This window comes from Pseudoselenomonas ruminantium, from assembly GCF_900142515.1.
Classification (GTDB): Bacteria; Bacillota; Negativicutes; order Selenomonadales; family Selenomonadaceae; genus Selenomonas_A; species Selenomonas_A ruminantium_D.
Genome location: NZ_FRBC01000014.1, coordinates 1 through 57,671, shown reverse-complemented (window position 1 = coordinate 57,671; position 57,671 = coordinate 1). Strand labels below are relative to the sequence as shown.

General features: G+C 49.9%; 52 protein-coding genes, 2 tRNA genes, 2 pseudogenes and 1 riboswitch (1 of these 57 running past the window's edge). Of the genes and pseudogenes, 28 read left to right on the top strand and 28 right to left on the bottom strand.

Annotation, left to right across the window (positions count from 1 at the left end):
- The 16 genes from BUB68_RS08330 to BUB68_RS08255 form a co-directional block, all read right to left on the bottom strand.
- Positions 1 to 1,787, bottom strand: the 5' portion of a protein-coding gene (locus BUB68_RS08330; RefSeq protein WP_073090030.1) for a TonB-dependent receptor plug domain-containing protein. It extends 169 nt beyond the left edge of the window; the window shows 1,787 of its 1,956 coding nt (coding positions 1–1,787); its start codon is at positions 1,785 to 1,787; the stop codon falls past the left edge of the window.
- 73 nt (positions 1,788 to 1,860) lie between these two features.
- Positions 1,861 to 2,604 (bottom strand): ABC transporter permease, encoded by a 744-nt coding sequence (locus BUB68_RS08325; protein ID WP_073090027.1) that lies wholly within the window; start codon positions 2,602 to 2,604, stop codon positions 1,861 to 1,863.
- Positions 2,604 to 3,347 (bottom strand): ABC transporter ATP-binding protein, encoded by a 744-nt coding sequence (locus tag BUB68_RS08320; RefSeq protein ID WP_073090025.1) that lies wholly within the window; start codon positions 3,345 to 3,347, stop codon positions 2,604 to 2,606. Before BUB68_RS08320 ends, BUB68_RS08325 begins: the two co-directional genes overlap by 1 nt.
- Positions 3,348 to 4,157: an ABC transporter ATP-binding protein gene (locus BUB68_RS08315; RefSeq protein WP_073090023.1), complete on the bottom strand. Its 810-nt coding sequence runs from the start codon at positions 4,155 to 4,157 to the stop codon at positions 3,348 to 3,350.
- 1 nt (position 4,158) lies between these two features.
- The gene (locus BUB68_RS08310) at positions 4,159 to 5,106 is read right to left on the bottom strand and encodes a FecCD family ABC transporter permease (RefSeq protein ID WP_073090021.1); all 948 of its coding nucleotides are present in this window, start codon (positions 5,104 to 5,106) and stop codon (positions 4,159 to 4,161) included.
- Positions 5,107 to 5,190: 84 nt separating this feature from the next.
- The gene (locus BUB68_RS08305) at positions 5,191 to 5,697 is read right to left on the bottom strand and encodes a flavodoxin family protein (protein WP_073090018.1); all 507 of its coding nucleotides are present in this window, start codon (positions 5,695 to 5,697) and stop codon (positions 5,191 to 5,193) included.
- 16 nt (positions 5,698 to 5,713) lie between these two features.
- A complete protein-coding gene (locus tag BUB68_RS08300) occupies positions 5,714 to 6,490 on the bottom strand; it encodes an energy transducer TonB (protein ID WP_178139494.1) in 777 nt (258 codons plus the stop codon).
- A gap of 50 nt (positions 6,491 to 6,540) precedes the next feature.
- Positions 6,541 to 8,133, bottom strand: coding sequence for a heme anaerobic degradation radical SAM methyltransferase ChuW/HutW (gene hutW, locus BUB68_RS08295; protein ID WP_073090013.1), 1,593 nt, complete (start codon positions 8,131 to 8,133; stop codon positions 6,541 to 6,543).
- A 28-nt stretch (positions 8,134 to 8,161) separates the two neighbouring features.
- On the bottom strand, positions 8,162 to 8,992 hold the full coding sequence (locus tag BUB68_RS08290) for an energy transducer TonB (RefSeq protein WP_081371924.1): 831 nt from the start codon (positions 8,990 to 8,992) through the stop codon (positions 8,162 to 8,164).
- Positions 8,993 to 9,007: 15 nt separating this feature from the next.
- The gene (locus BUB68_RS08285; protein ID WP_256625840.1) at positions 9,008 to 9,415 is read right to left on the bottom strand and encodes an ExbD/TolR family protein; all 408 of its coding nucleotides are present in this window, start codon (positions 9,413 to 9,415) and stop codon (positions 9,008 to 9,010) included.
- Positions 9,402 to 10,007, bottom strand: a complete 606-nt coding sequence (locus BUB68_RS08280; protein ID WP_073090086.1) for a MotA/TolQ/ExbB proton channel family protein — start codon at positions 10,005 to 10,007, stop codon at positions 9,402 to 9,404. Before BUB68_RS08280 ends, BUB68_RS08285 begins: the two co-directional genes overlap by 14 nt.
- Positions 10,008 to 10,028: 21 nt before the next feature.
- A complete protein-coding gene (locus BUB68_RS08275) occupies positions 10,029 to 12,122 on the bottom strand; it encodes a TonB-dependent receptor (RefSeq protein ID WP_256625839.1) in 2,094 nt (697 codons plus the stop codon).
- 401 nt (positions 12,123 to 12,523) lie between these two features.
- Positions 12,524 to 13,519, bottom strand: coding sequence for an inorganic phosphate transporter (locus BUB68_RS08270; protein ID WP_073090004.1), 996 nt, complete (start codon positions 13,517 to 13,519; stop codon positions 12,524 to 12,526).
- Entirely contained in the window at positions 13,512 to 14,138 is a 627-nt protein-coding gene (locus BUB68_RS08265) for a DUF47 domain-containing protein (RefSeq protein ID WP_014424307.1), read from the bottom strand. The genes BUB68_RS08270 and BUB68_RS08265 overlap by 8 nt, the downstream gene beginning before the upstream one ends.
- A gap of 211 nt (positions 14,139 to 14,349) precedes the next feature.
- Complete coding sequence (locus tag BUB68_RS08260; protein ID WP_256625837.1) at positions 14,350 to 15,591, bottom strand: aminotransferase class I/II-fold pyridoxal phosphate-dependent enzyme; 1,242 nt, start codon at positions 15,589 to 15,591, stop codon at positions 14,350 to 14,352.
- A 286-nt stretch (positions 15,592 to 15,877) separates the two neighbouring features.
- Positions 15,878 to 17,107: an aspartate kinase gene (locus BUB68_RS08255; RefSeq protein WP_073089998.1), complete on the bottom strand. Its 1,230-nt coding sequence runs from the start codon at positions 17,105 to 17,107 to the stop codon at positions 15,878 to 15,880.
- Positions 17,108 to 17,435: 328 nt separating this feature from the next.
- On the opposite strand from BUB68_RS08255, the gene uraA reads away from it, so the two are divergent.
- The 4 genes from uraA to BUB68_RS08235 all read left to right on the top strand — a co-directional run bounded on the left by uraA (position 17,436) and on the right by BUB68_RS08235 (position 22,595).
- Positions 17,436 to 18,707, top strand: a complete 1,272-nt coding sequence (uraA, locus tag BUB68_RS08250; RefSeq protein ID WP_073089996.1) for a uracil permease — start codon at positions 17,436 to 17,438, stop codon at positions 18,705 to 18,707.
- Positions 18,704 to 19,582: an RluA family pseudouridine synthase gene (locus BUB68_RS08245; RefSeq protein WP_073089993.1), complete on the top strand. Its 879-nt coding sequence runs from the start codon at positions 18,704 to 18,706 to the stop codon at positions 19,580 to 19,582. Before uraA ends, BUB68_RS08245 begins: the two co-directional genes overlap by 4 nt.
- Positions 19,583 to 19,739: 157 nt before the next feature.
- Positions 19,740 to 21,557 (top strand): bifunctional metallophosphatase/5'-nucleotidase, encoded by a 1,818-nt coding sequence (locus BUB68_RS08240; protein ID WP_073089990.1) that lies wholly within the window; start codon positions 19,740 to 19,742, stop codon positions 21,555 to 21,557.
- Positions 21,558 to 21,605: 48 nt separating this feature from the next.
- On the top strand, positions 21,606 to 22,595 hold the full coding sequence (locus BUB68_RS08235) for a helix-turn-helix transcriptional regulator (protein ID WP_073089987.1): 990 nt from the start codon (positions 21,606 to 21,608) through the stop codon (positions 22,593 to 22,595).
- Between the two features lie 110 nt (positions 22,596 to 22,705).
- Here BUB68_RS08235 and BUB68_RS08230 read toward each other — a convergent pair whose 3' ends face one another.
- Together BUB68_RS08230 and BUB68_RS08225 are read right to left on the bottom strand one after the other, a co-directional pair.
- Positions 22,706 to 22,924, bottom strand: coding sequence for a cation transporter (locus tag BUB68_RS08230; RefSeq protein WP_073089984.1), 219 nt, complete (start codon positions 22,922 to 22,924; stop codon positions 22,706 to 22,708).
- A gap of 38 nt (positions 22,925 to 22,962) precedes the next feature.
- Positions 22,963 to 24,897 carry a heavy metal translocating P-type ATPase gene (locus tag BUB68_RS08225; protein ID WP_073089981.1) on the bottom strand — a complete coding sequence of 645 codons (1,935 nt, stop codon included), beginning with the start codon at positions 24,895 to 24,897 and terminating at the stop codon, positions 22,963 to 22,965.
- Positions 24,898 to 25,174: 277 nt separating this feature from the next.
- Between BUB68_RS08225 and fba the strand changes: the two genes are divergently transcribed.
- Together fba and BUB68_RS15420 are read left to right on the top strand one after the other, a co-directional pair.
- Positions 25,175 to 26,170 (top strand): class II fructose-1,6-bisphosphate aldolase, encoded by a 996-nt coding sequence (fba, locus tag BUB68_RS08220; protein ID WP_014424300.1) that lies wholly within the window; start codon positions 25,175 to 25,177, stop codon positions 26,168 to 26,170.
- A 481-nt stretch (positions 26,171 to 26,651) separates the two neighbouring features.
- Positions 26,652 to 26,846: a hypothetical protein gene (locus BUB68_RS15420; protein ID WP_073089978.1), complete on the top strand. Its 195-nt coding sequence runs from the start codon at positions 26,652 to 26,654 to the stop codon at positions 26,844 to 26,846.
- A 61-nt stretch (positions 26,847 to 26,907) separates the two neighbouring features.
- Here the strand turns inward: BUB68_RS15420 and BUB68_RS08210 are convergent, their stop codons facing one another.
- The 6 genes from BUB68_RS08210 to tatA form a co-directional block, all read right to left on the bottom strand.
- Positions 26,908 to 28,575 carry a formate--tetrahydrofolate ligase gene (locus BUB68_RS08210; RefSeq protein ID WP_073089975.1) on the bottom strand — a complete coding sequence of 556 codons (1,668 nt, stop codon included), beginning with the start codon at positions 28,573 to 28,575 and terminating at the stop codon, positions 26,908 to 26,910.
- Positions 28,576 to 28,706: 131 nt separating this feature from the next.
- Positions 28,707 to 29,567: a bifunctional methylenetetrahydrofolate dehydrogenase/methenyltetrahydrofolate cyclohydrolase FolD gene (gene folD, locus BUB68_RS08205; protein WP_073089972.1), complete on the bottom strand. Its 861-nt coding sequence runs from the start codon at positions 29,565 to 29,567 to the stop codon at positions 28,707 to 28,709.
- 23 nt (positions 29,568 to 29,590) lie between these two features.
- The gene (locus tag BUB68_RS08200; protein ID WP_143188125.1) at positions 29,591 to 30,439 is read right to left on the bottom strand and encodes a 4-hydroxybenzoate octaprenyltransferase; all 849 of its coding nucleotides are present in this window, start codon (positions 30,437 to 30,439) and stop codon (positions 29,591 to 29,593) included.
- Positions 30,436 to 31,896, bottom strand: coding sequence for a menaquinone biosynthesis decarboxylase (locus BUB68_RS08195; protein WP_073089966.1), 1,461 nt, complete (start codon positions 31,894 to 31,896; stop codon positions 30,436 to 30,438). The genes BUB68_RS08200 and BUB68_RS08195 overlap by 4 nt, the downstream gene beginning before the upstream one ends.
- 23 nt (positions 31,897 to 31,919) lie before the next feature.
- Entirely contained in the window at positions 31,920 to 32,693 is a 774-nt protein-coding gene (tatC, locus tag BUB68_RS08190) for a twin-arginine translocase subunit TatC (protein WP_073089962.1), read from the bottom strand.
- Positions 32,694 to 32,706: 13 nt separating this feature from the next.
- On the bottom strand, positions 32,707 to 32,925 hold the full coding sequence (gene tatA / locus BUB68_RS08185) for a twin-arginine translocase TatA/TatE family subunit (protein WP_073089959.1): 219 nt from the start codon (positions 32,923 to 32,925) through the stop codon (positions 32,707 to 32,709).
- A gap of 397 nt (positions 32,926 to 33,322) precedes the next feature.
- Between tatA and BUB68_RS08180 the strand changes: the two genes are divergently transcribed.
- Together BUB68_RS08180 and BUB68_RS08175 are read left to right on the top strand one after the other, a co-directional pair.
- Complete coding sequence (locus tag BUB68_RS08180; protein ID WP_218587685.1) at positions 33,323 to 33,619, top strand: hypothetical protein; 297 nt, start codon at positions 33,323 to 33,325, stop codon at positions 33,617 to 33,619.
- A 166-nt stretch (positions 33,620 to 33,785) separates the two neighbouring features.
- Positions 33,786 to 34,364: an IS66 family transposase gene (locus BUB68_RS08175; protein ID WP_081371922.1), complete on the top strand. Its 579-nt coding sequence runs from the start codon at positions 33,786 to 33,788 to the stop codon at positions 34,362 to 34,364.
- A 115-nt stretch (positions 34,365 to 34,479) separates the two neighbouring features.
- Here the strand turns inward: BUB68_RS08175 and BUB68_RS08170 are convergent.
- Positions 34,480 to 34,983: pseudogene (locus BUB68_RS08170) on the bottom strand (IS256 family transposase); the annotation flags it as partial.
- Between the two features lie 190 nt (positions 34,984 to 35,173).
- On the opposite strand from BUB68_RS08170, the gene tnpA reads away from it, so the two are divergent.
- The 6 genes from tnpA to BUB68_RS08145 all read left to right on the top strand — a co-directional run bounded on the left by tnpA (position 35,174) and on the right by BUB68_RS08145 (position 41,097).
- Entirely contained in the window at positions 35,174 to 35,503 is a 330-nt protein-coding gene (tnpA, locus tag BUB68_RS15895; protein WP_143188129.1) for an IS66 family insertion sequence element accessory protein TnpA, read from the top strand.
- Positions 35,497 to 35,907 carry an IS66 family insertion sequence element accessory protein TnpB gene (tnpB, locus tag BUB68_RS08165; RefSeq protein ID WP_073089950.1) on the top strand — a complete coding sequence of 137 codons (411 nt, stop codon included), beginning with the start codon at positions 35,497 to 35,499 and terminating at the stop codon, positions 35,905 to 35,907. Before tnpA ends, tnpB begins: the two co-directional genes overlap by 7 nt.
- Before the next feature lie 366 nt (positions 35,908 to 36,273).
- Positions 36,274 to 36,519 carry a Rossmann-fold NAD(P)-binding domain-containing protein gene (locus tag BUB68_RS08160; protein ID WP_073089947.1) on the top strand — a complete coding sequence of 82 codons (246 nt, stop codon included), beginning with the start codon at positions 36,274 to 36,276 and terminating at the stop codon, positions 36,517 to 36,519.
- 104 nt (positions 36,520 to 36,623) lie between these two features.
- A complete protein-coding gene (locus BUB68_RS08155) occupies positions 36,624 to 37,262 on the top strand; it encodes a Shedu anti-phage system protein SduA domain-containing protein (protein ID WP_073089944.1) in 639 nt (212 codons plus the stop codon).
- Positions 37,263 to 37,505: 243 nt separating this feature from the next.
- Positions 37,506 to 38,249: a reverse transcriptase domain-containing protein gene (locus tag BUB68_RS08150; RefSeq protein WP_073089942.1), complete on the top strand. Its 744-nt coding sequence runs from the start codon at positions 37,506 to 37,508 to the stop codon at positions 38,247 to 38,249.
- 334 nt (positions 38,250 to 38,583) lie between these two features.
- Complete coding sequence (locus BUB68_RS08145) at positions 38,584 to 41,097, top strand: DEAD/DEAH box helicase (protein ID WP_073089939.1); 2,514 nt, start codon at positions 38,584 to 38,586, stop codon at positions 41,095 to 41,097.
- Between the two features lie 154 nt (positions 41,098 to 41,251).
- On the opposite strand, the gene tnpC (BUB68_RS08140) is transcribed toward BUB68_RS08145, so the two are convergent.
- Entirely contained in the window at positions 41,252 to 41,908 is a 657-nt protein-coding gene (tnpC, locus tag BUB68_RS08140; RefSeq protein ID WP_073089937.1) for an IS66 family transposase, read from the bottom strand.
- Between tnpC (BUB68_RS08140) and BUB68_RS15610 the strand changes: the two are divergent.
- Together BUB68_RS15610 and tnpC (BUB68_RS08135) are read left to right on the top strand one after the other, a co-directional pair.
- Positions 41,907 to 42,317 (top strand): annotated as a pseudogene (locus tag BUB68_RS15610) (transposase domain-containing protein); the annotation flags it as partial. The gene tnpC (BUB68_RS08140) and the pseudogene BUB68_RS15610 overlap by 2 nt on opposite strands.
- A gap of 88 nt (positions 42,318 to 42,405) precedes the next feature.
- Positions 42,406 to 43,389, top strand: a complete 984-nt coding sequence (gene tnpC, locus BUB68_RS08135; protein WP_256625834.1) for an IS66 family transposase — start codon at positions 42,406 to 42,408, stop codon at positions 43,387 to 43,389.
- A 151-nt stretch (positions 43,390 to 43,540) separates the two neighbouring features.
- Here the strand turns inward: tnpC (BUB68_RS08135) and BUB68_RS08130 are convergent, their stop codons facing one another.
- Positions 43,541 to 44,749: an ATP-binding protein gene (locus tag BUB68_RS08130; protein ID WP_073089934.1), complete on the bottom strand. Its 1,209-nt coding sequence runs from the start codon at positions 44,747 to 44,749 to the stop codon at positions 43,541 to 43,543.
- 218 nt (positions 44,750 to 44,967) lie between these two features.
- On the opposite strand from BUB68_RS08130, the gene BUB68_RS15415 reads away from it, so the two are divergent.
- Genes BUB68_RS15415 through BUB68_RS08115 form a run of 3 tightly spaced genes read left to right on the top strand, consistent with a single transcriptional unit; the run spans position 44,968 to position 49,385 of the window.
- The gene (locus BUB68_RS15415) at positions 44,968 to 47,202 is read left to right on the top strand and encodes an FAD synthase family protein (protein ID WP_218587684.1); all 2,235 of its coding nucleotides are present in this window, start codon (positions 44,968 to 44,970) and stop codon (positions 47,200 to 47,202) included.
- 3 nt (positions 47,203 to 47,205) lie between these two features.
- Positions 47,206 to 48,444, top strand: a complete 1,239-nt coding sequence (locus tag BUB68_RS08120) for a sugar phosphate isomerase/epimerase family protein (protein ID WP_073089931.1) — start codon at positions 47,206 to 47,208, stop codon at positions 48,442 to 48,444.
- Between the two features lie 2 nt (positions 48,445 to 48,446).
- On the top strand, positions 48,447 to 49,385 hold the full coding sequence (locus BUB68_RS08115; protein ID WP_073089928.1) for a sugar phosphate isomerase/epimerase family protein: 939 nt from the start codon (positions 48,447 to 48,449) through the stop codon (positions 49,383 to 49,385).
- Positions 49,386 to 49,425: 40 nt separating this feature from the next.
- Here the strand turns inward: BUB68_RS08115 and BUB68_RS08110 are convergent, their stop codons facing one another.
- Entirely contained in the window at positions 49,426 to 49,947 is a 522-nt protein-coding gene (locus tag BUB68_RS08110) for a hypothetical protein (RefSeq protein ID WP_073089926.1), read from the bottom strand.
- Positions 49,948 to 50,192: 245 nt separating this feature from the next.
- Between BUB68_RS08110 and BUB68_RS08105 the strand changes: the two genes are divergently transcribed.
- The 9 genes from BUB68_RS08105 (at position 50,193) to BUB68_RS08065 (ending at position 57,270) form a co-directional block, all read left to right on the top strand.
- Positions 50,193 to 50,762 (top strand): hypothetical protein, encoded by a 570-nt coding sequence (locus tag BUB68_RS08105; protein ID WP_073089923.1) that lies wholly within the window; start codon positions 50,193 to 50,195, stop codon positions 50,760 to 50,762.
- Between the two features lie 69 nt (positions 50,763 to 50,831).
- Positions 50,832 to 50,907 (top strand) — tRNA-Thr (locus BUB68_RS08100).
- 6 nt (positions 50,908 to 50,913) lie between these two features.
- Positions 50,914 to 50,989 (top strand) — tRNA-Thr (locus BUB68_RS08095).
- Between the two features lie 69 nt (positions 50,990 to 51,058).
- Positions 51,059 to 51,862 carry an HAD family hydrolase gene (locus BUB68_RS08090; RefSeq protein ID WP_073089920.1) on the top strand — a complete coding sequence of 268 codons (804 nt, stop codon included), beginning with the start codon at positions 51,059 to 51,061 and terminating at the stop codon, positions 51,860 to 51,862.
- Positions 51,863 to 52,117: 255 nt separating this feature from the next.
- Positions 52,118 to 52,816, top strand: a complete 699-nt coding sequence (locus BUB68_RS08085) for an L-ribulose-5-phosphate 4-epimerase (protein WP_073089917.1) — start codon at positions 52,118 to 52,120, stop codon at positions 52,814 to 52,816.
- 52 nt (positions 52,817 to 52,868) lie between these two features.
- Positions 52,869 to 52,987: riboswitch (molybdenum cofactor riboswitch) on the top strand.
- Positions 52,988 to 53,058: 71 nt separating this feature from the next.
- Positions 53,059 to 54,090: a molybdopterin-binding protein gene (locus BUB68_RS08080; RefSeq protein ID WP_073089916.1), complete on the top strand. Its 1,032-nt coding sequence runs from the start codon at positions 53,059 to 53,061 to the stop codon at positions 54,088 to 54,090.
- A gap of 17 nt (positions 54,091 to 54,107) precedes the next feature.
- Positions 54,108 to 55,319: a molybdopterin molybdotransferase MoeA gene (locus tag BUB68_RS08075; RefSeq protein ID WP_073089914.1), complete on the top strand. Its 1,212-nt coding sequence runs from the start codon at positions 54,108 to 54,110 to the stop codon at positions 55,317 to 55,319.
- A 13-nt stretch (positions 55,320 to 55,332) separates the two neighbouring features.
- Positions 55,333 to 56,322: a GTP 3',8-cyclase MoaA gene (gene moaA, locus BUB68_RS08070; protein WP_073089912.1), complete on the top strand. Its 990-nt coding sequence runs from the start codon at positions 55,333 to 55,335 to the stop codon at positions 56,320 to 56,322.
- 6 nt (positions 56,323 to 56,328) lie between these two features.
- Positions 56,329 to 57,270, top strand: coding sequence for an MOSC domain-containing protein (locus BUB68_RS08065; protein WP_073089910.1), 942 nt, complete (start codon positions 56,329 to 56,331; stop codon positions 57,268 to 57,270).
- Positions 57,271 to 57,671: the final 401 nt, after the last annotated feature.

The following is a 57,671-nucleotide window of genomic DNA, read 5'->3' as shown; positions in this document are numbered from 1 at the left end:
CTTTCCGTATAATGATAGCCCGTCAGCCAATCATTCCAGAGTGTGGCATCCCAGCCATGTTGTGTATCAGCATACATCAGCTGCAGAGATGTCTTATGGCGTGCACGACCTGTCAGGAAGGCATTCGTGCTATCATCCCGGGCATCGAGATAGGTATAAGTGCTCCGCAGGGTAAAGAACTTGCCCAACTTCTGTCTGGCCTCCAGTTCCAGACCTTGCACCGTCGCCTTGTCCACGTTTTCATACCGGCCGTTGGCCGTAATGCGTATACCGGCACCGGGCACCATAGCCCGGGTTATCGTAGTGTTGAGATTGATGAGATCATCTACCTTATTATGGAAATACGTGAATTTACCAGAAGTATTCCCATGCTCCGCTTCCAGTCCCAAATCGAAGTTCAGGGATTTTTCTGGCTTCAGGTCAGGATTTCCCTGGATATTCACCGTCATAATAGCGGTTGGTGTATGCTGCCAATTGAAATAGAGTTCCGAAGCTGTAGGCGCACGGTATGCAGAACCTACGTTAGCCTTGAAACGGGCATTTTTGCTGAACTTGTAGGTAGTTCCCAGTTTGCCTGTCACTTCATCACCGAAGTCATTGTTGTGATCCCAGCGCACCGATGGAATCAACAGCCATTTATCCGTAGCCATGAACTCATCCTGCAAATACAGGGCACCATGATTCATGGTCACTTTGGAAATATTATTGGTAATACCTTCTCGGGTGATGGTGCTGGCATTGCCTTTTTTGATACGGGTACTTTCATAATCCTCCTGCCGGTACTCGCCCCCCACCGTGAGAATATGCTGATCTCCCAGATTGAAGGTGCGTCTGCCATCTGCCACATAGGAGTTGAAGGTCATATCATCAAAACTGGTCAGTACATGGGTATTGCGATTGCGAGTACGCTGGTCCTTGTCAAAATAGGTGTAGTAGACCTGCATCTCGTAGTCCCCCTGCTTATCCTTGCCGGAATATTTCAGTCCTGTGGATGCCCGGCGATGATCATAATCCGTACCGGCAGCAGCCGAATCAATCATATAGAGGTCTTCATCCAGGAAATCCGCGAAGAAATCCAGCTGCTTGTTGTCTGCCACATCCATACGTCCATCCAGACCAAAGAAATACTTTTTCCCGTACTGATTGGAGGAAGCTCCACTCATGCGCCGCCGGATGTCACTGACCTTGCCATTCAGTGCCCAGGCCCATTTGCCATTCTTGCCCAAATCGTAACGGAACCCTGCATCCTTCTGGCGGGAAGTCCAATCGGCACTCACCGTACCACCCTGGGTGCCCGGTTTTTTCGTGATGATATTGATTACACCTCCGAGAGCCTCCGAGCCATAGAGAGAACTCACTGCCCCCCGGACAATCTCGATGCGCTCCACTCTGTCCATATTCACCCGCTGGAGCTCATAATAGTTCTGGGTCTCACTGGTGTTTTCCGTGCGCACCCGGCGGCCGTCAATGAGAATGAGGGTCTGGTTGGTATTCATGCCCCGCAGGGAGGACTGGTTGCCCACCATGCCATTTTCCAGCACATTGATGCCCGTAGCCAGCTGCAGCGCCTGGGCTAAGTTCTCAGCCCCCATCTTTTCGATATCCTCTTGGGTGATGACCTCCACGGCAGCCGGGGTCTCCTTCACTTCCTGTTCCGTGCGGGAAGCCGTCACCACCACATCCCGGGTCTGGATGCTGTCGGCTGCATCAGCCTGACCACAGGCAGACGTGCCGATAACGGCAGCAACTAACAACATATGTTTCTTCTTGGCAAGTTTTCTGATCATGCAAATCCTCTTTCTCTAAAAATATCCAGAAATACGACTATTGCAAGGGACTTTCCGTCCCAAATTGCTGAACTTAAAATTCACGGTAACCATGCACACGATATACGCCATAAGCGTAAGTACATAGGGTTATGGCCAGCAGCAAGCCGGCTTCCCACAAGCTGCTTTCCCCGAAGCTGTCCGCCCGCAGCAACTGGTTGGTCAAAGACAAGGGCAGGAACTGCACCACCTGCCGCACAGCTTCCGGCAGATTGGCCACGGGGAAAAAAGAGCCGCAGAAAAAAGTCATCGGGGTGATAAAAAAATTGATGATAATGGAAAATTGCTCCTGTCCTTTGATGGACAACCCCACCGCCACTCCGAAGGCCGCAAAGGCAAAGGCGGTCAACACCAGTCCTCCCAGCCCGGGCAGGGATAAGATTTCCAAGCCAAAAAACAAACGCGCCGTCAGGAAGATCACCGCCGCTGCGGCCAACGCCCGCACCGTCCCCGCCAGGGCGATGCCGAAAACCAGGGCACTGTCGCTGATGGGACTCAGGCGCAGCGTGGAAAAGTTGCGGTAATAGAAACGGGCAGCACTGACGGACAGCGCCGTCTGCTGGAACCCGTTCATCATGACAGTGATGGCCAGCATCCCCTTGGCCAGATAAGCAAAGTAGCCACCGGCCACCGCCACTCGGTCTCCCAGTCCCCAGCCAAAGGCCAACAGGTAGATCATGGGAAAGAGCAGACCGGAAAACAGATAGCCCAAACCACCGATCCGGCTGATGAGCATCTGCATTTCCCGATAAAACACCGCAGAAAAGCCTCTAAGCATCAGCCCACCTCCTGTGCCAGCTGTCCGTGGCTGAGTTCCACAAAAGCATCTTCCAGACTGATTGCCTTTTGTGGAGAAAGCCAGTGACGCATATCCGCGCAAGTGCCCGTATAGAGCAGCTGCCCCCCACGCAAAAAAGCAATACGGCTGCAAAGCGCCTCTGCTTCCTCCATATAGTGAGTGGTGAGCAGGATGGTCTTTCCCTCTGCCTGCAAACCTTTCAACAGCTGCCAGATTTCCTGGCGCATATCCGGATCAAGCCCCACGCTGGGCTCATCCAGCAGCAGCACCTGCGGATCAGGCAGCATGGCCCGGGCAATCATGGCCCGCCGCTTCATGCCTCCGGAAAGCTTGTCCGGCTTTTTCTGCCGCCACTCCCCGATGCGGAAACGTTCACAGATTGCCTTCACCTGTCCGGCTGGCTCAGGCAGGCCATAGAGCCTGGCATAACAAAGCATGCTCTGCTCAATGGTCAGCTCGCTTTCAAAATTGTTCTCCTGCGGAACCAGCCCCAGCAGACGGCGAAAGGCCACACTGCGTGCGGCAGCATCCTCCCCCTGTATCGTGATCTGCCCTTTATCGGGACGAGCCAGACCGGACAGCAGACGGATCAGGGTGGTTTTCCCGGCGCCATTCGGCCCCAAGAGCCCCATGACTTCCCCTGCCAGTACCTGCAAGGAAACATTGTGCAGGATGCTCCGTCCTTTGCGAGAACAATTTACATTCTCAACGACAATGGACATTTAAACCTCTCCACATACAGCAGCGGGGAAAAAGACCTGCTCGACATGGCCATTGACCTCCACCGCCTTGATTTCATTTTCCACACCGTAAAGATCCCGCACCAGATCACTGTCAAACACATCTGCTACCGGGCCATCGGCGATAATGCATCCTCTTTGCAAGGCCACAAGCCGCTGGCTGTAACGAACAGCCTGATTGAGGTCATGCAATACCATCAACACCGTCAGCCCCAGCCTCTGATGGAGTTCCTGCACGATATTCATCAACTCCAGCTGATGAATATCGTGCAGATAGGTAGTGGGTTCATCCAGCAACAGGATTTCCGGCTGCTGAGCCAAGGCCAGAGCCAGACGGGCCCGCTGCCGTTCACCTCCGGACAAGGAGCCCAGCGGACGCCGGGCATATGACAGCAAGCCGGTAAGTTCCATGACCTGCCGGCAGATTTCCTCATCCGCCGCCTGAAAGGAACTCCAGAAACTGCGATGTGGCAGCCGGCCCATGCGCACTACTTCCGCCACCGTCAGATCCGGCGGCAGCATGGCGCTCTGGGGCATGAAGGCAATCTTCCGTGCTGCTTCTTTCTCCGGCAGCTGCCATAAATCTCTTCCCAGCAGGGTCAGCCGGCCTGCCGCTGGAGGCAACAACCGGGCCATAGCCTTCAGCAAAGTGGACTTGCCGGAACCATTGGGCCCGATGATGGCGGCTATTTCCGCCCGCCGGACAGTCAGGTTCAAATCCTCTGCCACCAGCTGTCGGCCATATTCCAGACGCAGGTGGTCAGCCTGCAAGATGATTTCCTGTACCTTCATCCTATCGCCCTCCTTTCATACCTTTTTTCAGCAGATAGAGGAAAAAGGGCGCACCGATGAAGGACATGAATACTCCCACGGGAATCTCAATCGGAGCAAAAGCGACCCGGGCTGCCACATCGGCACCTGCCACCAGCGCCGCTCCCCAAAGAGCCGAGGCAGGCAGCAGGTAGTCGAAGTCTGACCCTGTCACCAGCCGCACCATATGGGGAATGACCAATCCCACAAAGCCCAGCATACCGGCAGCACTGACTGCCGAAGCCGCCAGCAGGGCTGCCAGCACGAGCAGGCACAAGCGCACCTGCTCCACTTTTACCCCCAAGCTGCGGGCAGTATCCTCCCCCATCTGCAAGGCATTGAGCCAACGGCTGCCCAGAAAAGTACCCGCCAGTCCCAGGAGGGTATAAGGCAGCACCATATGGACATGACTCCAACTGCGGCCAGCAAAGCCTCCCGCCATCCAGTTCACCGTCCCCTGCACCCGGTCAGAATAAAAGACCATCAAAGCAGTCATGGCTCCGCCGAAAAAGACGGCCACCGCCACACCGGCCAGCACCATGCGCAGGGGCTGTACGCCGTTTTCCCAGGACAGGGAAAAGACCAATGCCACAGAAGCCATGGCTCCGATAAAGGCCACCAGAGGCACCAGCGATGTGCTATCCGGGAAGATGATCATCACCACCATGGCTGCCAGACCAGCTCCTGCCGAGACCCCGATAATCCCGGGGTCGGCCAGGGGATTGCGCAGGATGCCCTGAAGGATGCAGCCGGCCAAAGCCAGATTTATGCCGGTCAGGACTCCCGTAAGCAGGCGGGGCAGGCGGATGTGATAGAGAATATTATAATATTCACTGGCCCCGCCCTCCAACAATATCCGCAGGACCTCTCCGGGTGAAAACACGGCCACGCCCTGACAGATACCGGCCAGGATAGCCAGCACCAGCATCATCCCCCCAATGCCAGCGCTAGCAGACGCTTGCGACTGCGGGGATGGCGGGTACTCAGGGCGCAGCTTTTCATTGCTGCTTCCATATTACTGTACCCCCAGACAAAGCTGGCTGAAGTATTCCCTGGCCGCTGCCAGGTCTGCATCGTCCGGATGGCTGGCAGCCTTTTCGATGCGGGCCAGCCGTTCCGGAGTCATGGCATGAGGGTGGCCCTTGGGGAACATCTTTTTCATCATTTCCACCATTTCCTCCGCCACCTTGCCCTGACAGATAAACCTGCCTGCCACTTCGCATCCCTCGCCTAACAGCGCAGCACCATTTTCCAAGCAGTTGGCGGCGTGCTCCGAATCAGCTTCGGCGCCCAACGTAGCAAAAAGCGCCACTTTCTGGCCAGCCAGACGGCTGAGATAATCCTTCATTTTGGCATCAGCTGTGCCCCGGTCCACCCAGTAACCGGCAATAACCATATCATAACCGGCAGGACTGGGATTTTCCTCTACGGGAACAGCCCTGAGCTGCAAGGCCTCGCCAATGGCCTCTGCCACTTTCTTTGTATTGCCCGTCTTGCTGGAATACGTCAGTAATATTTTCATCTTGTCCTCCCTATCTCTATTGCAAGTCATAATGTATCGGCACTGTCAATGTTATGCTGCGGCCGGCACCGTGGGAAAAGGGACAGGAGCTGTGCACGGCCTGCAGGGCCGCATTATCCAGAACGCCCACGCCGGATGAATCGCTGACATAGGCACTCTCCAGAATTCCCTCTGCAGACAGGGTGATCGTTACACGGACTACCCCGCTCTGTCCCCGCTTGATGGCCATATAGGGATATTCCTTGTTAGCCTCCACCCGGGCCGCGAAGCGGGCAGCAATGCTGCCCAGACTTTCCGTGGGAACTGGCTCACTGGCTGTCACAGCTTCCCCCCTGTCGCCTGCTGAGGAAGCAGCAGGGCCAGATGCATCAGAACCACCAGCTTGACTATTGCTGCCGCTCTCGCCCCCACTCCCAGCATCTGCTGCCACCGCTGAACCTGCACCACCGGGCTCCCCGGCAGCCTCAGCGCTGACAGGAGTGGCATCCTCCTGCGTTTTTTCTCCGCTGGCTATCTGCCTGCGAATGTCGGACACAGGAGCAGCCGCAGGATTTCTGATGGCGGGTATGGATTTTGCTCCCTGCAGATTGCTGCCGCTTTCCAGCTGCCCGGCTGCCACCATTTCCACCTGAATGTCTGGTGAAGTCTGCACAGGCTCCGGAGGCGTCAAAAAGGTGAATAACAGGCAAGCGCCCCCTATCCCCACTATATGACAGATGCAGGCTAGCGGCAAAGGACGTAAAAATAAGTTCCGCCCTTGCCGTCTGGCTCTGAACGCCATCACAAACTCCATGCTCATCCCCCTTTCATATCAATACGCATTATCATTTTTAAAATAAAAAATCATACGCCTGCCTTAGCCAGCATTTTTTCCCGCATCGCCGCAGGCATGCCAGCCAACATATTCCGCAGTTTTTCTTTACTGGACCGACGCAACATCATGCGCACGGCAGCAGGGATCTTACTGGCCAACTCCTGACGCTTGGCAGCATTGGCCTCCGGCAGCATTTCCGCTAATACTTCATCCAGCGCATCTGTCGTCCTGCCATTTATTTCTTCAGCTGGAGCTTCCGCCTCCTCGTCCAACAGTACCTGCACGCATTCTACCAGACTCTGCGTCAGGCTGATATACCAGAACTCACCAGACCTGGTCAGCCGGTAAATGCCCAGATCCTCCACTAACAGTCCTCTTTCCTGCCACAACGAAAGCACCTGTTCCACTTCTTCCAAACGGCTGTCAGCAATCAACAGCCGCCGAAAATCCACAAAACCCTTTTCCAGATCACTGATGATGCCATCACAAACCCGGCCTAATTCTGCCTCTACCTGATGACCAGCCATCATGATGGGTTTCTGCCCCTTTTCCCAATCCTGCTGATAATCGGTCAGATTCCGCTGGTTCATCCAGCTGATGCCACCAAAATGGCCACCAGCTCCGCAGCCAAAGGCGTAAACATCGGCACCAGCCTTGGCCATGGTGTTATAGAGACTGCGCTCCCGCTTCGTGCGCCGCCAATGGCAGAGACTCAAGCGCTCCACACCTTCACTTAACAGATAATCCCGGGCTGCCACATACATATCCGCCTGCCCACCGATATCAGCACAGGGAGGTACCACTCCATTCTTCACTGCTTTGTCCAAGGGACCTCCGGGGAAGATATTGAGCTGGTAAAGATCCATGCCATCCACATCAGCTTCCGCCAAAGTCTGCACGTCGCGCATCCACATATCCATAGTCTGCCCCGGCAGGCCGTAGATCAAATCCACAATGACGGTCACATCATAGGACTTTAGAAGCTGTAACCGTTTCAGGACCTCCTCCCGGGTATCAATGCGGCCAATGCGTTGGCGCAAAGTCGTATCAAATGACTGCACCCCCAAGGAAATGCGGTTGACGCCATATTGCAGCCAGGTCTCTATTTTCTCCGGCACCAAATCATGAATCCGTCCTTCCAGGGTCACCTCGCAATTTTGCGTCAACTTGAAGGATTGCTGTATGGTCTTGAGCAGAGCCGCAGCATTGGCCGCTGACAGGGACGTAGGCGTGCCCCCGCCGATAAAGACGCAATCAATAGCAGTTTTCTCCATCTGGGAACTCTTCGCTTCCACCTGAATTTCGCCTAACAATGCCTTTACATAAGCATCCTCTACGTCCTGCCTGCTGGCATTCTGGTAAAAGCCACAATAGAGGCATTTAGTCTGGCAGAAGGGAATGTGGATATAGAGGGCATGCTGACGATTCAAGTCCGCCGGCCTGCCCAAAGCCTTCTGATAGGCCCTCTGTTGCTCCGCTTGGGGAATTGGCCCGCCAATCAGCCCCGCATGCACCACCCGCTTGCTGGCAAAAGCTTCATGCAGCGGATCAGCAGTATCTCTGCCCAATAACACTTCCCGCTTGGCTGCTGTCAATTCCTGTAAATATTGATCTAACTTCATAACATTCTTTCTCCATCTTCCTCACCCATCATGGCTGAAAAATCAAATGTTTTTCAAAGGGCACCCGGATATTTACCCCTTGATAATAAATAGGCGCAAAGCGCATGCTCCACAAAGCTTCCTGAGCAGCTTCCCAGAAGCCCAATTTGGGCGGACTGTTCAGGATGGTGACGCTTTCCACGCTGCCATCCAGCCCCACCATGATTTGGGCCACCACTTCCACCACATTGCTATAACCGATGCTGCGGGCTTCCTCCGGATACACCGCATTGGCATCCCTCAGCAGCTGATAGCTGATTCCCGCCGCACTGGCCGCTGTATAGGTACCATCCCCATTAGGCGTGAAACCATCGCCAAGACCTGTCGAGGTTCCCGTACCACTGCCGCCAGAACCTGTGGCTGCACCAGCCTCACCACCATCGCCACCATTACCGTCGCTGCTATTGCCATTGCCCGGACTGCCAACATTCTCCCCGGACTCAGCCGAATCACTGCCGGCAGGAGCATCCAGGGCCGCTGCCGCTTCTGCAATAGCGGCTTCACTATCCGCTGTTTTCATTTCCTGCTTTTGCGCAGACACTTCTGGGGAATGCCCCCGCAAATTTTGGAGTTTTTCTACTGCTGCCACCGATGCGGTCCTGATGACCGGACCTGTCTTGCTGCCACTGTTGCCAGTGGCTTCACTGCCACCAGCCATGCCGGACACAGCGGCTTCCGCCACAAACCCCACCTCGATGGCAGGCTTTTCCTCCTGCTCCCCGGCCAGCCAGTTGAGCCCAGCCAACGCCAATAGTGCCAATAAAAGTCCATGAACACCGGCAGCCATACCAAAATAAACCTTCCAGCTTCGCATTCTCATCCTGATCTCATCCCATTATCCCTTTGTATCTGTGGCGATATAGACCTTACTGATGCCCAGATTCTTTATCATATCCATGACCTGTACCACCTTGCCATAATCCGCTGCTGCATCCCCTCGCAGGATGACGGATACTTCGCCCTGCTGTTTCTGGTGCCACAGGCGGCTTTCCAGATCTGCCAGGCTCATCTTCTCCTGCTCGTAGTACACCGCCCCGTCTGCCGTGACGGTAATGGGGATGTTCTCCACCATGCTGACTTTGGCCGTGCTGGCCTGCGGCAGAGTCAGCGGCACACTTTTCTGCACCACCATGGTGAGCATGCTCATCATGAAGAACACCAGCAGGAAAAAGATGATATCAATCATAGGAATGATCATCAGCCGGGGCTTTTCCTCCCGAGCAGTCAAATCAATGCGCATCATTCTCGCCCCCTGCCGCTATATACATGGTGGACACATATTCCACATCCGCAATGATGGCATTGGCCCGATGGGAAAGATAAGCATAGAGGCACAAGGACAGTATAGCCACCAGCAAACCTGTAGCCGTAGCAATCAGGGCTTCCCCGACGCCGCCGGTGATGGCAAAGGGTTCTCCATCCGCCACATTCAACACGGAAAAGGACTGGATCATGCCTGTCACCGTGCCCAAAAGCCCCAGCAACGGTGCCATCGTGACGATGACGCTAAGATACTCCAGATACTGGCGCAATTCCAAGGCCTTGCGTTTAGCCGCAGCCAGCACGACTTCCTCCCGGCTGCCATATTTTTCCTCAGCCATGGCCGTGAGCAGCACCTCTCCCGGGGCCCCGCCTTCCTGACAGAGCGACTCTGCTTTTTCCTGTTCTCCAGCCTGCAGATACTTATTGACCTGAGCAGAGAAATCTTCCATTTTCAACGTTTCCCTGCGGTAATAGGCAAAACGCTCAAAAGCAATGGTCAGTGCGATGATGGAAGCCAGCATGATAGGGTACATGACAAGCCCGCCTTTTTGAAACAATGCAAAAAATTCCATGGTCATTTTCCTTTCTTTCCTTTAGAATTTATAATTCATACCTACAAAATATGTGCGTTCCGCACCGGGCACCAACGTCGCAGTGGCCCCGCCAGCAGAATCGTACTCATAGTAGTCCTTGCCCAGCACATTGGTGACCCCGCCATACCAAGTCAGATCCTTGTTCTGCTGGAACTTGAAGCCCAGATCCAGCAATCCATAGGAATGGACGATATTGCCATCTTCATGGCGATCGCTTTCCTTGATGAAGTTGTTATACTTGCCAAAGAACGTATACTTGGCATTGACACTCCACTGCTTGTCGAATTTATAATCCGCTGTCAGCAGGACTTTGTGCTGTGGCACAGCCTTCAATCCGCTGTTCGTGAAATCAATCTCATCTTCCCCGTGGGCAGCCATCAGGGCCCGGCCTTGGGCCGTGTAATCCCGGCGCCCATGAAGATACGTATAGCCTTCCTGCAAACGCAGCTTGCCCAACCGCTGGGAGAAGCTGGTCTCTACACCTCGACGCTTGGTGTTATACATATTGTATGTCCTATATTCCCAGCCATAAGCCCCTCGGAAATAGGGACGCTCCAGCTCATTGTTGGTTTCCGAAGCAAACAGCGTCAGGCTCACTGTAGAAGCCCCCCATTTGTCCCGCAATCCCATTTCCCACAAATTGTAACGTTCCTCCTGTGCATCTGTGGCGGCGTAGACTTTCCTGCTCCGGTCCGAATACACTTCATCACAGATCTGCAGACCGTCGGGACTGGTATAGCCCCGCTCATAGCGCAGGAAAACCTTCCCTAAGTCACTGTATTGGTAACCGACAGAAAGCTCCCCAGCGGTATTCCAACGATTCGAGGAATCCACGCCGCCAATTGGCCGGGCTGCCGTGCCGCCGTCTTTGTCAAACTTCCAGATGAGCTTTTCCCGACGCAGGCCCTGAGTGTACGTCAATCGTCCCCGCTTCATCTTGTTCAGCAGATACAAGGCCTCTGTGGTCTTGTCATAATTGAAATCCATCAGCTTGCCACGGACACTGGTCTTATATTTCAGATGAGACTCCTGCTCAAAGATGTCCACACCCATGAGCAGGGAATCACTGCTGCCATAGCTCCAATCCAGACGCATACGAGAACCATAAGATTTGGTCTTCATCTTTCCATCAAAGAATTTCGTATTGGTATAATAACCGTCCGTATAGAAGAAGTCCCCGCTGTACTTCAGTTTCGCCCCGAAATTCTGATTATAGCTCAGATTGTATGTATCCAGTTCCCGGTCACCGTTCAGGTAATCGCTGTCTTTGTCCGGACGATAGCTATGACCATAGGCATCGATTTTCCAGCGGCTCACGTTCTGCAGGAATTTGCTGTCCTCCTCCAGATGGCTGTAACGGAAGGTCAGGCTGTGATCCAGATCCGCATCATAACGGAAGCCACCATAGGCGTAGTTGCTCTTGCGATAAGTGTTCACGAAAAACAGATCCCGGTCCAGCCGTGCAAAGCCCGCCTGAACTGCTGCCTTATCTCCCACCTTCGTGCCATAATTCACGCTGGCCCGATAGCCATCGGAGTTCCACTCCGTATTCACGCTGCTGCGGGGCTTCTGCAGGGAACGCAGGTTGGTGGTGATATTGATGATACCGCCAGCTGCCCCACTGCCATAGATGACAGAGCCACCACCGGGGATGATCTCGATTTTTTCAATCTGCTCCATCGGCACATAATCATAATTATTGGGCAGAGGATGATTCACCATGGTGGTGATGGGCGCACCATCCACCAAAACCTGAATGTTACGGGTGGCCTGCTCGCTGCCCTGGCCCCGGATATCCACCTGCCCCCAACCCGTTGCCCCCACATTGATGCTGGGCTGGTCCTTGAGCACATCGGAAATGCTCTTATAGCCTTTTTCCTCCATGTCCTTCTTGGTAATAACGATAATCTGCTTGGTATCCCGCAGCTTTTCTACCTCCACATAGTCAGGCCGCACATAGCTGTCACTTAAGCGGATGCTCTCCTGCGCTGTCCTCTCCGCAGCGGCAACAGTTCCCACATCTGTCGTCCATACATTGCCTCCTGCTAAAATTCCCAGCATAACCCATCCTGCCAACTTTTTTCTGTCTGTCATTCTCTGATCATCCTCCTAAATATGAATGAGATTCATATTTGAATCTCATTCGCAATCAATAATCATTATCAATTGCACGCTGTTTATAATATCAGCATTGATTATTATTGTCAATACCAAAATAAACACTATCTCTTTTAAAGAAAGCGTACACCATATCAAAAGAGGTAACTCTTTGACTGCTGAATATTCTCCAGCTTGCAAAAGAGTTACCCCTATGACCTTATGCCCTCATCAAAAATGGGCACTTTATTTAATTCGTATGTTCGTTTTTCCCTATCCTTCCCACTTCAATATCCGATACACCATGACTTCGTATATATTCCACCACAATATCCTCTATTGCACCATATACGCCCAACAGCCGGGCATCCTTCAGCATGGTATAAAATTATGCGATATTACATGAACATACAAACAATCTTGTAGAACAACGCTCCCATAAGCGCCGTACACGGGATTGTGAGTACCCAGGCCATGACCATCTGTTGGGCCACGCCCCATCTTACCGCATTGACACGCTTCGCCGTGCCAACGCCCATGATGGAACCAGACACCACATGCGTGGTACTTACCGGCAGATGCAGGAGCGTTGCGCCGAAGATGACCGTCGAGGAATTGAGGTCAGCCGCAAAGCCGGAAATGGGTTCCAATTTGAAAATCTTGCCGCCAATGGTGCGGATGATCCTCCGTCCGCCCATCGCCGTGCCAAGCGCCATCGCCGTAGCGCAGAGCACCTTTACATAAGTCGGCACTTCAAACTCGCCGATATAACCACCAGCCAGCAGGGCCAGCGTGATGATACCCATGGACTTCTGCGCATCATTGGAACCATGGGAGAATGCCATCATCGCTGCCGAAAGGATCTGCATCTTCTTGAACTTATGGTTGATAGCCGAAGGGCTGAATCCACCAAAAATCCGGAAAAGCAGCAACATCACGATGCAGCCGGTACAGATGGCAATGATTGGGGAGCCAATCAGGGACAGGACAATCTTGCCGATGCCCCAGAAATTCAGCCCCTGCTCACCCACGGATACGAGCACAGCACCGATAATACCGCCTACTAATGCATGGGATGAACTGGATGGCACCGCAAACCACCAGGTCAGGATGTTCCAGATAATGGAACCGGCCAGTGCTGCAATCAATACATGCTCATCTACCATCTGGGCTGAACTTACGATATCCGCACCAATAGTCTTGGCTACGCCAGTACTGTACATAGCACCAATGAAATTCAGGCCTGCCGCCATCATAATGGCATGGCTGGGATGAATAGCCCGTGTAGACACTGCCGTAGCAATAGCATTGGCCGTATCGTGGAAGCCGTTGATGAAGTCAAAGAGCAAGGCCAGTATAATGACTGTAAAGATTAAAAGCTGTAACTCATGCATACTTCATTACCACTCCCCGAATCATATCCGACAGCTTCTCGCAATGATCCAGTGTGTCTTCGAGTTTTTCCAGTATATCCTTCCATTTGATCAACTCAATGGGGTCTTTTTCCTTGTCAAAGAGATAGGCTACTTCATGACGATACACCCGGTCACCTTCGCTTTCGAGCTGGGCAATCTTATGGGTGGCATCAAGAATCTGTGCCTGGTTTTTCCGAATGTCCTTCAACAGGGAGAACGCACGGATGATTTCCTCCGTCGCTTCAATCAAGAGTTTTGTCAGGGAAACAGCACCGGTCATAGCCTTGCCTGTGCGGTACATCACGATGCGCTGGAGCGTGCCCTGCAGGTAATCCACGCCATCATCAAGGCCGTTAGCCAGTGCATAGATGTCTTCCCGGTCAATGGGGGTGATAAAGGTGAGATTAAGCTTGTCAATAATGGCATCGTTGATGCGATCTGCCTCATGTTCAAGATCCATGATTTCCTTGACCTTGTCCGTAGCCTTGCTGTAATCAAGCATTACTTCGTCCATCATCAGCGCACCCTTATAGAAATAATTGGCGCTTTCCACGAACAAATCAAAGAACTCGCTGTCCTTTTTTTTGAATTTAAACATACTGTTCTGCGTCCTCCCGAAAGAAATATCACATACACACAAGTTAACTATAACATCATTTGCCCTATGGTTCAACCGCAAATTTTCACGTATATAAAAAAACAGGTCAACTCCTACTATTATATAGAAGAGTTGACCTTCGTAAAAAAATATTTTCGTTCGGAAAAATTCACACAGATGACGGTTCAATCTGACCAATCAAACGGAAGACTTACCAATTCTCTACAGCCTTCAAAGCCTTGAGAACCTTGGCGGCTACGCCATGCATCTTCTCTTCCGGCACACAGCAGGCGGCCACGCGTACACCCATCTTCAAAGGCACAGCGAAAATCAGATCATCATGGAGCTTGTTGCAGACGGCCTGCGGATCAGCAGCCGGTACAGACAGGAAGAAACCGCCGTTGTAAGGCAGGGCATTGAGGCCACATTCCTTGGCTTCTTTCATGAAGACTTCAGCGCGCTTCTGGATGGTTTGATAGAAGCTATCGCGTTCGTTCTCATACTCCGTGCGCAAAGCATCATCCTGCTGGATCTTCACCAGCGTGGTCATAGCAGCGCGGTTGATATTGGACCAGGTAGCACGGCTCGTGTACTTGTTGATATCCTGGAATTCCGTGATGACCGCTTCGCTGGAAGATACGCCCACCAAAGCGCCCGTGCGCTGGCCATAAGCCGTATAGCCCTTGGACATGGAGAAGGCAAACATGATGAAGACATTTTCCGGCAGATTGCTGAACTTGCGCATGAAACGGCGGGTTGCATTCTTTTCACCAGCGAAATCGATATAGGCGATGTCCACCAGGATGCTCATCTTCTTGCCCTGAGCCGCGTATTTCTTCGCCAGAGCCAGCACCTGATCCCAATCCTCTTCCGTCAGGCTGAAGCCCGTAGGATTATGAACCGGCGTGTTGATGATGACCAGCAGGCTGTCCTGCTCCTGGAAGATTTCGGCTACCTTATCTGCATAAGCAGAGATATTGAAATTATTGTTTGCATCAAAGAGCTTGTAATTGACCAGCTTGCAGCCACATTCGTTGCAAATGACGTTATAAGTGCCCCAGAACCAGTCAGAGGTCAGCACCTTCGTACCGCGTTCTGCATAGTTGGCTACAGCGTGATGGATAGCCCCCGTGCCGCCCGCCGTAGCGCAGGAAGCGATGAAGCCCTCCGGACGGTTATCCGCAAAGACCAGCTTCTCCACTTCAGCCAGATACGCCGGCAGACCGGCAATCGGAGCATAACGGAACATCTCCTCCGTCTTCAGGCTGCGGTAAACTTTCTCCACCGTAGGCAGAACGGCCAAACCGCCTTCATCATTCATCATCATGCCGATGGTGGCGTTGGTTACCTTATCCAAACCATGTTTTTCCGCTGCTTTGTTACAAGCCGCCGTGGCTCCAAAAATCGCATCCCGTAACTTCTTATCCGCCGCATGGCTGGCTGCCATTGTCATAAACAAGCTCTCCTCTCAAACTCCATAAACATTTACTAAAACTAAAAATCTACTCACAGGTAATATAATAACTGTTTCCGCCTGTCCTGTCTACCCACACAAGTGTATGTATACAATATTTTTGTGAAATTGACGACAAATGCACATCAAAAGCTGCCCCCTTCAGAGGAAGTGAGTCCGCAGGACACGAAAGGGGCAGCTCATTGACCGGCCAGTTCTACCTGGCAAAAGCCCCTTCCAGTCACTTCGTGACTACCTCCCCCTAAAGGGGGCGGTCATATGTCAATCAGTTCTTCGGGAAAAATTCGTCATGGATAGCGTTGACAGCCTCTTTCAGCACAGACCCCTTCACCAGACAGGAAATACTGATCTCGGAAGTGCTGATGATATCGATGTTGATGCCCTTCTGGGACAATGCACCGAACATGCGGGCAGCAGTACCCGGATTGCCCAGCATACCAGCACCAACGATGGAAACCTTGGCCACGTCTTCTTCAATCAGCACAGCCACAGCACTGAGTTTGTCCGCTACACCGTCTACGACCTTTTTGGCCTGAGCCAGATCGCCAGCGGCTACAGTGAATACCATGTCCGTGACATTCTTTTCGATATTGCGGATACTCTGCACGATCATATCCACGTCGATATTGGCATCAGCCAGCGCAGAGAAAATCTCATGGGCAATACCCGGCGTATTGGGGATGCCAAGGACAGCAATCTTAGCTACTTTTTCATCATGGGCTACGCCCCGAATCACAAAATCTTTATCTTCCATCGTGTAATCCTCCCTAATAAAGGTACCAATATCAGTCGTAAAAGTAGAACGTACATGAATGGGGATGCCGAAGTACTCACCCATTTCCACGGAGCGCGGCTGCATGACACCAGCACCAAGGCGGGCCATTTCGAGCATTTCATGATAGGTGATCTCACGCATCTTGCGGGCACCTTTGACAATGCGCGGATCAGCAGAATACACGCCATCCACGTCCGTAAAGATTTCGCAGGAGTCCGCCTTCAAGGCACCGGCGATAGCCACGGCAGATGTATCCGAACCGCCACGCCCCAACGTTACATAGTCGCCCAGAGAGTTCGCTCCCTGGAAGCCCGTGATCACGACGACCTTGCCCGCATCCAGCTCCTTATGCACGCGTTCCGGCTGGATATCCTTGATACGCCCCTTCGTATAGACATCATTGGTCTGCACGCCAGCCATCGGCCCGGTAAGAGATACCGCATCCTGGCCCAAGGTCTTGAAAGCCATCGCCATGAGCGAAGCGGACTGCTGCTCACCGGTGGTCAGGAGCATATCCATCTCTCTTGTATATTGATAAGGATTCTTCGTGATCCCTTCCGCCAGCTCAATCAGATCATCCGTGGTATCGCCCATAGCGGAAACCACCAGCACGATTTTGTCCCCAGGCTTTTTCTCGCCTAAGACGCGCTTGGCAATATTCATGATTTTTTCCGTGGTCGCGACCGAGCTGCCACCGAATTTCTTTACAATAAGTGCCATAACTCTCCCCCTAAACTTTCATAAGAAACAAATCCGCAGGCCACGGAACGCTTCTTTTTGTATACTTGATGTTTAATCGAAACATATTATAACCTAAAAAAGGTCACCTGTCTATAAATTTTCATCAATTTATGTAAAATTGTTCATTTGCAAGAAACATATTTTACTTTTCATGTTACAAAGATACAGTTTTACAGAAAAATCCGGACGTAAAATGATAAATATTTTCCATTTTTAATTGCAAGCAATCCATTATTGGACATAAGTCCCTTTTGTGCTATAGTATTAGAGATTTTATTTACCCATTTATTTTAAGGAGTGTATCATTTTGCAAAACCGTACAATCGGTGTCAGTGAGCGCCTGCCACTGCTCGAAACCCTGCCGCTTTCCCTGCAGCATCTCTTCGCCATGTTCGGCTCCACGGTGCTAGTGCCCATTCTCTTCCATGTGAATCCGGCTACTGTCCTGCTCTTCAATGGCATTGGCACATTGCTGTATCTGACCTTATGTAAGGGAAAGATTCCTGCTTATCTCGGTTCCAGCTTCGCCTTCCTGTCCCCGGTATTCCTGGTACTGGGCCAGTACAGCTATGAAGCTGCTTTAGGCGGCTTTATCGCCGTTGGCCTGGTTTTCTGTATTGTCGGTCTCATCATCAAGGCCGTGGGTACCCACTGGATTGACGTGCTCTTCCCGCCCGCTTCCATGGGTGCCATCGTAGCCGTCATCGGCCTGGAGCTGATGCCTACAGCCGCAGGAATGGCTGGTCTGACTGGTAAGGGCGACAGCACGACCATCTTCGTATCCCTGATTACACTGGCCATTACGGTATTTGCTTCGGTAGCCTGCCGCGGCTTCCTAGCCATCATCCCCATCCTGCTTGGTGTCGTGGGCGGTTATATCATCGCTGCTCTTTGTGGTCTGGTGGATCTGGCCAGCGTGGAAGCAGCCCCCTGGTTTGCCCTGCCCACCTTCTATACGCCGGAATTCAACCTCGATGCCATCCTGATCATCCTGCCGGCTGCACTCGTGGTCATCGCTGAGCATGTGGGCCATCTGATTGTCACAGGCAATATCGTCGGCGCAGATTTTGCCAAGGACCCAGGCCTTGACCGTTCCATTCTGGGCAACGGTATCTCTACCGTTATCTCCGGCTTCTTCGGTTCCACGCCGAATACCACCTATGGCGAAAATATCGGCGTCCTCGCCATCACGAAAGTATTCTCTACCTGGGTTATCGGCGGCGCTGCTATCTTTGCCATCATCCTGTCCTGCCTGGGCAAGCTGGCGGCCCTGATTCAGAGCATCCCGACACCGGTCATGGGTGGCGTTTCCCTGCTGCTTTTCGGTGTTATTGCCGCCTCCGGTATCCGCGTGCTGGCCGAAAGCAATATCGACTACAACAATCCGCTTAACCTGATGCTGACGGCTATCGTGCTGGGACTGGGCGTTTCCACAGCCAGCATCACCATCGGCACCATCACGCTCAAAGGCATGTCCCTGGCCACGGTGGTGGCCATCATCCTGTCTCTGTCTTTCCAGCTTATCGGCAAACTCCATAAGTCTGTGACCGATGACGAGCCCGAAACCGTGAAAGAATGACCCGTATTGAAGTAACGCTTGATAACGCCTTGACCTCTATGCCGGTCAGGGCGTTTTTGAAAGCGCAGACAGGCATATCCAATACCATCTGGAAGCGCATCAAGAATTCCGGCACCTTTGCCATCAATGGCGTAAATGCCAACGCTGCCCGTTCCGAGGTAAAGGACGGCGATATCATCACCTATGATATCCTGCGGCCTTCCGATATCGAAGCCGAGGAATTGCCGCTGGATATCCGCTATGAGGATGAATGGCTGCTGGTCATCAACAAGCCCGCAGGACAACTCGTACATCCCACCACGAAGGAAAGTCATGGAACTGTGGGCAATGCCCTGATGCATTATTTCGCTGCCAAAGGCGAATCCCATGCGTTCCATCCTGTCCACCGTCTGGACCGGGATACCAGCGGCCTGCTGCTTGTCGCCAAGGAACCGCAGATACAATACCTGCTCTCGCCCAAGGGCTGCAAGAATTTCAAGCGGGAATATCAGGCCATTATCGAAGGACAGTTAACGCCTTCGGCAGGCACTATCGATGCCCCCATTGCCCGAGCCCTGCCCAGCATCATCCTGCGCAAGGTTGACCCGGAGGGCCAGCCGGCCCGTACCCATTACCGAACCAGCAAAACCAATGGCCAGTTCTCTTTGCTTGAATTGGAACTGGAAACCGGGCGTACACACCAGATCCGCGTCCATATGGCGCACATGGGCCATCCGTTATTGGGAGATGACCTCTACGGCGGCAATATGGAATGGATTCAGCATCAGGCGCTGCACGCTTTCCGCCTGAGCTTCAGACATCCTATGAGCAACAAAGACCTAGTCATCACAGCCCCGCCGCCGGAAGACTTTCAGCAAATCTCAGCGGGTATCTAAACAACCGCCCTCAGATATAAGAGGGCGGTTGTTATTATTTAGGAGACATTAAGATGAAAATATGCTAAAATAATAAATATTCACCTGTATCTGCAATCCCCCGCAGATATGAGTAAGACTGTACACTCAAATCCAATCCACTGGAGGTTTTTATTTCATGTTAAGCAGAAGAAACTTTTTACAGCTACTACTGGCAGGCGGCGTAACAGCAGCCGTTGAAGGGATTTCCGGCGTAAAAGCCCTGGCTTCAGCAGGCGATACGGTACAACTTACTATTTTAGGCACCAGCGATGTGCATGGCCGTTTTATGCCCTGGGACTATGCTACGGATACGGAGGATCGTTCCGGCAGCTTAGTACAGCTATATACCGCCATCAAACAGATCCGGCAGGAAACACCGAATGTCATCTTAGTGGACTGCGGCGACTCCATCCAGGACAACAGTGTGGAACAATTCAATACCAAGCCCCATCAGCCCATGATTGTCGCCATGAACGAAATGAACTATGATACATGGACCATGGGCAACCACGAATTCAACTTCGGCCTGGATGTGCTCAAACACGTAACCGACCAATTCAAGGGCAAGAACCTCTGCGGCAACGTGTACTATGAAGACGGACGCCGTTACCTGCCCGCCTCCGCCATCGTAGAAAAAGCGGGCATCAAGATCGGTATCATCGGCCTGAACACGCCCATGATCGCGGAGTTCGAAAAAGATACCGACCATCTGAAAGGCGTAACGGTAACGAATCCCACGACAGAAACCCGCAAGATCATCGAAGAATTGAAAGGCAAAGCCGACATTTTGATTGGCGTCATGCACATGGGGCTGGAAAACGAGAACAATCATCCGGATACCAGTGTCACAGATGTTGCCAAGGCCAATCCGGAACTTACGGCCATTGTAGCCGGCCATATGCACAAAAATGTCAGCAGTGCTACCGTAAACGGCGTACTGATTTCCGAACCTTACAAATACGGCCAGGCCCTCACGCGTATCGATCTGACCCTTTCCCGCAAGGACAACCGCTGGGAAGTTACAGAGAAAAAAGCCCAGACCATTCCCATGAAAAATTATGACAGCGACGGTAAATTAGTCGAAATCCTCGCCCCCTTCCATCTGGAAGCCCGTAAAACAGCCAATGAGGAAATCGGTACAGTCACTGGCATGAACATGGTTCCGGAAGACACCATTCCAGGTATCAGTGAAGTACAGGTAGCCGATACCCCACTGACCAATTTCTTCAATGAAGTACAGCTCCACTACAGCGGCGCTGATGTGACCTCTGTCATGATCAGCCGGGACAACGCCCAAATGGCTGCAGGCCCGGTACGACGTAAGGATATTGCCTTCAATTATCAGTACACCGGCGGTGAGACTACTGTATATGAGATCACGGGCAAGGATCTGCGCACTTATATGGAATGGTCAGCAGCCTATTTCAACCAAAAACAGCCAGGAGATATTGCCCCCAGCTACAATCCTGTCCGTCGCGCATCCAAATACAGCACCAATGATATTTTCGGCGGCGTGAACTATGTAATCGATCTCACCGAGCCTGCTGGCAGCCGTATCAAGGATCTGCGCCTCAAACGCACCGGGAAGCGAATCAAAGATACCGACAAGATCAAATTGGGTATGAACGCCTATCGCATGAACCAACTTACGGCAAAAGACGGTATCTTTGCCGGCCAGCAATTCCCTCAGATCTGGACCAGCCTTGAAGCTTTCGGTGAGAACGAAGGAACCATCCGCAATATGTCCATCCGCTACATAAAAGAAGTAAAAAATGGCGTTCTGGCCGTCAAGCCAGTAAACGACTGGCATATCAGCGGCTTTGACCGAAAGAATGCATCGTATCAAAAAGCGGCCCAGCTGTTGCGCGCAGGGAAGATCACGCTGCACAATTCTGCTGATGGGAAATACACGAACATCGCGTCCCTGAATGAGCAGGATATCTCGCAGCTGTAATACAAAAAGATCATCCCCTGGAAAGATATGGGGAAAGGAGAACTTGTCATGTCCATCGCTTCACCCAATATAGCAGATTTCCTGCCGCAAATATCATCTGGCACATTGGAAATAAACGCCCACTATCCTCAGCAAAAAGACCACGGCCGCCTGGATCAATGGCATCCCATACTTCCCCAGGGCAAAGGGCTTATCGATAATTTTCACCTGTTCCCCGGCCTGCATTTATCCCATGTCCGCTTTCTGGCTCCGGAAGTCCGCTACCAGCATCCGGCTTCCGACATGGTCATCGAAATCAATCACTGCCGCCGTGGCCGCTCCAGCTGGCATCTGCAGGGAGAAAGACTTCTCACGCTGAAGGCCGGTGATATCGACATCCATACGACAGACTGTTGTGCCGATTCCCGTCAGGAATTTTCCGCGGGTTTCTATGAAGGTATCACCATCTCCCTGGATCTCAATATCTTCGGCAAAAAACTGCCGGCTATCCTGCAGGAAGCGCATCTGAGCACCGAACAGCTTTATCAGGATTTTTGTATGCCTGACAGCCCTTTGCTGCTTCCCAGCGGAAGTTCCCTGGACCGGCTTTTGACACCACTCTACAATATTCCTGACAGCATCCGCCTGCCATATTATCAGCTGAAAGTTCAGGAAATCCTGCTGCTGCTTTCTGTCTGGAAGCCCAATGCAGCACCTGACCGCCTGCAATATCATACAGAACAGGCCGGACGCCTGCAGGAAATCTATACCTTTTTGACCAACGACCTCTCCGCCCGCCATACCATAGCCCAGCTGGCACAAAGATTCCATATCAATCCCACCACCTTGAAACGCGAATTCAAACAAACTTACGGGCTGCCAATTGCCCAATTCATGCAAGAATACCGCATGCAGCAGGCCATGAAACGCATACGCGAAACAGATACCCCTCTGTCTGTCATCGCTCAGGAGGTTGGCTATGCCAACCAAAGCAAGTTTGCTGAAGTCTTCAAAAAGATTACAGGAAAATTGCCCTCAGCGTACCGCAGACAATCATAACCACCGCTATCCCAAAAGAGGCTGTGAAGAAGTCTTATGCTTCCCCCTACAGGGGACAGCTTTTGACTTTTTCACAGCCTCTTTCTAGATGATTTTCAGATTGACTTTGATTAGAGGTATACTTCGCAATCGTCTTCTACACGTTTGCAGTTATTGCGGACATTTTCCATGACCGTCTTGACATCATGTCCCTCTTCAAATTCTACCTTCATCTTCAGCCCCATGAAATTGACCGTTGCATCTTTGACTCCCGGTGTATTCTTGGCAGCCTCTTCCATCAGATTCGCACATGCAGCACAGTCCACATCGATTTTATAAACTTTTTTCATAAAAACTACATCCTTTCTTGTATCCTACAGGAATGGTCTCACGCTACAGTCGCATCCGGAAGGTTGCGGCTGTTTTCTTTTACCTGCCAGACAGACTTAGGGACAAACATTGCCCGTACAGCGTTCAAAACAGCCAGAACCATAACTCCCACATCAGCGAAAATAGCCGCCCACATATTAGCAAAGCCCAGAGCGCCTAAAATCAGCACCAGTACCTTGACTCCAACAGAGAACCAAATATTCTGTTTGACAATCCGCAAAGTCTTACGGGCAATACGCTTCGCCACTGAAATCTTTAATGGATCATCATCCATCAGCACTATATCAGCAGCTTCTATGGCTGCATCTGAACCCAAAGCTCCCATGGCAATCCCCACATCAGCACGGGAGAGTACCGGGGCATCATTGATGCCATCTCCCACAAAGGCCAGTTTGCCAGTCTTTTTCTGCTGCAGCAGCTCTTCGACCTTGGCCACTTTATCCTGCGGCAACAGCTGGCTGTATACCGTATCCAGCTGCAAATCTGCCGCCACCTTATCCGCTGTCCTGCGGCTGTCACCAGTGAGCATGACCGTTTTTTTGATGCCATTGCGTTTAAGTGCACGAATTGCTTCATGAGCATGGTCTTTCACCACATCCGCAATGATGATATGGCCGGCATACTCTCCATCCACAGCCACATGAACCATCGTGCCCACTTCATCACATTCATGCCATTTGGCACCGATGGCATCCATCATCTTGGCATTGCCTACACAGACGATCCTGCCATTGACCAAAGCACGGATACCATGCCCAGCAATTTCCTCTACCTTTTCCACCTGGCAGCCATCGGCCTCGTTGCCAAAGGCATTGCGCAGGGATTCGGCAATAGGATGGGTAGAATAGCGCTCCACATGAGCAGCAAGATGCAACAGCTCATTTTGATCTAACTTATCCGTATGGATGGCATTGACCTGAAAAACACCTTTTGTCAATGTACCAGTCTTATCAAAGACCACCGTATCCACTTCCGACAAGGTTTCCAGATAATTCGATCCCTTTACCAGCACCCCCTGACGGCTGGCACCGCCGATACCGGCAAAGAAACTGAGCGGTATGCTGACCACCAATGCACAAGGACAGCTGATAACCAGGAACGTCAAAGCGCGGTAAATCCAGGTTCCCCACTCAGGGGCCATGCCCATGCCAAACCAACGCACCAGCGGCGGCAAAAAGGCCAAAGCCAAAGCCGCATATACAACAATCGGTGTATAAACTCTGGCAAATTTACTGATAAAGTCCTCCGATCGGGACTTCCTGGAGCTGGCATCTTCCACCATCTCCAAGATCTTGGAAGCCGTTGACTCATCAAATTCCTTGGTAGTCTTGATTTTCAAAAGACCATTGATATTGACACAGCCACTGATGACTTCATCGCCTTCCCTGGCCTCCCGTGGCAAGGATTCACCAGTCAAAGCTACCGTGTTCAAACTGGAAGTACCTTCTACTACCACACCGTCCAGAGGAATCTTTTCGCCGGGCTTGACTACGATGACACTGCCAATCTCTACTTCATATGGATCGACCCGCTCAATCACACCATCTGCCTGCTGCAGATTCGCATAGTCTGGACGAATGTCCATCAGATCGCTGATATCCCGGCGACTGCGGTTCACAGCATAAGATTGGAACCACTCCCCTACCTGATAGAAAAGCATGACGGCAATCGCTTCCGTGTAATCACCATCCTCATAAACAGCCAGTGCTATAGCACCGATAGTGGCAATGGCCATGAGCAGGCTTTCATCAAAAGCACGGCGGTTCCTGATTCCCTTGCCTGCCTTATATAAAATATCATAACCAATGATGAAATAAGGCACGAGATAAGCCATAAAACGAGGCAGTCCCGCCAAAGGCGCATAAGCCAGGGCAATCATCAGGACAGCAGCCACGACAATGCGCACAAGATTTTTCTTCTGCTTCTGATTCATAAGCATTCCTCCCTGAACCAGCTGTTGCAGCCAGTCATTATTATATATGAACAATCATTCATTTGTTGAATAGATTATAGCATTTTCTGGAACAGATAACAGAAAAAAACGAAAGAATGAACTATTTGGAGTAAAAATAAACCAAATGGATTATTCACATTTGTTATATAAAATCATGCATTTTTTTTTCAGAGCCTATACGAGAAGTATTTTCTATGATATAATAATCAAGGTTCAACAAAAAATATTGAACAGTATTCTTAGGGGGTAATGAAAAATGCCATTAGTTGGAACTAAAGAAATGTTCAAGAAAGCTTACGAAGGCGGCTACGCTATCGGTGCTTTCAACGTCAACAACATGGAAATCGTACAGGGTATCACGGAAGCAGCTGCTGAGCTGAATTCCCCGGTTATCCTGCAGGCATCCGCTGGTGCCCGCAAATATGCAAAGGGCCCGTATCTCCGTCACCTCGTTGAGGCTGCTCTGGAAGTCAACGACATTCCTGTTGCTCTGCACCTCGACCATGGCGCAGATTTCGAAACCTGCAAAGCTTGCATCGATGACGGTTTCACGTCTGTAATGTTCGATGGTTCTCATTATGATTTCAAAGAGAACATCAAACGTACGCAGGAAGTTGTTGCTTACGCACATGAACATGGCGTTTGCGTAGAAGCTGAGCTGGGCAAATTGGCTGGTATCGAGGATGATGTTAAGGTTGCTGCTCATGAAGCAGCTTACACGCAGCCGGAAGAAGTTGAAGAGTTCGTCAGAGAAACTGGCGTAGACTCCCTGGCTATCGCTATCGGTACTTCCCATGGCGCATTCAAGTTCAAGCCGGAACAGTGCACGCGCAACGCTGAAGGCGTTCTCGTACCGCCCGAACTGCGTTTCGATATCCTGGCTGAAATCGAGAAGAAGATTCCGGAATTCCCGATCGTTCTTCATGGTGCTTCTTCCGTTATTCCAAAGTACGTTCAGATCATCAACGCTAACGGCGGCAAACTGGACGATGCTATCGGTATTCCTGAAGATCAGCTCCGCAAAGCTGCTAAATCCGCAGTTTGCAAGATCAACATCGACTCCGACCTGCGTCTGGCTCTTACGGCTGGTATCCGTGAGCACTTCATGGCTAACCCGGGCCACTTCGACCCGCGTCAGTATGTTGCTGATGGCCGCGCTTACATCAAGGAACTCGTTGAACACAAAATCAAAGAAGTTCTCGGTTCCGATGGTCGTGCAGACGAAATCATGGCGCTCATCAACGCAAAATAATTGCCTGATCGGCATAAAAGAAGGAGGCTCCTTTCGGAGCCTCTTTTTTATGCTTCACCAGACCGAATAACAAAGGCAGCCCGCTGACTCGACTGAGTCGGCGGACTGCCTTATTGCAGTTTGTAGTTTAGTTCGTGCTGAAGGTATCCCGTTCATACGCAGCAGGGGTTCACGGGGGAGTGCTTTTTCTGTTTCCGCTAAACGACCCTCCCTGTAAGGTTAGAGATGTTTAGCTAGATTGCGCCGGGCAGGCCAGCGGCGCGTCTTTCAGTGTGCTCTTTAGCTGCTGCCTACGTCGGGCCGGTCTTCGCTGCGCTTAGACGGTCGCTCCCACAGAAAAAGCACTCCCCCGTTCGCCCCCTGTCACGATTTTGGCAATTGACACGAACTCGGTTCTCCTGTAACAAGAACATCGATGTGCTTGCACCTTACAGCCGGAACATAGCAATATACTCAAACGTAACGGTGGGTGGCGGTGGGGATGCTTTTTCGCCGACGGAACGACTGTCCGAACGAAGTGAGGGCTGGCCCGCAAACAGTATATGCTTGGCGCTTCGTTGACAGGAGCGCCGCCGGCCTGCCCGGCGCAGGTAGCTGGAAGATGCGTACTTCTGCTGGCGGGTCATTTAGTGGAGCGGCGAAAAAGTATTCCCACCGCCGCCCCACTGCTTTGTAACGAATTGTGTTCCAGCTCGCACCAACAAACTGCTATTTTCACAGCCTTTTATTGACTTAACTTAGAACAAGCCGGTAATCTTACCGTCGTTATCAATGTCCATATTCTCAGCGGCGGGCTTCTTGGGCAGGCCCGGCATGGTCAGGATATTGCCCGTCAAAGCCACGATAAAGCCGGCACCAGCGGAAATCCGCAGTTCGCGCACCGTAACCGTGAAGCCTTCTGGACGGCCAATCTTCGTGGCATCATCAGACAGGGAATACTGCGTCTTGGCCATGCAGATTGGCATCTTGTCAAAGCCCAGTTCTTTGATCTCTGCCAGCTGCTTCTTGGCTGCAGCGGTGAAAGCAATGCCATCAGCACCATAGATTTCCTTGGCAATGGCGGTGATCTTCTCCTCCACGCTTTGTTCTGTCTCGTAGATAAAGTGGAAGTTGTTTTCCTTCTGCATAGCTGCTTCGACTTTTTCGGCCAGCTTCAGGCCACCTTCGCCGCCTTTTGCCCAGACTTCGGACAGAGCCACTTCGGCGCCACGCTTGTTGCAGGCAGCTTCCACAAAGTCCAGTTCCTCTTTCGTATCCGTCGGGAAGGCATTGATGGCCACTACTGCCGGCAGGCCGAACTTCTGGATGTTCTCGATGTGCTTCTCGAGGTTCTGCATGCCTTTTTCCAAGGCTTCCATATTGACCTGACCGAGGTCTTTCTTGTCCATGCCGCCGTGCATCTTGAGGGCGCGCACCGTGGCCACGATGACCACTGCATCGGGATGGATACCCGCGAAGCGGCACTTGATATTGAGGAATTTCTCAGCGCCCAAGTCCGCACCGAAACCAGCTTCCGTCACTACCACATCGGCAAATTTCAGCGCAAACTTCGTCGCCATGACGCTGTTGCAGCCATGCGCGATATTGGCAAAGGGGCCGCCATGGATAAAGGCCGGCGTGCCTTCCAGAGTCTGTACGAGGTTCGGTTTGATGGCATCCTTGAAGAGCAGGGTCAAAGCACCGGTTACATTGAGTTCCTTGGCTCTGACCGCACGGCCATCACGGGTATAGGCCACCACGATCTCGCCCAGACGCTTCTTCATATCCTCGAGGTCAGACGCCAGACAGAGAATCGCCATCATTTCCGAAGCTACCGTGATATCAAAGCCGGTTTCCCGGGGCACGCCATGAGCCTTGCCGCCCATGCCGATCACCACATGACGCAGGGCGCGGTCATTAAGGTCGAGGACGCGCTTCCAGACCACCCGGCGCACGTCGATATCGAGGGCATTACCCTGCTGGATATGATTGTCAATCACAGCTGCCAGCAGGTTATGAGCCGTCGTGATGGCATGGAAGTCACCCGTGAAGTGCAGGTTGATGTCTTCCATGGGCACGACCTGCGCATAACCACCGCCGGCAGCGCCACCCTTGAGACCAAAGCAGGGGCCTAAAGAAGGTTCACGCAGGGCCACAGCTACTTTTTTCCCTTGTTTATGGAAGGCATCGGCGAGACCTACGCTGGTCGTGGTCTTGCCTTCACCAGCCGGCGTGGGGTTGATAGCCGTTACCAGCACCAATTTGCCGTTTTCCCGGTCTTTCACCCGCTGCCAGGCATCGAGACTGATTTTGGCCTTGTATTTGCCGTAGAGTTCCAGTTCGTCTTCTGAGATGGAAAGTTTCTCAGCAATACGGCGAATGTCCTGCATTTCTGCGCTCTGCGCAATTTCCACATCGGTTTTCATTGAGCTTTCTTCTCCTCTGCAATAAAACATAAAGCTTATATAAGAAAAAGACCGATAAGGGTGCCCCTTTTGGTGCTGCGCACCACTTCCCCCGAGGGGGAAGATAGGAGTCCTTTATGGTCTCTATCTACCTATCTCAGGTGCGCTTCTGCCGCCTGCACGACATTCTGCATCAGCATGGCTACGGTCAGGAGGCCTACGCCTCCCGGTACCGGCGTAATGGCGCCTGCCACTTCGCTGACGGGGTCAAAATCCACATCCCCCACCAATTTCTTGGGGGCAATGCGGTTGATGCCCACGTCAATGACCGTCGCACCTGGTTTTACCATATCTTTTTTTACAAATTGAGGCTTGCCGATGGCCGCCACGAGAATATCCGCCTGACGGGTGATTTCCGCCAGATTCTCCGTGCGGGAATGGCACACCGTCACCGTGGCATTCTTGCCCATGAGCAAATGGAACATAGGTTTGCCCACGATATTGCTGCGGCCAATGACCACGGCACGCTTGCCCGCAATCTCAATGCCCGCCATTTCCAGCATGCGGATACAGCCTGCCGGCGTGCAGGGCAAAAGGGCTGGCTCGCCCGTCACCATCTTGCCCACATTGACAGGATGGAAACCATCCACATCTTTTGACGGGTCAATGCGGTTGAGGATTTCCGCCTCAAACTGCGCAATCTGGGCAGGAAGCGGCAACTGCACGAGAATACCGTCAATCTTATCATCAGCATTCAATGCATCAATACGGGCAATGAGTTCGTCTTTCGTCGTCTCTTCCGGCAGGGCAATGACCTCCGAGTAAATACCCAGAGCAGCACACGCCTTGTCCTTGTTGCGGACATAGACTTCAGAAGCCGGGTCATTACCCACACGGATAACCGCCAGCCCCGGTGCACGGCCAAACTTTTCCTGCAAGGCCACCGCCCGTTTGCCGGCATCATCTTTTAACTGCTGTGCGAAAAACTTACCTTCAAGAATCTTTGCGGACATAGAGTCACCTCAATTTTGGGATACTATAAATAAAAACTTAGCCAAGTACAGACAAAGATAGCCACGGATACAATGCCGTTACGCATGAAATAGCGTTGTGTCACCTGACTGAAGTCTGTAGGGCTTACAATGCGATGCTGATAGATCAGGGTACCTGCGGCGATACCTACGCCAATGAAATAGAACTGGCCTAAGGACATCATCACGCCCACAGCAAAGAAGCAGGCTATGCAGATGACATGCATCGCAGCCGAGAGCTTGAACGCATTGTTTGCTCCATAACTGACTGCCAACGAATGCAGGCCCTGGCTCTTGTCGAATTCCTCATCCTGCGCACCATACATGGCGTCAAAGGCACCAATCCAAAGCGCCACAGCAATACACAGGAGCACCATCGGTGTCGTGATTTCCCCGCTGACACCTACCCAGCCGCCTGCCGGAGCCATGGCAATCGCCACGCCCAAAAACAGATGGCACCAGCCGGTAAAACGCTTGGTGAAGGGATAAATCAGGAACGGCAGCGCCGCCAACGGCAGCAGGTAAATGCAGACGGGATGCAGCTGGAGCACGGACAGGACCATCAGCAGCAGGCAGATCACGATGAAGACCTTGGCCTCCGTCTTGCTGATGCGCCCCTGCACCATGGCCCGGTAGCTCATGCGAGGCTGTTGGCTGTCATACTTCAGATCAGCCAGATTGTCCAGCGCCAGCGCCGCCGCCCGCCCCGTGGTGATGGCCAGCGCAATCCAGAACAAATCATGGAGGCTGGGGCTGCCCCCCCCCGCCAGCACTGCCCCCATAAAGGCAAAGGGCAGGTCAAAAATCGTGTGGTGCAAGGCCACGTTGTTGATATGGGCTTTAATATCTATCAATCCAGACCAAGCTCCTTCCACTTGGCATCAACCTTGGCCTTGATTTCCTCGCTCATATTGATTTCCTCCGGCCATTCGCGGGTATGCCCCTCCTCCGGCCAGGTCTTGGTGGCATCAATGCCCATCTTGGAGCCCCACTTTGCCATGGGCGAGGAATGGTCGAGAACATCCAGCGGGCCTTCCACGATTTCCAGGTCGTGCTTGGCATCGATGTTATTATACACCCGCCACCAAACTTCCTTCAAATCCTGCACGTTGACATGGGCATCCACCACGATGATCATCTTGACGTTCATCATCTGCCCCATGCCCCAGAGCGCATGCATGACCTTGCGGGCCTGCATGGGATACTGCTTCTTGATGGAAACGATACAGCAATCATGGAACACGCCTTCCAACGGCATGTTGATGTCGATGATTTCCGGCTGCATCTGCTGCAACAGCGGCAGGAAGATGCGTTCCGTGGCCTTGGCCAGGTAGCAGTCTTCCATAGGTGGCTTGCCCACCACCGTGGAGAAATAAATCGGGTCTTTGCGATGCGTGATAGCCGTGATATGGAACACGGGATAATCATCCGCCAGAGAGTAGTAGCCCGTATGGTCGCCAAAGGGACCCTCCCGGCGCTTCTCGTCCGTCAGCACATAACCTTCCAAGATGATTTCCGCATGGGCAGGTACTTCGATATCCACAGTCTTGCACTTGACCATTTCCACGGATTTATGCCGCAGGAAACCGGCGAAGACCATCTCGTCAATATCCCGGGGCAACGGTGCCGTAGCGGCATAAGTCACCACCGGGTCCGTGCCGATGGCCACAGCCGCCTCGATGCGGTCGCCACCCTGGGCTTTCGTATCCCGGAAGTTCTCGGCGCCGTTCTTATGGATATGCCAGTGCATCCCCGTGGTGCGGCTGTCGTATTTCTGCAGGCGGTACATGCCCACATTGCGCTTGCCCGTCTTGGGGTTCTTCGTGAATACCAGCGGCAGGGTCACGAAGGGGCCGCCATCATCCGGCCAGCATTTAAGGATGGGGATTTCGTCCAGATTCGGATTCTCCGTCTCCACCACTTCCTGACAGGGCGCATTCTTCACATATTTTGGGAAGTTGATGGCCCGCTTGATCATGGGGATCATGGTCACAACGCTCATCTTGTTCTGCAGGGACACATAGGGAAGCTTCAGCATTTCCCGCAATTCGTCCCCCACATCATCAAGCTTTTCCACCCCCAGCGCCATCGCCATACGCTCATAGCTGCCAAAAGCATTCATGAGCACGGGCATCTTGGAACCCTTGACATTCTCAAAGAGCAGGGCGACATTCTTGTCCCCCTCCATCTTGGATACCCGGTCGGTGATTTCCGTAATCTCCAGTTCCGGGTCAACTTCAGTCTTAATGCGTTTTAAGAGCCCCTTGGACTCCAAATCCGCCATAAACTCCCGCAAATCCTTGTAAGCCAAGCAATTACCTCCTCTTTACCAGCTTATCTGCGTAAAATATAACGAACAATAAAATAACCTACTTCATAGAGTACAATGATTGGCAAGGCAATCATGGACTGAGTGAACACATCCGGTGTCGGCGTGATGATTGCCCCCACCACGAAAGACAGGAAGATGATAATCCGCTGATACTTCTTGAGGAAAGCAGACGTAATCAACCCCAGCTTACCCATGATGGTCATGACCAAAGGCAATTCAAAGATAAAGCCAAAGGGCAGCACAAACATGATGACAAAGTCAAAGTACTTGTTTACGGATAATAATGCCTCCAGCTCCGTATTGCCGAAGCCCAAGAAAAACTTGATGCCCGCTGGCAATACCAGGAAAAAGGAAAAAGCCAGCCCACAGAAAAAAAGAACGACTGATGTCGGTACCACGATACCAAGCACCATGCGTTCCCTGGTGGTCAGGGCCGGCAGGAAAAACCGCCATACCTGCCAAAAGATAATGGGCAGTGCCAAGAGGAACCCGGCCACACAGGCCACCTTCAGATAAGTGAAGAAGGCTTCCGCAGGCTGCATATAGTAAAGCTTGCCCGCGGGCAGGGTGATGTAGTGCATGATTTCCTGAATATAGAAATAACCGACACAACTTCCCAGCGCCGTAGCCACCAGACATTTGATGAGACGGCTGCGAAGTTCGGTCAGATGGGCAATCAGGGACATGCTGCCATCATCCAGCACCACTTCGGCATCTGCCGGGGCGCCAATCTGTTTTGGCGCCTCGATTTCTTCATATTTTTGTTCTTCTGCCATCTACACCACCAGCTTACTGCTTCGTCTGCTGGTCAGCCTTAGGCAGTTCTTTCGGCTGCTCGGTCACGTTCATCATCTGCTGCTCTTCCGGCTTCTTGCTTTCCTCAACCACACCGGACTTGAACTCCTTGATACCCTTTCCCAAAGCCTTGCCAATCTCCGGCAGCTTGCTCGGTCCAAACACGATCAAAGCAACGAGCACCAGCGCACCTGCAGTATATGGACTAATCATGATAATTCCTCCTAAAACCGTTAATCTTTTTCACACCTATACATTATAGCGAAAATAGAAGAAAATCTCAATGTTGCATTGCACAAGGCGTAATAGGAAATTATTATGACACTATAAATTTAGGCTAAAGTCAAACATTTTCTCACTTATATTATAAACGCCAGCAAAACCACTGCCAACGATTAGATAATCATACATATATAGACCTCCCAGTAATAAAATCCATTCTCAATATACAAAAATTCAAATCTATGGTATGATATCCATGAAAAACAAATGTTTTTCTGAATAATATTTTTATCACCAAACTCCCTTGTCATAATATAGAAAGGACGATGCTGCTCACACCATCTATATAAACGGAACCTACAGAGGAATAGATGCATTAGGGTTGCTCATGCAAGATTTCTTCTGCGCTGATCCAGCAAAAATGCACTATTCAGAACTGACTGAACGAGCCGATTTTTTCAAGCATAAAAAAGAGGGGGGTAACACTGTGTGTAAAATAATGCAAACATTACAGGAGGAAGGGCGTGCCGAGGGGCGCGCTGAAGAGCGACTTGAAGGTCGTCTCGAAGAACGTACTTCCATGGCTATTGATATGCTTCGCGACAACAAACCTATGGATGAGATTATAAAATACTCCCGCCCTAGTCCTGAACGAATTGCAGAACTAGCCAAACAAATCAGTTAATTGTAACGGAAGTCCATCGGCATCGCACTACCCAGGGCCACTTTAGCCAACTGGGTCATACGATCTGCACAAGATTGGCTTGTGCCGCTGGTGGACCATATGCATACCTGAAAGGATACAAGGGAACTCTCCTAACAGATGGGTATGCCGGCTATGAGCAGGTTGCCTGCCCCGTGCCCATGCACTATGCTGGGCCCATGCCCGCAGGTACTTTGTGGAGGCACTGCCCCCTGACCTGAAACAGGAAGAAGCAGACACTTCCATCAGCGGCCAGGCCGTCAAGAGAATAAAAGAGCTGCTTGCCCTGGAAACCTTGGCAGACAAAACGCCCGAAGAACGGCAGCAGGAACGTCTACGGCTTGAAAAAGACAAGCTGGAGGCTTTTTTCGTATGGCTTGAAAAGGTACAGCCCGGCACGCTACCGAAATCTGCACTTGGCAAAGCCGTGAATTATGCCCTCAACCATAGGGAAGGACTCAGCATATATCTGAATGACGGCAATGCCGCCCTGTCCAACAATATCTGTGAACGTGCTATCCGAAGCTTCACCATCGGACGCAAGAACTGGCTATTTTCGGCCTCGCCGAAAGGAGCTGCGGCCAGCGCTGCCGTCTACAGCGTGGTTGAAACCTGCCAAGCCAATGGCATTGCCCCGTTCAAAAATCTGGTATATCTGTTTGAACGGATGCCCAACATGAATTTCAAAATCCACCCTGAAGAGCCGGGAGCTGCTTCCTTGGAATGAAGAATTTCAGAAAAACTGCAAATGAAAAAGCATGGCCTCAAACAAGGTCATGCTTTTTCGAGGGTGTGAATAAAAGTCTGTAAAAGGTCTTCTATGATTTCAGCATGGATGTATTTTACGGTTGTAATCTATCAGGGTACATAATGGTCAGTTCGCCCCTTACTTTGCCCCAGTTTCGGATGGGTATGGACCATTTCTTGGTAGCTTCAAACGTTGCCAAATACAACGCCTTTAGCAGGGCCTGTTGGCCGGGGAAAACACTTCTCTGGCTGTTCAGACGGCGGTATGAGGAATTTAGGCTCTCAATGGCATTGGTCGTGTAAAACGCGGTACGGACGTCTGTTGAGAACTTGAATATTGGCGTTATTACATCCCAATTGTCAAACCAACGCTTCAGTGCCGCTGGATAATGGGGCGTCCATTTTTTGTCCACTTCCTCCAGCCGCTTAACGGCGGCCTTCTCATCAGGGGCGGTATAGATGGTGCGGAGATCTTTGGCAAAATTTTTCATGTCTTTGTTGGCGACGTATTTCAGTGTATTGCGCACCATGTGGACAATGCAGCGCTGGTGCTCCGTTTTCGGAAATGCTGCAGAAATGGCCTCTTTCAGGCCGGTAAGCCGTAACCGCCCAATAATCCGGTGTATTTAAAATTTCCCTCCCAGATGAGATAATTGACTAAAAGAAGCCACACGAAAAAGCTGAAAAACGTGAAAAAGCCATTTTAGTCAAAAATTGTCTGGGAGGTTTTGGTTTTGACTCAAAATTCAATAGCTCAAGCAGCAACATTCCCTAGCATCCTGGAAACAGATCATCCTTGCCCAACAGAACAGCGGGCTTACTGCCGCAGAATATTGCCGCCAGCAAAATATCAAGTACAATGCCTTTTACTATTGGCAACGCAAAATCCGCGAAGATTTTGCGGCAGCTGCACTCCAGATCACCCCAAAGGATGAGCCTGCTCCTGAATTTGCTACGTTGGCAACTGCTACCGTTACGACTACAGTTCAGGCCTCAACGCTGCCCTCCAGGCTGAAACTTGCCTGTGGTCCTGTAAGCTTAGAAGTCAATGAGCAAACATCGAGCGAATTGCTTACCAGAACGCTAGTTTGTATCAAGGAAGTGTTTCCGGTATGCTAATCCGCAATCTTACGGCAGAGCATGTCTATCTGGCGTGCGGCCGGACAGATATGCGTAAGTCCATCGACGGTCTTGCCGCGCTGGTGCTGTCGAAATTTCAACTAGATCCGCATCAGCCGGCTTTGTTCCTTTTCTGCGGCCGCCGTAAAGACCGCATCAAGGGACTGCTATGGGATGAGACAGGATTTCTGCTTCTCTATAAGCGCTTAGAAAATGGTCAGTATCAATGGCCGGACACGCCGGAAGACCTGCTGGAAATTTCCGAGCAGCAGCTTCGCTGGCTTACCGAAGGCTTATCCATTTCGCAGCCCAAAGCCGTACAAAAAATCACTGCCTATCAGCATGTTTGGGAATCACTTTTTGCATATCTTATGATTGCAATCTTGTCAGGTGAAGAATTATAATTTATATGGCTGGTATAATGTGGGGCCGGATGACTGCGATTGTGTATCTACAGGTGAGCTTGCAAAGATTTTTACAAACGCTTGGGGCGATGGATTTAAATTTAAGGTAACGAGGGAATTGGATGCACCACATGAGGCTAATTTTCTGAAGATTGATACGTAACTAATAAAAAGCAAACTTGGTTGGAAGCCTAAAATACATATTCACGAGGCTGTGAATATGATAGCAGAATGGACACGGGCATGGCAGTTTGGAGACGCGATAGAATGTATTGAAAGGCAAGTTGGAGAATATATAGAAGTATAGGTAGTTCTGCTATGTAGATGATCTGGTAGAGAGTATGGTTCGCATGATGAACAGCCGCGATGGATTTTACTGTGTCGGTGAATCTGGGCAATCCTGACGAATGCACCATGTTGGAACTGGCGAAGAAGGTGCTGGCAATTACAGGCAGCAAGTCGAAGATAGTATATCAGTCTTTACCGCAGAATGATCCCACTCAGAGGAAGTACCTGAGTGGTTTGGCTAAGAAGGAACTTGATTGGGAGCCGAAGGTTTACTTGGCTGAGGGATTGAAGAAAACTATAGCTTATTTTGAATATATAATATGATGTTGCTGGTATTCAATATGGCTGTCATAAGGTAGACAACTATATTGATAAGCAAAAAGGTGATAAATGTTTGAAGACTTGACATTATGGAAAGGCGGGGAAACATGATAGAGGAAATTTTAGGTAAAAATGAAGAGACTTTACAAAAGTATCTAGAAGACCATAACAAAATTCTGATGGCAACATTAGGAGTTCCTGAATATGCCTATAATTTTGTAATTCCTAAGTTTAGCTTTGGTGGAAAATATCAAAGCGACTTTTTAGTGTTTACAGGACAGTCAAGTAGTTATTGGATCACATTAGTTGAATTAGAAGCAGCAACAAGAGTGATATTTACAAAAAATGGGGGTTATGCGAAATACTTAAATATAGCTATGCGCCAAGTTAAAGAATGGAAGATATGGATAAACGAAAATATGGAATGCTTTCGTAAATTGCTTTATGACTCAATACGTAAGCAGAATTGTGATTTTTATGATAAATTTGATTTCTGCAGAAGATTTATTATTAGTCAAGTTATCATTATAGGTAGAAGGAATAGTTTGAGTAAAGAGGATAGAGCTAGAATAGCGGAGGAAGAAGATAATCGAATTCAAATAATCACATATGATAGATTGGTTGAATGTGAAAAAAGAATTGAACAAATGAGGTTTCATAATTTCCCTTTTGATAGGTATCATTATGATACTTTAATAAATGATACGTCTGTTCACTTTGATTATCCTATGGATAATGTCCCTTAATTTTAATGATTATATTTGATGAAGAGGAGGTGCTATGATGGTGCGCAAGTTCGGTGCAGTAAGTATAGGTAGGTGGAACTCCTGCCACGGCAAACCCTAGCGAGGAGTCATTATCCAGCCTTGGGCGTGTTGTCGTGAGGCAACACGTTAAGCGTAGGCAGGAAAGACGTAGAGCTCTAAAGCGTAAGCCTGAATCAATTTAGCGTCGTTAATACTGACAAGACGGTGGGTGATACCCTCATCGTGGTCGCAACCAGCACAAACTATCTAGCAAATTGGGTATGGGGCATTAATTATGAAACGCTTGCAGCGGAGCATAGGAGACAGGTAAACGTAAAAGCTGTCGGAGTGGATAAAGTAACGAGAGCGGAATATGGGGAAAATCTGAACGACCTGCTACGCAGGATGAAAAGGTTTTCCTACAGGCCACAACTAGTCCGCAGGGCATATATACCAAAAGCCAACGGAGAGAAAAGACCTTTGGGGATACCGAGCTACGAAGACAAACTTGTGCAAGGGGGAATGGCGAGAATACTCAATGAAGTATATGAGCCGAGATTTATTGATTGTTCCTATGGTTTCAGGTCAAATAAAAGCGCCCATGATGTCATTAAGCAGGTTGACAATTTGATAATGTTCAAGAAGGTAAATTACATACTGGACTGTGACATTAAAGGATTCTTTGACACAGTAGAGCATAAATGGCTCATGAAATTTCTGGAACATGACATCGCAGACAAGATTTTTCTGAGGTATATCGTAAGATTTTTGAAAGCGGGAGTCATGGAATCAAACCATTATGAAAACACACGTGTAGGAACGCCACAGGGCGGGATAATATCGCCAGTACTGGCAAAGGTGCACCTGCATTATGTGCTGGACTTATGGTTTGAAAAGTGCAGGAAGCGACAGTTGAAGGGGGAATCATATCTTGTAAGATATGCAGATGATTTTATCATTATGACAGAATATAAGAATGAAGCCTAAGCCGTCTATGAAGCACTAAAAGTGAGAATGGCAAAATTTGGACTGGAATTAGCGGAAGACAAGACGAGAATCCTGCCGTTTGGCAGGAACAATAAAGCAAAGGCGACGTTTGATTTTCTTGGATTTCTGTATGTAAATGGGAAACGTTTACGGAAGTCTGGTCTGAGAAAATTAAGAAGCCTTATATCCATGTAAACATATGGGCACGAGGCGGAATAATCTATAACTGATATATGTTTGAAGTGAATGTGGGGAGCCGTATGCGGGAAAACTGCACATACGGTTCTTGGAGGAGTTTTCTTCGAATGTTACTTGGAGAGGAGTAAATTTAATTATGAATATTTTGTCAAGACTGAATTCTCGTGAAAAAGTAAAAACTATAAAGCCAAGAGAAATATTTATGTCATTGCCTACTAAGGCGCCTGGTTTTGGATATCCTAGAGATGTTCAAAGTGAAGTTTGGAAGAAATGGTTCGATTTAAGAAATGAAAAAAATGTAATTGTAAAAATGAATACTGGAAGTGGTAAGACAACTGTTGGATTGATAATTCTTCAAAGTTGTCTAAATGAGGGGAAGGGGCCTGCCGTATATGCAGTCCCGGATAAATTCTTGGTAAATCAAGTTTTAGAAGAAGCTAAAAAGCTTGGTGTGACTGTTACAGATGATAAAGATGACTATAATTATTTAAATTCAAAAGCTATATTGATTACGACAATTCAAACCATTGTCAATGGACATAGTGCTTTCGGTATGAGAAAAAATAATAATTATCCCATAGGAAGTCTTGTTATAGATGATGTTCATGCTGGTATAGATAAGATTGCAGGTCAATTTATGATTAAAATTAAATATGGAACTAATCAATATGACGAATTAATAAAATTGTTTGGAGCTTATTTAAAGGATTATAATCCCAAAAAATACATAGATGTGATAGAGATGAGGGATTCCAGAGAGATACTATTGGTACCTTTTTGGGAATGGCAAAAAAAGCAAGAAGATGTATATAGAATTTTGGTAAAACACAGTAACGAAGATAATCCTGATATCTTTTTTGGGTTGCCTTTAATAGAAGGAGGTTTGGATACTTGTGATTGTATAATAACACCCAGATGTATAGAGATATCTCCCAAGGGGGTAGATATAAATAAAATAGAAAGTTTTGCGGGTGCTGAGCGTAGAATATTCATGAGTGCAACTCTAGCAGATGATAGTGTGTTTGTTACTTCGCTAGGACTAGATATGGATGATATGCAAAATATTGTGACACCAGAAAATGCTAATGATATAGGTGACAGGCTTATTATTTTTCCTAAGTACATAAATAGTGATATCACAGAAAATGATATAAAAGAAAAAGTTGAAGAGATAGCAAGAAAATATAATGTTGTAGTAATTGTTCCATCGTTTAGTAGAGCTAAGTTTTGGGATCCTGACTCTAAATGTACTGTGGAAAAAGATAATATTAGTGATGTAGTAGGAAATTTGAAAAAAGGAGGTCACTTTGGAAAAGTAGTGTTTGTAAATCGATATGACGGAGTTGATTTGCCTGATGAAACCTGTAGGATGTTAGTAATTGATGGACTGCCTCCACTTAACAGTATAAAAGATCGGTATATACAAAGTGTTGCACCTAAAAGCATAATCTTGTTACGAGAACAGATTCAAAGGATAGAACAAGGGATGGGGAGAGGGATTCGATCTAATGATGATGAATGTTGCGTTGTGCTTATGGGGGATGAACTTACTGATGTGTTGGCTAGAAATAAAGGTGTTGACTTCTTTAGTTCTGCTACAAAATGTCAGTACGACTTATCAAAAGAATTATGGGATATACTTGTTGAGGACAGTGAGGGAAAACCATCTTTGGATGATATTTTTGAACTTGCTAGATACTCATTGGAAAAGAATCCTGTGTGGATATCTAAATGTAAGGAGCGATTATCTGCTATAAGGTATTCGTGCGTCGCAAACGTGGATTACAAGATTGTGGCTTTGAGAAAAGCTTTTGAGTGCTCACTTAATAGACAGTGGAAAGATGCTTCTGAATGCGTGAAAAAAATAAAAGATATAGAAACTATTTCTACAACGAAAGGTTATTTGTGTCAAGTGCAAGCCGAATATACAAATAAATATGATGCGGTAATGTCACAACAAATATTGACAGCTGGGAAAAAAATTAGTGGAGCGATTTTAAATCCTATTGGTGGAATACAATATGATAAGACAATAAACAATATATCACAAGCGCAAATGATAAAAAAATATTTAGACTCATGTAAACTGTCGCCTAATGAACTGTTAATAGAGATAGATGGAATACTTTCTAATTTATATATTGGCAGTGAATATGAAAAATTTGAGATGTCATGTAATTCTGTAGGAGAAGCATTAGGCTTTACGTGTTCTAGGCCTGATAAGTGTACAGGAGGATATGGACCAGATAACTTATGGGCTATAGATGCTGATACGTATTTTATTATAGAATGCAAATCTGAGTCGAAAGTTGATTTTATAACGAAAGATTATTGCAATCAATTATCAGGATCTGTAAATTGGTTCAGGGAGAATTACTCAAAATACAATACTGGTTGGCCAATTATCATACATCCATCCAAGATAATAGATGATGCTGCCTCACCGCATGAAAAAATGGTTGTGGTAACAGAGAATGAATTAGAAAAATTAAGGAAAAATGTACGAGATTTTTATTCTGCATTATGCCAAAGTGGCATCAGTCTGTTTCCAACGGAAATTGATAAACTATTAAAAGAATATAGATTAAGAAAAGACGATTTAATTAGAGAATATACAGTAAAGTTCCTGAAAAAGAAAAATCTTATGTAGATTTATTTACTGCAATTTTTTTCAATGACATAAAGGGAAAGTTAAAAATCAAAAAGCGAAAGAAACAAAGACGATTTTCAGTAAGCGATAAACCATCCGGTGTTATCGATAGCTGAAACGAGCCTGACCACGATATAGATGGTCAGGCTCATCTTTATTTGCAGTTCTGCTGAACTTCTTTGCTCCAGGGAAGGAAATCTTCCAGCAGTTCAGGATGTATCTTAAAATTTATATTGGGCAATTTTTCAAATAGATAGGTCAGATAAAGGAATGGCTCTAACCCGTTAGCTTTGCTCGTTTCTACAATGCTGTAAACGGCAGCGCTGGCGGTTGCCCCTTTGGGCGATGCGCTGAACAACCAGTTCTTGCGGCCAATAGTAAAGTTACGGATGGTGCGTTCGCAAATATTGTTGGATAAAGCAATATTACCGTCCTGCAGAAATACACTGAGTCCTTTTCTGTGGTTGAGCGCATAGTTTACAGCCTTGCCCAGTGCAGATTTTGGCAAAGTCTTGGGCTTGATCCTTTCCAGCCACACGAAGAAAGCCTCCAGCTTGTCTTTTTCAAGCCGCAGACGCTCTGCCTGCCGTTCTTCAGCAGACTTATGGGAAAGCTCTTTATCCAAGGCAAACAGCTCATTGATTTTCCGGATAGCCTGTCCACTTATGGATTCGCCTGCTTCTTCCTGCGAAATTCCTGCCGGAATAGCATCCACGAAGTAGCGGCGGGCATGCACCCAGCAGAGAGCATGTTCCTTGCAGGGAATCTGCTCATAACCGGCATAGCCGTCTGTCATCAGGAGGTTTTCCATGACAGACATCCGCGAACAAGAAATGCAAAACCGCATAGATTCACTGACCTTGGAGAAGGAAAACCTCCGCTATGAAATAGACTGTCTCAAGGAACAGATTGCTCAATTGAAGAAAATGGCTTTTGGCTCACGCACGGAGAAAACCAAAAAGATTCTTGGCGAGCTCGAAGAGATCAATCTTTTCGACGAAGCTGAGGTCGAGGCAAAAGGTAGTGCCCCAGAGCCGGTCATAGAAGTCCCGGCGCATCAGCGGCGCAAGAAGCAGAAAGGCCATCTGGAGCAGATTCTGAAAGATATGCCGCATGAAGAACGCGTAATCACCCTGCCGGAAGATGAGCGTATCTGCAAACGTTGCGGGACACAGCTCACATCCATGGGCCGGGAGAAAATCCGTACGGAGGTGCAGTTCATTCCTGATACAGTAAAAGTCATTGACTTCTACCGGGAATCCTTCCAATGCCTGGAATGCCGGAAAAAAGAACAAATACCAGTTTTCCATGCCCCTTTACCGTCAGGAACAGGAATGGAAATCCATTGGAATAGCCCTTTCCCGGGCCACACTGGCCAACTGGGTAATCCGGTCAGCAGAAGATTGGCTTATGCCACTGGTAGATTGCATGCATGCAGAACTCTTGAAACAGCCGGTAATCCATGCAGATGAAACGCCCGTTCAGGTACTGAATGAAAAAGGACGGAAGAATAAGACCAGGTCTTACATGTGGGTGTATACCAATGGCGAGTTCGTGCAGGACGGACGGCAGCTCCGGATTTACGAATACCATCCCGGCCGGAACGGCGGCTTTGCCGGAAAGTTCCTTGAGGGATATGAGGGTATCCTGCAGACAGACGGCTATGCCGGTTATGAGCAGATTTCCTGTAAGAAACACGCCCTCTGTTGGGTGCATGCCCGCCGCTACTTTGTAGATGCCATTCCGGCAGGAATTTCTCAGGAAGAAGCAGCCGAATCCATAAGCGGGCAGGCTATCCGGAAAATCAACGAAATATTTGCATTGGATAAGGATCTTTCCCATAAGACTGCCGAAGAACGGCAGTCCGAGCGTCTGCGGCTGGAAAAAGACAAGCTGGAGGCTTTCTTCAAGTGGCTGGAAGGAATCCAGCCCAAAACCTTGCCAAAATCTGCACTGGGCAAGGCAGTAAACTATGCCCTCAACCACAGAAAAGGACTCAGCGTATTTCTGCAGGACGGTAATATTGCTTTATCCAACAATATTTGCGAACGCGCCATCCGTAACTTTACTATTGGCCGCAAGAACTGGTTGTTCAGCGCATCGCCCAAAGGGGCAGCCGCCAGCGCTGCCGTGTATAGCATTGTAGAAACGAGCAAGGCTAACGGCCTTGAGTCATTCCGCTATCTGACCTATCTGTTTGAAAAACTGCCCAATATAAATTTTAAGATACATCCTGAACTGCTGGAAGATTTTCTTCCCTGGAGCAAAGAAGTTCAGCAGAACTGCAAATAAAGATGAGCCTGACCAAGGTATAGATGGTCAGGCTCGTTTCAGCTATTGATAACACCGGATGGTTTATCGCTTACGTTTTTCCCAGCTCGCAGGCATTGCTGAAAGCCCTGTACCTGACAACATTTGAAGCCACCAAGAAATGGTCTACGTATCAAGTCTCCTGTAAAAGGAAATCTCTGATGTTCTGGTGGATGATGCCATCTTGGCTCATGTCAAATTCGTCCATGGAAAGCACATATTTGGGGTAGTTGTCACGAATATTGCGATATACGCCAAATTCACGTTCAGCAGTTTCTGGTGTAGCCAAAAGGTAGCAGACCTGTATGTAGATTCGTTCAGATTGGCGCTGGGCGATGAAATCGATTTCTTTGTCGGCGTATTTGCCTACGGTTACTTTATAACCCCGGCGCTTTAGCTCTAAAAAGATGATATTTTCCAGGATGAGGTTAATATCCTTTAGATTACCGCCAATGACGGCTTCGCGGATGCCATGATCAGCCAGATAGTATTTTTCCTGTACGCTGAGGATTTTCTTGCCGGCAATGTCCTGCCGCTTCACGGGATAGAACAGGAAGGCCTCATTTCCAGCGTGGAGATAGTTCAAGATGGTTTCTGGTGCTACTTTGCGGCCTTCGCTTTTCAGATACTTAGAGATTGTGGTGGCAGAGAAAGTATTGCCGATATTGGCTGTAACATAGGCAAGAATACGTTCCAATAGGTCTACGTCGCGGAATTTTTTCCTGCGGATAATGTCCTTTAGTTCTATGGCATTGTATAGATCGTAAAGATACTGCTTGACAGGTTCATCTTGATACTGGAGGTTCCAAAGATAAGGCATGCCGCCATAAATCATATACTGTTGAAAGCAGGCAGCAGTGTTTAGGTTAGGTTGTTGCTCATGGATTATGTCGAAAAATTCTCGGAATGATAGCGGATACATAACAAATTCCACATAGCGTCCTGCCAGATAGGAGGCAAGTTCTCCAGACAGGAGTTTTGAGTTTGAGCCAGTTATGTATATATCGCAATCAAGATCTACCCGAAAGGAGTTGATAGCCTTTTCCCAATCTTTGACTTCCTGCACTTCATCAAAGAAGAGATAGACCTTCCCAGATATAGCTTTAGATTTTTCCATCACATCTCGATGCAGGGCTTGGGCAGTACAGAGTGGAGCTAAAGTTAAGGATTCAAAATTGTAGGTAAGTATGGCCTCGGTGGCCACACCGTTTTTTAGCAGTTCTTTTTGGATGATTTCCAACATAACCGATTTTCCGCAACGTCGGATACCAGTTATGACCTTTATTAGCTCTTTATTCATGAATGGACGTATTTTTTTCAGGTATAAGTCACGACGTATCATAAAAACACCATCCTTTTAGATATACTTTTATTATTGGTTGTTATATATGATTTTATCATTTATAACTGATAAAATCAATAAAATAAACATATTTATAAGATATAATATGAAAGATGTAATGAGTTCCCAGCTTTGTTTGGCAGGATTTTGGCGGAGAAAATAGAAGTATTTTATCAATTGAGTATTATTTTTGATACGTGGGAAGCAAGGTGGGAGCTATGGACCTATATAATGAGATTAAGCGCAGTTTGTATGCTTGGTATGATATGGCAGGATGCAGGCGTATTCTCTTTGTGGGAGAGGGACAGGCGTTTTGTTGGCCGGATGGTGTTACGGTAACCTGTGTCAGCTGGGAGCAGATAGTGAATGGGCAGTTTCAGGAGACTGGTTTTGATTTGTTGCTGGCGGATTGTGGGTTTGAGCGATTGGCTGAGCCGGGAGCGGTATTGGTGGCTTTGCCCCGTTATTTAGTACCGCAGGGACGCATGCTTCTGGCTATGAATAATCCTTTCGGGCTGCGGTATTTTTGTGGGGACAGAGACCCTTATACGGAACAGTCCTTTGCTGGGCTGGAGGGGTATCGCCTGGCCTACGGGAAGCGGGAGGATGTTTTCCGAGGGCGTATGTATGGCAGCGGTAGGATGCGGCGATGGATGCAGGCTGCTGGTTTTACGGCTATGCGGTTTTATTCGGTGTTACCGGATCTGGAGCATCCGGCGTTTTTGTTTGAGGAGGATTTCCTGCCCAATGAGGATCTGACGGGGCGAGTGTTTCCGTTCTACAATCATCCGGAGTCAGTTTTTTTGGAGGAGGAAAATCTCTATCCGATGCTTCTGGAGAATGGGATGTTTCATGCCATGGCCAATGCTTATCTGGTGGAGTGTTCGCTGGATGGCCGGTTGTCGGATGTGGAGCATGTGACTTGTTCGGCGGAGCGGGGGCCGAAATATGGTTTATATACAATAATACACGCGGAAAATTTGGTGGAGAAAAAGCCTTTGTCGGTGGCGGGAGAAGAGCGTCTGCGAGCAGTACAGGCCAATATGGAGGCGTTGTCTGCCCAAGGTATCAAGGTAGTGCCTTCGCAGTTTATGGCTGGACGTCTGGAGATGCCTTTTGTAACGGCACAGGTGGGAACTTTTTATCTGCGGGAGTTATTGAAACGGGACCAGGAGCAGTTCCTGCGGGCCATGGATCATTTTGCGGAGCTTATCTTGCGTTCTTCTGAGCATGTGCGGGAGGATGCTGGGGATGGGGAAGGTGTGCTCTTGAAAAAGGGCTATTTTGATATGGTGCCGTTGAATTCTTTTTTTGCCGATGGGGAGTTTATGTTCTTCGATCAGGAGTTTGCTATTGATAATTATCCTGCCAATGTCTTGTTGACCAGGATGGTGGGGATTACTTATGGCAGCGACAAGGAGATGCAACGGTTATTGCCGATAGAGGTAATGTACGATCGCTATGGGCTGACAAAGTATTTAGGCCGTTGGTTGAGGATGTCGGATGAGTTTCTGAATGACTTGCGCAATCTGGGCAAGCTTCATGATGTGTATGCGCCTCATCAGCGGGATTTGCGGCAGGTCTATGCCAATCGGCAGAGGATCAATTATCCCGAGGAGGAATATCAGCGGCTGTTTGTGGATATTTTTGCGGGGCTGGAGGATAAAAAACTGGTGATCTTTGGCTCGGGGCTATGGGCGCAACAGTTTATGGATGGCTTTGGCCGCGAACATCCAGTGTCAATGGTGGTAGATAATCAAAAATCACGTTGGGGGAAAGATTTGCGGGGCATTCCCATCGTCTCTCCGGACGAGTTGCGGCAGTGGGAGCCTGGCAGCTTCAAAGTGCTGATTTGCATCAAAGGCTATCAGTCAGTGGTTCGTCAGCTGCGGGAAATGGGGATTGAGGATTATGGCATTTTTGATCCTCAGCGCAGTTATCCGCGGAAACCTCGGCAGGTTGTGGTGCCGAATACCGTGGCAATATCCGGGGAGGGGAAAAAGGATTCCAAGGCTAAAAAATATCATATCGGCTATATTGCCGGGGTCTTCGATTTGTATCATATTGGTCATCTCAATATGTTCCGGCGAGCCAAGGAGCAGTGTGATTATCTGATTGTAGGCGTAGTGTCCGATGAAGGGGTGCGCAAGAACAAAGGGGTTGATCCCTTTATCCCCTTCAATGAGCGGGTGGAATTGGTGCGGGCCTGCCAATATGTGGATGAGGCTCATGAGATTCCCCTGACTTATGCAGGGACGCGGGAAGCTTGGAATCTGTACCATTTTGATGTGCAGTTTTCTGGCAGTGATTATGAAAATGATCCGTACTGGCTTAGTGAAAAGGATTTTTTGGAAAAGCATGGTTCTACGATGGTGTTTTTCCCCTATACGGAGCAGACCAGTTCGACCAAGTTGAAGGCCGTGATCAATCAGCGGCTGGCCAGGAAGGAGTAGGCGATGGAAATCTTATGTGCACCGGCGGGGCTGTCGGCGTGGGAATATCCAGGGCAGGGAGTACTGGATATCGCAGGTTCTGCTTTTGAACAGGCCATGCTGGATATCGCGCTGTTATTTCCGGTTAAGGAATTTCGGCGCAACGGGGCTGAGGAAAACTGGCTGGCAGGAAGATGGCAGGCGGCGGAGACCTTTCTTTCCAAATTTCAGCAGAAAAAGCTTGGCCTGCCTTTGGCCTATGCCCCGCATTTTGGCTATCGGGCAGCTGATTGGCCTTCGCTGGCGGTTTATCAGGATTTTGCGGAACGCAGCCTCAGGTTTTGCCAGGTAGCGGGCAGCCGGTATTTGGTTTTGCGTCCCTTTATGGCGGAAATGCCTACGGATAAGTTAATAGAGGTGAACCGCGAGTTTTATCAGGGGCTGATTCCGCTGGCCCGGGAGGCGCAGGTTGTGATTTTGTTGGAAAATCAGGCTCGGAGCATCAATGGCCATTTAGTGAGAGGGCGTTTTACGTCGGCTGAGGAGACGGTGGATTTTATTGATGGTTTGAATGCCTTTGCCGGGGAGGAGCGTTTTGGTTTTTGCCTGCATATGGGTGCCAGTGGTGCTTGCGGCCTGAATGTTTATGATTTGCTACATGCCCTGTCCGGGAGGCTGAAGGCGGTCATTCTCTGTGACAGCGATGCTACGGGAGATCGGGAGCTGCTGCCTTTTACCGGTGCCAGCAAAGGGGCCTGTGAGACGGATTGGCTGAATCTCATCCGCAGTTTGCGGGAGATTTCCTTTGATGGCTTGCTGGTGCTCGATATGCGGGATACGGCGGCGGCGTTCCCGCCGCTGCTCAGGCCTAAGCTTATGGAAATGGCACAAGCGGTTCTGCAGTACATTCTCTGGCAGATTGAGATGGAAAAAACAGTGGCCAGCTATCCTAAGCGGGTTTTATTCGGGGCAGGGCGGATGTGCCGTAATTATATGAGCAATTATGGCAAAGAATATCCGCCCTTATTCACCTGTGACAATAATTCCCGGCTTTGGGGGAGTTCTGTGGCGGGGTTGGTGGTACATGATCCAAAGGATTTGCTGTCCTTGCCGCCAGATTGCGCGATTTTCATCTGCAATATTTATTATCGGGAGATCGAGGCACAGCTGCGGGATATGGGGGTGAAGAACCCGATTGAATTTTTCAATGATGAGTGTTTGTCCTCGCTGTACGCCGGGACTTTGCTGGGAGAGGGGGCGTGAATATGCTGGAAATTGGAGTGCAGACCAAAGAGGCGGTGTCCGATGAAAATCCGCAGGCGGGGTTTGAAATGCTGCGGGAGGCAGGTTTTGCCTGTGTAGACTTCAGTCTGAATGGATATCTGCTGAATACGGATATTTACGAGAACCGGCTCAACCGTTTTTTTGATGCCAGCATAGCGGAATTGGAATCGTTCTTTGCTCCTCATAAGGCCGGGGCGCAGAAAGCGGGGATACGGATACATCAGATGCATATGCCTTATCCCATCTATGTGCCTTCCGGGACACGAGAGGTTAATGAATATCTGTGGCAGAAGATGGCACCGAAGAGCATGGAACTGTGTGCTTATCTTGGCTGCCACTATATTGTCATCCACGGGTTCAAGCTGGCCCGGGAGCTGGGGCGGGAGGATTTGGAATGGGCGCAGACGGAGAAGTTCATTCATTATCTGGCCCCTATGGCAAAGGAGATGGGCATTACCTTATGTGTGGAGAATCTCTATACCAGCCTGGGGGGACATATGGTGGAAGGGCCCTGCTGCAATGCCCGCAAGGCTGCGGAGCGGATTGAGCGGATAAATGAACAGTATGGTGCCGAGGTGCTGGGGTTCTGTTTTGATACCGGGCATGCGAACCTGGTGGGGCTGGACATGGAGGAGTTCATTACCACTTTAGGGCCGGGGCTGAAGGTCTTGCATATTCATGACAATGATGGCATAACGGATTTGCATCAGGTACCCTATACTTTTGCCCGCACGCGGGAGAATACTTCCTCTACGGACTGGGCAGGATTTCTGCGGGGCTTGCGGAATATAAAATACAGGGGCGTACTGAATTTTGAGACGGCACCGGTGCTGACGGCTTTTCCACGGGAGATGCATCTGGAGACGTTGAAATTTATTGCTCGGATAGGGGCGTATTGGTCCAAAGAAATCGTGCAATAAAAAAGCAGGAGAATCTGGTTGGCGGATTCTCCTGCTTTTTTTAACCTGCGTCAATGTCCACATTGGCACCTTGGTATTTGCTTTTATCGGATTCTTTGAGGTCTTTTTGGTAGGGATTGGTTTCGTTGACGTAGCGGATCTGGGTAGTGGTTTCACCGCCGGAGATGTAGGTGCGGCCGCATTCGGGGCAGACATCGGTCTTGAGGCGGACGTTGGCTCGCACTACTTCGCCGTTGCCGGCATCGGCCTTTTGGTAGGCGTTGGAAACGTGTTCCTGTTCGTGGCTCATGACGACGGATGCGGCATTGTTCGGGTCGATATGTCCAGCGGCTTTGAAGGAGACCATTTCATCAGAGCCGTCCTGGTATTTGCGGTTCTTGCAGGTCTGGCATTCGCCGGGACTGGATTTTTTCCCGTCTATATCATCGGTTTCGGTTTCATCGGTTGGGGCGTTTGTGTTGTAAGGGGATTGGGAATCGTTGTAATTTCCATAATTTCCGTAGCTCGTGTTGCGGTTATAGGGAGAGTTGTAGCCGCTCGTTGCGCCAATGCTCATATCCATTGTTTACACATCCTTCCGTGAATTGTACATCCATCCTATTCAGTATATCGGATAATCTGGTTGAAACTTAAATTTTTCTTTGCGGGATGGACAGGATGGGATATATTGTAGTTCATTGCCGGAATTGACCTTTATTTGGCGGGGAAGATTGCACAGCAGGAATGATTTTTTGTTGATATAGCAGGAATTTTGCAAGACATACAGAATATTTACAAGAAGGTGATTGCAGAAGGAGTGTTCGTTTTATGAATCGATTTGGAAAGGCCCTGGCCTGTGCGTTGTTGGCTTCGGCAATGGTGAGTGGTGGTTCTGTAGCCAGTGCCATGAATATTACTGGTGTGAGCCAGTCTATGACCATTGGTACAAAGACGGTTACGGCCACGGATAAAGCAGGGGAAAAGGTAAAGTTTGTGTCGGATGGCAAGGTGCTGCGCATGATGAGCACGGATGGAACACAGGATTATCTGTCCTTCAACAGTTTTGATGGGATCTATACTGGCGTGGATTTTAGTGTGCGGGCTGTGGAGACAGCAGAGCCGGAAATGCGCCTGTATGAGATTGAGGCTACCCGCGAGGGCAAGAGCTGTGGCTACTGGCTGGTGGGCAAGCATAGCAGCGGTGTGTGGACGACCTATGTGTCCTGGAACAGTTTTGCCAATCTCGGTTTCCGTACAGACAGGTGGCATCAGATCAAGTCGACGATCGAGAATAAGCAGATTGTGATAACCAGCTATAATGGCCGCGGGAATATGGACTGGCGGGCACAGGTTTTTTGGAATGACAAGGATGGCTGGTTTGGTTTGAAAAGATTTTAAAAAAGGTGTTGACAGGATTAGCGCTATCGCCTATAATATATGATGTCAGTCACGCAGAGACGTGATGATGCTGATTTAGCTCAGTTGGTAGAGCAGCTCATTCGTAATGAGCAGGTCGTAGGTTCGAATCCTATAATCAGCTCCATATATTGCTGATTTAGCTCAGTTGGTAGAGCAGCTCATTCGTAATGAGCAGGTCGTAGGTTCGAATCCTATAATCAGCTCCATTGAGATTCATGGCTTCGCATTGCGGAGCCTTTTTTGCTGCAAAATTTTTAGAGGATGAAAGGGTATTTATGATTAAGTTGATTTTTTCCGATATGGATGGTACTTTGTTGGACGAAAATGGGCAGCTGCCTGTAGAATTCCCGGCAATCATGGAAGAGCTGCGGACGCGGGGCGTGATGTTTGCGCCGGCCAGCGGGCGTCAGTATTACTCCTTGCTGAAGACTTTCAAGGAGTATGAAGACCAATTCGTCTTTGTCAGCGATAATGGCACGATTGTTCGTCATCAGGGAAAAGAGTTGTTTTCGGATATCATTGAGCGTCAGAAGGCGAAAGAGATTTTTAACAGTGTCAATGAGATCGATGGTATCTATAATGTGTTTTGCGGCAAGGATACGGTATATTTGCTCAAAGGTAAGAATCCGGAACCGCAAATGGAAGAATTGATGAAATATTTCCGGTCGGTGGAGGTTGTGGATAGCTTTGATGCAATCGTGGATGAGCCGATCAAGATTTCCTTCTTTACGCCAAATGCTGATGCGGCGGAGAAGATTTTTCCCTTGTTTGCGCCTTATTATGATTCCATGCAGGTCGTGCTGGCCAGCGCTTATTGGGTCGATGTGACCAATAAAGGTGCCAATAAGGGCATGGCAGTCCGGGAGTTGCAGAAGCGGTTGGGGTTGCAGCCTGAAGAATGTGCAGCTTTTGGCGATTATATGAATGATTTGGAAATGATGGGGGCCGTGCATTATAGTTACGCCATGGAGAATGCGTATCCGCCGCTGAAGGAGGCCGCACGTTTTGTAGCGCCAAGCAATGCGGAACATGGTGTCATGAAGACGATCCAATCATTTATCGATCAGGGGCTTTGCTGAGCAGGTTAGTGTTATAGGGGCTGGCCGGGGGACTGGTGTGGAGATAGCACCGGTTCTCGGGCAGTATTTTTGCTGTTTTGCACGGTCTGTGGGGGGATTAGTGGTCTGCTCTCGTTCAATATGTGTTCGAGCACAAAATTTTCTAAACCTATTGAAATGTGAGTATAGTTGTTGTATGATATGAGTGTAAGTAAAGGGAAAAAATAATAATCTGTAAAAAACTTGTGCGTGGCACAGCTTTGTGGAGGGGAATTTATGTTAGAAGAACTGAAAGAAAAAGTCTATGAAGCGAATATGCTTTTGCCGAAGCATCATCTGATTACCTTTACCTGGGGAAATGTGTCCGGGATTGACCGGGAGAAGGGGCTTTTTGTCATCAAACCGTCCGGAGTGGATTATGATGTGATGAAGCCGTCGGATATGGTAGTGGTGGATTTGGATGGCAATAAGGTGGAAGGGGATCTAAATCCTTCTTCGGATACGGAAACGCATCGGCTGCTCTATCAGAAGTTCAAGAACATTGGTGGCGTAGTGCATACGCATTCCCGTTGGGCAACAACGTTTGCACAGGCTGGCCAGGGGATACGTCCTTATGGTACAACGCAGGCGGATTATTTTTATGGGGAAATTCCTTGCACGCGGGATATGACGCCGGAAGAAATCAAGGATGCTTATGAATATAATACGGGTGTAGTGATTGTGGAGCGCTTTGAAAAGCATGGGATCAATCCGGATTATGTGCCGGCGGCTCTTGTGAAGAATCATGGCCCGTTCACTTGGGGAACAGATCCGTTCAATGCCGTACATAATGCTGTGGTGTTGGAGGAAGTGGCGATGATGGCTTTCCATACGCAGATGCTGACGGGTGACCGCGATGCGATGCCACAGGTGCTGATGGATAAGCACTTCCTGCGCAAGCATGGACCGAATGCGTATTATGGGCAGAAGAAGTGATAAAAATCACAAGCATAAATGAATAAAATAGTGTATAATACTTAATAAGAGCAAACAAATAAAACTCCGAGCAAAAATATCTAAGGCGATGCACAAAGCTATGATATTGCGCCGGGGCCCTGCGGGAAACGGCAGGACCTTCCATTTTGAAAAGGGGTATTTCGTTCTGAATGAGTATTAGGCGAAGACTATTCTTTTCGTATGGAGAGGATAGTCTTTTTTTAGTTGGGGGAGCGTATACGATGAAGGAAATGCGTACCGAAGAAGCCGTGGGGCAGATTCTCTGCCATGATCTGACGCAGATCATCAAGGGAGTGACCAAGGATGCCCGCTTCCGCAAGGGGCATGTGATACAGGAAGAGGATGTGCCGGTGCTTCTGTCCATGGGCAAGGACCATATCTTTGTCTGGGAAAATGATGATACCGTGCTCCATGAGAATGATGCGGCAGAAATCCTGCGGCAGCTTTGCCAGAATGAATACATGACGGCTTCGGCGCCAAAGGAGGGCAAGATTGAACTGACCGCCACGGTGGACGGCGTTTTTCAGGTGGACGAGTCAAGATTTGATGCCGTCAATGAGCTCGATGATGTGACAATCGCTACCCTGCCCCAGAACATGCCGGTCAAGGCCGGGCAGAAACTGGCGGGCATGCGGGTGATTCCACTGGTCATCAAGAAGGATAAGATGGAGCAGGTCAAAAAGGTGGCCGGAGGTACGCCCCTGCTGCGCCTGAGACCTTATCAGCAGAATCTCAAGGTCGGTGTGGTCACTACAGGCACGGAGGTTTTCCTGGGACGCATCGAGGATACCTTTACGCCGGTGATTGCGGGAAAGCTCAAGGCTTTTGGGCTTAAAATCGACGAGCACCGCCTGTCCGATGATGTGGCGGAGCATACGCAGAAACACATTGAAGAACTGATTGACCTGGGGATGGATATGGTCATCTGCACTGGCGGCATGAGCGTGGACCCCGATGACAGGACGCCCGCGGCCATCCGCGATGCGGGGGCGGAAATCATCACTTATGGGGCGCCGACGCTTCCGGGCGCGATGTTCCTGTTGGGCTATGTGCAGAAAGATGGCCGGGAGATTCCCGTCATGGGTCTGCCGGGCTGTGTGATGTATGCGGGCCGGACAATCTTTGATTTGATTCTGCCGCGGGTGATTACGGGTGAGAGACTGACGCGCAAGGAAATCCGCAATTTCGGTATCGGCGGCCTCTGCATGAACTGCAAGGTCTGCCATTATCCCGTCTGCGGGTTCCAGCATTGAGTGAGGGAGTGAGAATCATGCAGGACTTATCGTTGGAAAAAGCCGTAGAGCTGCTGAAAGAACATTGCCATAGGGTAACGGCGGTGGAGGAAGTGCCCCTGCTTTCCGCCTTGGGGAAGATTCTGGCCGAGGACTATGTGGCCGCTTTTGACAATCCGCCCTTTGACCGCTCCCCGCTGGATGGCTATACCTTTGCCGCAGAGCGTACGCAAGGCCATGATGCGGCAAATCCCGCAATGTTCCAGATAATTGGCGAGGAATGTGCGGGGGATTTCTTTGACCAGCCTGTGCCGGAAGGCTCTGCCCTGCGCATCATGACCGGCGGAGCTATCCCGAAGGGCTGCAACTGCGTGGTGCGGCAGGAAGATGTCAAGGCCGAGGGGGACACGCTGACGGTGCCCTTCAGCATCGCACCGTACACGAATTATTGCTATGCCGGGGAAGATATCAAGCAGGGCACGAAGCTGGCGAAGAAGGGCACGAAGCTGACGGCGGCCCATATTGGCGTATTGGCAAGCATGGGCTTTGCAACGGTAAAAGTTTTGTGCAATGTGCGGGTCGCTATTGCGAGCACCGGGGATGAACTGTTGCAGCCTGGCCAGCCGCTGGCGCCCGGAAAGATCTATAACAGCAATCTCTATCTGCTGGCCAGCCGCTTGCAGGAATTGGGCTTCAAGCCGGAAATCGTGGGCATCCTGCCTGATGAGGTGGATGAGGCGGCCAAGATCATTGCTGGCTACAAGGACAGGGTGGATGTATTCCTGACGACCGGCGGCGTGTCCGTAGGCAAGAAGGACATCATGCACGGCGTGGTGGAACAGGTGGGGAATCGCCTGTTCTGGCGGGTATCCATGAAACCCGGCGGTCCGGCGCTGGCGTATACCATGGGTGAGACTTTGGGCATCGCTTTGTCGGGTAATCCCTTTGCGGCCTATGCGACCTTCGAGCTGATTGCAGTGCCGGTGCTGGCCCATATCAGCGGCAATGAGAAAATCTTGCCGGAACGCATGCAGGCCGTGCTGACGGATGCCTTTCCCAAGGAAAGCCGCGGGCGGCGCTTTATTCGCGCTTATCATGAAAATGGCAAGGTGCGCTTGCCCGAGCAGCATGCTTCGGGAAGTCTCTTTTCCGTGGTGGGCTGCAATGCCTTTGTGGATATTCCCGCAGGCACGGGGAAACTGGCCAAGGAGACGGAAGTGGACATTGTCCGCTTATATCGCGTGAAATGAAGGATTGGATTTTATGCTGGACCAATACGAACGGAAAATCGAATATGTGCGCATTTCCCTGACCGACCGCTGCAATCTGCGCTGCCGCTATTGCATGCCGGAGGAAGGCGTGACCAAGCTGTGCCATGCAGATATCCTGAACTTTGCTGAAATCCTGCGTGTGGTGCGGGGACTGGCGGCTTTGGGCGTGAAAAAAGTGCGCCTGACCGGTGGGGAGCCATTGGTCAGGCGGGGCATCACGGATTTGATTCGCCAAATCCGGCAGGTGCCCGGTATCGAGCAGGTGGTGCTGACCACTAATGGCGTACTGCTGCCGGAAATGGGGGCTGACTTGTTGCAAGCCGGGCTGACAGGCCTGAATATCAGCCTTGATACGTTAAGACCGGAGACCTTTGCCCAGATTACCCGCCGTCCGCTGTTCGAGCGGGTGCAGGCCGGGCTGGAACAGATGTTGTCTCTGGGCATGACGGATATCAAGTTCAACTGCGTGCCCATCTATGAGGTCAATGATGAGGAAATCCCCGCATTGGCCGCACTGGCGAAGGATTATTCAGTCAAGGTGCGCTTTATCGAGCTGATGCCGATTGGCTGTGCTTATGAAGTAGGCTATGAAGGTGTGCCCATGGACGAAGTACGGGCGCGGCTGACCAAAGCCTATGGATCACTGCATCCTGTAGGGCGGAAGATAGACCGGCTGCAGGGGCCTGCCGAGTATTATAAAGTCCCTGGTTTCAAGGGGCAGGTGGGCTTTATCGATGCCATGGAACATAAGTTCTGTGCAACCTGCAACCGGGTGCGGCTCACGGCGGAAGGCTTTTTGAAGCTTTGCCTGAACCAGAAGACGGGGCTGGATTTGCGGGCGCTTCTGAGGAATGGCATCAGCGATGAGAATTTGAAATTGGCTCTGCGGCAGGCGATCTACCGCAAGCCCGCAGAGCACTTATTTACGGATCGAGAGAATACTGCGCGGGACAGCCGCGCCATGTATCAGGTGGGAGGCTAAGTTTTGATGGGCAAGATTCATGCACTGTGTACCAGCGAGAAGAAGGGCACGCTCAAGACGCAGGTGGATAAAGTTGTTTTTGAAACGGAATGGGGCATCAAGGGTGATGCCCATGCGGGCAAGTGGCACCGGCAGGTCAGTTTCCTGGGCTTGCAGGAAATCGAGGATTTCCGCAAGCTCGGTGTCAAGGTGGAGTTCGGTGCTTTCGGGGAAAATATCGTAGCTGAGGGCTTCCGCTTCAAGGAACTGCCTGTGGGCACGCGGCTGAAAGCCGGCGAGGCTTATTTTGAGATTACCCAGATTGGCAAGGAATGCCATAAGGGCTGTGCTATCCGCGAACAGGTCGGCGATTGCATCATGCCTCGGGAAGGCATCTTTGGCCGGGTCCTCCACGGCGGCGAGGTCAAAGTGGGGGATGAACTGGAAATCCTGCAGCCCGGGGAGAAACTGCCTTTGGAAGCGGCTGTCATCACGGCCAGCGACAAGGGCAGCTGCGGGGAACGCGTGGATGAGAGCGGTGCGAAGGTGGCCGAAATGCTCACGGCTGCGGGCTATACGGTGGTGGAAAAGACCATTCTTCCTGATGAGCAGCCCCTGCTGGAAGCGAAGATGCAGGAACTGACGGCCAAAGGCATTGCCCTGATTGCCACCACTGGCGGTACGGGTTTTTCGCCTCGGGACATTACGCCGGAGGCGACACTGGCTGTCTGCGAAAGATTGGCGCCGGGGATTCCCGAAGCCATGCGGGCCTTGTCGCTCAAAATAACGGATAGAGCTATGCTCAGCCGTGCCCAGGCCGGCATCTGCCGCCGCAGCCTGATCGTGAACCTGCCTGGCAGCAAAAAAGCCGTGGAGGAATGCCTGGGATTCATCCTGCCGCCGCTCAAGCACGGTATCGACATCCTGCGCGGTGAAGATAGCGAATGCGCAAGGCATGAACATAAATAAAGATTGTGTGTATTGGGGAAGGTGGAATATTCCCTGACCGTAAAACCCGTTGGTGAAAAGTGCCAGCGGGTTTTTATAAATTACAGTTTGTAGTTTAGTTCGTGCTGAAGGTATCCCGTTCATACGCAGCAGGGGTTCACGGGGGAGTGCTTTTTCTGTTTCCGCTAAACGACCCTCCCTGTAAGGTTAGAGTTGTTTAGCTGGATTGCGCCGGGCAGGCCAGCGGCGCGTCTTTCAGCGTGCTCTTTAGCTGCTGCCTACGTCGGGCCGGTCTTCGCTGTGCTCAGACGGTCGCTCCCACAGAAAAAGCACTCCCCCGTTCGCCCCCTGTCACGATTTTGGCAATTGACACGAACTCGGTTCTCCTGTAACAAGAACATCGATGTGCTTGCACCTTACAG

What these genes read in the sequence shown, in the direction of transcription:
- BUB68_RS08325 (WP_073090027.1), bottom strand. Translation starts at nt 2,604, where the DNA reads ATGCTTAGAGGCTTTTCTGCGGTGTTTTATCGGGAAATGCAGATGCTC.
- BUB68_RS08320 (WP_073090025.1), bottom strand. Translation starts at nt 3,347, where the DNA reads ATGTCCATTGTCGTTGAGAATGTAAATTGTTCTCGCAAAGGACGGAGC.
- BUB68_RS08315 (WP_073090023.1), bottom strand. Translation starts at nt 4,157, where the DNA reads ATGAAGGTACAGGAAATCATCTTGCAGGCTGACCACCTGCGTCTGGAA.
- BUB68_RS08310 (WP_073090021.1), bottom strand. Translation starts at nt 5,106, where the DNA reads ATGATGCTGGTGCTGGCTATCCTGGCCGGTATCTGTCAGGGCGTGGCC.
- BUB68_RS08305 (WP_073090018.1), bottom strand. Translation starts at nt 5,697, where the DNA reads ATGAAAATATTACTGACGTATTCCAGCAAGACGGGCAATACAAAGAAA.
- BUB68_RS08300 (WP_178139494.1), bottom strand. Translation starts at nt 6,490, where the DNA reads ATGGAGTTTGTGATGGCGTTCAGAGCCAGACGGCAAGGGCGGAACTTA.
- hutW (WP_073090013.1), bottom strand. Translation starts at nt 8,133, where the DNA reads ATGAAGTTAGATCAATATTTACAGGAATTGACAGCAGCCAAGCGGGAA.
- BUB68_RS08290 (WP_081371924.1), bottom strand. Translation starts at nt 8,992, where the DNA reads ATGAGAATGCGAAGCTGGAAGGTTTATTTTGGTATGGCTGCCGGTGTT.
- BUB68_RS08285 (WP_256625840.1), bottom strand. Translation starts at nt 9,415, where the DNA reads ATGATGCGCATTGATTTGACTGCTCGGGAGGAAAAGCCCCGGCTGATG.
- BUB68_RS08280 (WP_073090086.1), bottom strand. Translation starts at nt 10,007, where the DNA reads ATGGAATTTTTTGCATTGTTTCAAAAAGGCGGGCTTGTCATGTACCCT.
- BUB68_RS08275 (WP_256625839.1), bottom strand. Translation starts at nt 12,122, where the DNA reads ATGACAGACAGAAAAAAGTTGGCAGGATGGGTTATGCTGGGAATTTTA.
- BUB68_RS08270 (WP_073090004.1), bottom strand. Translation starts at nt 13,519, where the DNA reads ATGCATGAGTTACAGCTTTTAATCTTTACAGTCATTATACTGGCCTTG.
- BUB68_RS08265 (WP_014424307.1), bottom strand. Translation starts at nt 14,138, where the DNA reads ATGTTTAAATTCAAAAAAAAGGACAGCGAGTTCTTTGATTTGTTCGTG.
- BUB68_RS08260 (WP_256625837.1), bottom strand. Translation starts at nt 15,591, where the DNA reads ATGACAATGGCAGCCAGCCATGCGGCGGATAAGAAGTTACGGGATGCG.
- BUB68_RS08255 (WP_073089998.1), bottom strand. Translation starts at nt 17,107, where the DNA reads ATGGCACTTATTGTAAAGAAATTCGGTGGCAGCTCGGTCGCGACCACG.
- BUB68_RS08245 (WP_073089993.1), top strand. Translation starts at nt 18,704, where the DNA reads ATGACCCGTATTGAAGTAACGCTTGATAACGCCTTGACCTCTATGCCG.
- BUB68_RS08240 (WP_073089990.1), top strand. Translation starts at nt 19,740, where the DNA reads ATGTTAAGCAGAAGAAACTTTTTACAGCTACTACTGGCAGGCGGCGTA.
- BUB68_RS08235 (WP_073089987.1), top strand. Translation starts at nt 21,606, where the DNA reads ATGTCCATCGCTTCACCCAATATAGCAGATTTCCTGCCGCAAATATCA.
- BUB68_RS08230 (WP_073089984.1), bottom strand. Translation starts at nt 22,924, where the DNA reads ATGAAAAAAGTTTATAAAATCGATGTGGACTGTGCTGCATGTGCGAAT.
- BUB68_RS08225 (WP_073089981.1), bottom strand. Translation starts at nt 24,897, where the DNA reads ATGAATCAGAAGCAGAAGAAAAATCTTGTGCGCATTGTCGTGGCTGCT.
- fba (WP_014424300.1), top strand. Translation starts at nt 25,175, where the DNA reads ATGCCATTAGTTGGAACTAAAGAAATGTTCAAGAAAGCTTACGAAGGC.
- BUB68_RS15420 (WP_073089978.1), top strand. Translation starts at nt 26,652, where the DNA reads ATGCTTTTTCGCCGACGGAACGACTGTCCGAACGAAGTGAGGGCTGGC.
- BUB68_RS08210 (WP_073089975.1), bottom strand. Translation starts at nt 28,575, where the DNA reads ATGAAAACCGATGTGGAAATTGCGCAGAGCGCAGAAATGCAGGACATT.
- folD (WP_073089972.1), bottom strand. Translation starts at nt 29,567, where the DNA reads ATGTCCGCAAAGATTCTTGAAGGTAAGTTTTTCGCACAGCAGTTAAAA.
- tatC (WP_073089962.1), bottom strand. Translation starts at nt 32,693, where the DNA reads ATGGCAGAAGAACAAAAATATGAAGAAATCGAGGCGCCAAAACAGATT.
- tatA (WP_073089959.1), bottom strand. Translation starts at nt 32,925, where the DNA reads ATGATTAGTCCATATACTGCAGGTGCGCTGGTGCTCGTTGCTTTGATC.
- BUB68_RS08180 (WP_218587685.1), top strand. Translation starts at nt 33,323, where the DNA reads ATGCAAGATTTCTTCTGCGCTGATCCAGCAAAAATGCACTATTCAGAA.
- tnpB (WP_073089950.1), top strand. Translation starts at nt 35,497, where the DNA reads ATGCTAATCCGCAATCTTACGGCAGAGCATGTCTATCTGGCGTGCGGC.
- BUB68_RS08160 (WP_073089947.1), top strand. Translation starts at nt 36,274, where the DNA reads ATGGATTTTACTGTGTCGGTGAATCTGGGCAATCCTGACGAATGCACC.
- BUB68_RS08155 (WP_073089944.1), top strand. Translation starts at nt 36,624, where the DNA reads ATGATAGAGGAAATTTTAGGTAAAAATGAAGAGACTTTACAAAAGTAT.
- BUB68_RS08145 (WP_073089939.1), top strand. Translation starts at nt 38,584, where the DNA reads ATGAATATTTTGTCAAGACTGAATTCTCGTGAAAAAGTAAAAACTATA.
- tnpC (WP_073089937.1), bottom strand. Translation starts at nt 41,908, where the DNA reads ATGGAAAACCTCCTGATGACAGACGGCTATGCCGGTTATGAGCAGATT.
- tnpC (WP_256625834.1), top strand. Translation starts at nt 42,406, where the DNA reads ATGCCCCTTTACCGTCAGGAACAGGAATGGAAATCCATTGGAATAGCC.
- BUB68_RS08130 (WP_073089934.1), bottom strand. Translation starts at nt 44,749, where the DNA reads ATGATACGTCGTGACTTATACCTGAAAAAAATACGTCCATTCATGAAT.
- BUB68_RS15415 (WP_218587684.1), top strand. Translation starts at nt 44,968, where the DNA reads ATGGACCTATATAATGAGATTAAGCGCAGTTTGTATGCTTGGTATGAT.
- BUB68_RS08120 (WP_073089931.1), top strand. Translation starts at nt 47,206, where the DNA reads ATGGAAATCTTATGTGCACCGGCGGGGCTGTCGGCGTGGGAATATCCA.
- BUB68_RS08115 (WP_073089928.1), top strand. Translation starts at nt 48,447, where the DNA reads ATGCTGGAAATTGGAGTGCAGACCAAAGAGGCGGTGTCCGATGAAAAT.
- BUB68_RS08110 (WP_073089926.1), bottom strand. Translation starts at nt 49,947, where the DNA reads ATGGATATGAGCATTGGCGCAACGAGCGGCTACAACTCTCCCTATAAC.
- BUB68_RS08105 (WP_073089923.1), top strand. Translation starts at nt 50,193, where the DNA reads ATGAATCGATTTGGAAAGGCCCTGGCCTGTGCGTTGTTGGCTTCGGCA.
- BUB68_RS08090 (WP_073089920.1), top strand. Translation starts at nt 51,059, where the DNA reads ATGATTAAGTTGATTTTTTCCGATATGGATGGTACTTTGTTGGACGAA.
- BUB68_RS08085 (WP_073089917.1), top strand. Translation starts at nt 52,118, where the DNA reads ATGTTAGAAGAACTGAAAGAAAAAGTCTATGAAGCGAATATGCTTTTG.
- BUB68_RS08080 (WP_073089916.1), top strand. Translation starts at nt 53,059, where the DNA reads ATGAAGGAAATGCGTACCGAAGAAGCCGTGGGGCAGATTCTCTGCCAT.
- BUB68_RS08075 (WP_073089914.1), top strand. Translation starts at nt 54,108, where the DNA reads ATGCAGGACTTATCGTTGGAAAAAGCCGTAGAGCTGCTGAAAGAACAT.
- moaA (WP_073089912.1), top strand. Translation starts at nt 55,333, where the DNA reads ATGCTGGACCAATACGAACGGAAAATCGAATATGTGCGCATTTCCCTG.
- BUB68_RS08065 (WP_073089910.1), top strand. Translation starts at nt 56,329, where the DNA reads ATGGGCAAGATTCATGCACTGTGTACCAGCGAGAAGAAGGGCACGCTC.